The 47,915-nt window shown below is 26.7% G+C and carries 39 protein-coding genes; 25 read left to right on the top strand and 14 right to left on the bottom strand.

From position 1 onward, the window contains the following. The 3 genes from QK892_RS12550 to QK892_RS12540 form a co-directional block, all read left to right on the top strand. Window positions 1-541 (top strand): M48 family metallopeptidase (locus QK892_RS12550; RefSeq protein WP_317273880.1); only part of this gene is annotated, 541 nt, incomplete at its 5' end. A gap of 127 nt (window positions 542-668) precedes the next feature. Next, on the top strand, window positions 669-896 hold the full coding sequence (locus QK892_RS12545; protein WP_317273879.1) for a TIGR04540 family protein: 228 nt from the start codon (window positions 669-671) through the stop codon (window positions 894-896). A gap of 67 nt (window positions 897-963) precedes the next feature. Then, the gene (locus QK892_RS12540; protein WP_317273878.1) at window positions 964-1,587 is read left to right on the top strand and encodes an NUDIX hydrolase; all 624 of its coding nucleotides are present in this window, start codon (window positions 964-966) and stop codon (window positions 1,585-1,587) included. Between the two features lie 91 nt (window positions 1,588-1,678). Here QK892_RS12540 and QK892_RS12535 read toward each other — a convergent pair whose 3' ends face one another. Further along, window positions 1,679-2,965, bottom strand: a complete 1,287-nt coding sequence (locus QK892_RS12535) for an NCS2 family permease (RefSeq protein ID WP_317273877.1) — start codon at window positions 2,963-2,965, stop codon at window positions 1,679-1,681. Between the two features lie 308 nt (window positions 2,966-3,273). Between QK892_RS12535 and QK892_RS12530 the strand changes: the two genes are divergently transcribed. After that, window positions 3,274-3,540, top strand: coding sequence for a metal-sensing transcriptional repressor (locus QK892_RS12530; protein WP_317273876.1), 267 nt, complete (start codon window positions 3,274-3,276; stop codon window positions 3,538-3,540). Between the two features lie 10 nt (window positions 3,541-3,550). Continuing rightward, window positions 3,551-3,757, top strand: a complete 207-nt coding sequence (locus tag QK892_RS12525) for a heavy-metal-associated domain-containing protein (protein WP_394855031.1) — start codon at window positions 3,551-3,553, stop codon at window positions 3,755-3,757. 197 nt (window positions 3,758-3,954) lie between these two features. Here the strand turns inward: QK892_RS12525 and QK892_RS12520 are convergent, their stop codons facing one another. Next, window positions 3,955-4,398 carry a MarR family winged helix-turn-helix transcriptional regulator gene (locus tag QK892_RS12520; RefSeq protein WP_317273875.1) on the bottom strand — a complete coding sequence of 148 codons (444 nt, stop codon included), beginning with the start codon at window positions 4,396-4,398 and terminating at the stop codon, window positions 3,955-3,957. A 177-nt stretch (window positions 4,399-4,575) separates the two neighbouring features. Here QK892_RS12520 and QK892_RS12515 point away from each other — a divergent pair, with 177 nt between their 5' ends. From QK892_RS12515 to QK892_RS12425, 19 genes are all read left to right on the top strand, one after another. Continuing rightward, window positions 4,576-6,822 (top strand): ABC transporter ATP-binding protein, encoded by a 2,247-nt coding sequence (locus tag QK892_RS12515; RefSeq protein WP_317273874.1) that lies wholly within the window; start codon window positions 4,576-4,578, stop codon window positions 6,820-6,822. Beyond that, entirely contained in the window at window positions 6,819-8,678 is a 1,860-nt protein-coding gene (locus tag QK892_RS12510; protein ID WP_317273873.1) for an ABC transporter ATP-binding protein, read from the top strand. Before QK892_RS12515 ends, QK892_RS12510 begins: the two co-directional genes overlap by 4 nt. Window positions 8,679-8,852: 174 nt before the next feature. Further along, window positions 8,853-10,016 (top strand): galactokinase, encoded by a 1,164-nt coding sequence (locus QK892_RS12505; protein WP_317273872.1) that lies wholly within the window; start codon window positions 8,853-8,855, stop codon window positions 10,014-10,016. An 11-nt stretch (window positions 10,017-10,027) separates the two neighbouring features. Then, on the top strand, window positions 10,028-11,014 hold the full coding sequence (galE, locus tag QK892_RS12500; RefSeq protein ID WP_317273871.1) for a UDP-glucose 4-epimerase GalE: 987 nt from the start codon (window positions 10,028-10,030) through the stop codon (window positions 11,012-11,014). 7 nt (window positions 11,015-11,021) lie between these two features. Then, complete coding sequence (galT, locus tag QK892_RS12495; protein WP_317273870.1) at window positions 11,022-12,539, top strand: UDP-glucose--hexose-1-phosphate uridylyltransferase; 1,518 nt, start codon at window positions 11,022-11,024, stop codon at window positions 12,537-12,539. Window positions 12,540-12,615: 76 nt separating this feature from the next. Then, complete coding sequence (locus QK892_RS12490; RefSeq protein WP_317273869.1) at window positions 12,616-13,632, top strand: LacI family DNA-binding transcriptional regulator; 1,017 nt, start codon at window positions 12,616-12,618, stop codon at window positions 13,630-13,632. A gap of 65 nt (window positions 13,633-13,697) precedes the next feature. Beyond that, window positions 13,698-16,628, top strand: a complete 2,931-nt coding sequence (locus QK892_RS12485; RefSeq protein ID WP_317273868.1) for an acyl-CoA dehydratase activase — start codon at window positions 13,698-13,700, stop codon at window positions 16,626-16,628. Next, window positions 16,621-17,862 carry a 2-hydroxyacyl-CoA dehydratase gene (locus QK892_RS12480; RefSeq protein ID WP_317273867.1) on the top strand — a complete coding sequence of 414 codons (1,242 nt, stop codon included), beginning with the start codon at window positions 16,621-16,623 and terminating at the stop codon, window positions 17,860-17,862. The genes QK892_RS12485 and QK892_RS12480 overlap by 8 nt, the downstream gene beginning before the upstream one ends. Window positions 17,863-18,007: 145 nt before the next feature. Beyond that, complete coding sequence (locus tag QK892_RS12475) at window positions 18,008-18,937, top strand: diacylglycerol/lipid kinase family protein (protein WP_317273866.1); 930 nt, start codon at window positions 18,008-18,010, stop codon at window positions 18,935-18,937. Window positions 18,938-18,961: 24 nt separating this feature from the next. After that, window positions 18,962-19,666 (top strand): ABC transporter ATP-binding protein, encoded by a 705-nt coding sequence (locus tag QK892_RS12470; protein ID WP_317273865.1) that lies wholly within the window; start codon window positions 18,962-18,964, stop codon window positions 19,664-19,666. Then, window positions 19,660-22,893, top strand: coding sequence for an FtsX-like permease family protein (locus tag QK892_RS12465; RefSeq protein WP_317273864.1), 3,234 nt, complete (start codon window positions 19,660-19,662; stop codon window positions 22,891-22,893). The genes QK892_RS12470 and QK892_RS12465 overlap by 7 nt, the downstream gene beginning before the upstream one ends. A gap of 129 nt (window positions 22,894-23,022) precedes the next feature. Then, complete coding sequence (locus QK892_RS12460; RefSeq protein ID WP_317273863.1) at window positions 23,023-23,817, top strand: class I SAM-dependent methyltransferase; 795 nt, start codon at window positions 23,023-23,025, stop codon at window positions 23,815-23,817. Between the two features lie 62 nt (window positions 23,818-23,879). After that, entirely contained in the window at window positions 23,880-27,131 is a 3,252-nt protein-coding gene (locus QK892_RS12455; RefSeq protein WP_317273862.1) for a DEAD/DEAH box helicase, read from the top strand. 142 nt (window positions 27,132-27,273) lie between these two features. Next, window positions 27,274-28,431, top strand: coding sequence for a flagellin lysine-N-methylase (gene fliB / locus QK892_RS12450; protein ID WP_317273861.1), 1,158 nt, complete (start codon window positions 27,274-27,276; stop codon window positions 28,429-28,431). Between the two features lie 155 nt (window positions 28,432-28,586). After that, on the top strand, window positions 28,587-31,217 hold the full coding sequence (gene mutS / locus QK892_RS12445) for a DNA mismatch repair protein MutS (protein ID WP_317273860.1): 2,631 nt from the start codon (window positions 28,587-28,589) through the stop codon (window positions 31,215-31,217). A 19-nt stretch (window positions 31,218-31,236) separates the two neighbouring features. Next, window positions 31,237-33,153 carry a DNA mismatch repair endonuclease MutL gene (gene mutL, locus QK892_RS12440; RefSeq protein WP_317273859.1) on the top strand — a complete coding sequence of 639 codons (1,917 nt, stop codon included), beginning with the start codon at window positions 31,237-31,239 and terminating at the stop codon, window positions 33,151-33,153. Between the two features lie 9 nt (window positions 33,154-33,162). Further along, window positions 33,163-34,089, top strand: a complete 927-nt coding sequence (gene miaA, locus QK892_RS12435) for a tRNA (adenosine(37)-N6)-dimethylallyltransferase MiaA (protein ID WP_317273858.1) — start codon at window positions 33,163-33,165, stop codon at window positions 34,087-34,089. A gap of 39 nt (window positions 34,090-34,128) precedes the next feature. Further along, the gene (hfq, locus tag QK892_RS12430) at window positions 34,129-34,362 is read left to right on the top strand and encodes an RNA chaperone Hfq (protein WP_317273857.1); all 234 of its coding nucleotides are present in this window, start codon (window positions 34,129-34,131) and stop codon (window positions 34,360-34,362) included. Between the two features lie 141 nt (window positions 34,363-34,503). Then, complete coding sequence (locus QK892_RS12425) at window positions 34,504-35,787, top strand: methionine gamma-lyase family protein (RefSeq protein ID WP_317273856.1); 1,284 nt, start codon at window positions 34,504-34,506, stop codon at window positions 35,785-35,787. A gap of 82 nt (window positions 35,788-35,869) precedes the next feature. Here the strand turns inward: QK892_RS12425 and QK892_RS12420 are convergent, their stop codons facing one another. After that, window positions 35,870-36,445, bottom strand: a complete 576-nt coding sequence (locus tag QK892_RS12420; protein ID WP_317273855.1) for a metalloprotease family protein — start codon at window positions 36,443-36,445, stop codon at window positions 35,870-35,872. A gap of 56 nt (window positions 36,446-36,501) precedes the next feature. After that, on the bottom strand, window positions 36,502-37,104 hold the full coding sequence (gene lexA / locus QK892_RS12415) for a transcriptional repressor LexA (protein ID WP_317273854.1): 603 nt from the start codon (window positions 37,102-37,104) through the stop codon (window positions 36,502-36,504). A 155-nt stretch (window positions 37,105-37,259) separates the two neighbouring features. On the opposite strand from lexA, the gene QK892_RS12410 reads away from it, so the two are divergent. Further along, window positions 37,260-37,631, top strand: a complete 372-nt coding sequence (locus QK892_RS12410) for a hypothetical protein (RefSeq protein WP_317273853.1) — start codon at window positions 37,260-37,262, stop codon at window positions 37,629-37,631. Between the two features lie 92 nt (window positions 37,632-37,723). Here QK892_RS12410 and QK892_RS12405 read toward each other — a convergent pair whose 3' ends face one another. From QK892_RS12405 to QK892_RS12360, 10 genes are all read right to left on the bottom strand, one after another. After that, entirely contained in the window at window positions 37,724-38,716 is a 993-nt protein-coding gene (locus tag QK892_RS12405; protein WP_317273881.1) for a tyrosine recombinase XerC, read from the bottom strand. A gap of 569 nt (window positions 38,717-39,285) precedes the next feature. Then, complete coding sequence (locus tag QK892_RS12400; RefSeq protein ID WP_317273852.1) at window positions 39,286-40,704, bottom strand: DUF2828 family protein; 1,419 nt, start codon at window positions 40,702-40,704, stop codon at window positions 39,286-39,288. Between the two features lie 162 nt (window positions 40,705-40,866). Continuing rightward, window positions 40,867-41,049: a hypothetical protein gene (locus QK892_RS12395; RefSeq protein WP_317273851.1), complete on the bottom strand. Its 183-nt coding sequence runs from the start codon at window positions 41,047-41,049 to the stop codon at window positions 40,867-40,869. 95 nt (window positions 41,050-41,144) lie between these two features. Next, the gene (locus QK892_RS12390) at window positions 41,145-41,753 is read right to left on the bottom strand and encodes an acetate uptake transporter (protein WP_317273850.1); all 609 of its coding nucleotides are present in this window, start codon (window positions 41,751-41,753) and stop codon (window positions 41,145-41,147) included. Between the two features lie 82 nt (window positions 41,754-41,835). Next, window positions 41,836-42,954 carry a DHHW family protein gene (locus QK892_RS12385; protein ID WP_317273849.1) on the bottom strand — a complete coding sequence of 373 codons (1,119 nt, stop codon included), beginning with the start codon at window positions 42,952-42,954 and terminating at the stop codon, window positions 41,836-41,838. Between the two features lie 16 nt (window positions 42,955-42,970). After that, complete coding sequence (locus QK892_RS12380; RefSeq protein WP_317273848.1) at window positions 42,971-44,341, bottom strand: MBOAT family O-acyltransferase; 1,371 nt, start codon at window positions 44,339-44,341, stop codon at window positions 42,971-42,973. 59 nt (window positions 44,342-44,400) lie between these two features. Then, window positions 44,401-44,874, bottom strand: a complete 474-nt coding sequence (locus QK892_RS12375) for a DUF4358 domain-containing protein (protein WP_317273847.1) — start codon at window positions 44,872-44,874, stop codon at window positions 44,401-44,403. Between the two features lie 80 nt (window positions 44,875-44,954). Continuing rightward, window positions 44,955-46,865: an ABC-F family ATP-binding cassette domain-containing protein gene (locus QK892_RS12370; RefSeq protein ID WP_317273846.1), complete on the bottom strand. Its 1,911-nt coding sequence runs from the start codon at window positions 46,863-46,865 to the stop codon at window positions 44,955-44,957. A 94-nt stretch (window positions 46,866-46,959) separates the two neighbouring features. Beyond that, window positions 46,960-47,460, bottom strand: coding sequence for a QueT transporter family protein (locus QK892_RS12365; protein WP_317273845.1), 501 nt, complete (start codon window positions 47,458-47,460; stop codon window positions 46,960-46,962). Between the two features lie 231 nt (window positions 47,461-47,691). Beyond that, window positions 47,692-47,915 (bottom strand): hypothetical protein (locus QK892_RS12360; protein WP_317273844.1); only part of this gene is annotated, 224 nt, incomplete at its 5' end.

Genomic DNA, 47,915 nt, shown 5'->3' with positions numbered 1-47,915 from the left:
ACTAGTAAAAAAACAGAAATGGATAATAAGTAATTATAATAAAATAATGAATGAACATTATAATACTTCAAATAAGATAATATTTTTAGGAAAAGAGCTTTTACTTAAAATAGTGGATTCTAATTATGAAAAAATTGATATAGATGATGAAATTATAACTATAAAAACAAAAAATACTGATTCTGATAATGTAAAATTAACATTATCAAATTGGTACAAAGAGCAAGCCAATGCAATAATAATAAAAAGAACAAATGAATTAGCATATAAATACTCTTTACATCCATCTAAAATTTTAATTAGAAATCAAAAAACTAGATGGGGGAGTTGTAATACTAAAAAAGAAATTCGCCTAAATTGGCGACTTATATTAGCTCCTCCTTATGTTATAGATTATATAATAGTACATGAACTTTCTCATTTGAAGCATATGAACCACTCAAGTGATTTTTGGAAATTAGTTGAAAATTATAATAAAGATTATAAAAAAGCTGAAGATTGGCTTAAGGAAAATGGTATTAAAATTATGAGAATAAATTAAAAATTATCTTTTAGAGGGTAAATTTTATAAATTTATGTTTTAAAGGAGTTCAAAATATACTAGAAAAAAATTATAATAAACATTATAATTATTTTGTAATTAGAATAAAAAATACAAGGAGATAAATATGAGAACAGTATATAGAAATCCAAAGGAATTAGCAACTTGTTTAAAGGATCTAGTAGATAATTACTTAGAATTCCTAATAAGTTATGATGAACTAAGTGCTAAAGTGAAAAAAATAGTTTCCGCTAACGAAGAAAGAATTTATAAAGAAGGAAATTTTTCTTTAAAATTATATCCTTATTTAGGTGACGAAAGAGTAGAAATTATAAATAAGATTATATCAGAATAGAATGTTTATGCCTCCATAGAAGTTATTTCCTAAGGAGGCTTTATTATAAATAAAAGGAAGAGAGAATATGTTGAATGAGATAATTAAAAAATATAACGATTATATTCCTTATATTAATGGCTGGAATAATATGAAAAGGGCAGCTGTAGCAATATTATTAGTAGATATAGAAAATGAAACGAAAATACTCTTTCAAGTAAGGGCACTTCATATGAGAACTCAACCAGGTGATATATCATTACCAGGTGGAAGAATAGAAAATAATGAAAATCCCCTGGAAACTGTTGAAAGGGAAATTTGTGAAGAACTAGGATTAGATAAAGAAGATTTTGAGATAATAACTCCTTTAGATATATTAGTAACTCATTATGGACAGATTGTTCACCCATTTTTAGGTTATATAAAGAATTTTAATAATATTGATATTAATAAGGATGAAGTTGATCATATTTTTTTAGCACCAATTGATAAGCTAATAAAAAATGATCCATTGCAAAATATAAGTAAAATTAATGTTGAAAGAAATAAAAGTTTCCCTTATCATTTGATTAATGGTGGCGAAAAATATAAATTTAAAGAAGGCGTATATAAATCACTTTTTTATAATTATAATAAATATGTAATATGGGGTATGACAGCATTAATAATTGAAAATTTTCTAAACTTTATAAAAAATGACCAAAATAAATAGTTAATAATTTTGAATTAAAAATAAACTCCTTAATGTACTTGGCTTGTCAAGTCATTAAGGAGCTTTAAATTTTATATTTATATATTAAAGTCTATATTGTACTAAGTAATAGATAAATAATAAAAGTAAATGCTATTAAATACATTACTATAGAAATATCTTTATATTTTTTAGTAGCAATTTTCATTATTACATAAGATATAAATCCAAATGCAATTCCATCAATTATACTAAATGTTAAAGGAATTAATACTATTATTAAAAAGCTAGGAATAGCTTCAGAAATATCATTAAAATCAATATGTACTATTCCTTTAATCATTAAGCTTCCTAATATTATTAGTATAGGTGCTATAACTTCATTAGGAATTACATTAACGAAAGGTATAAGTATTAAAGTTATAAGTAATAATATACCTGATATTAATGAAGTAAGTCCAGTTTTTCCACCAGCAGCAATACCGGCAGTTCCTTCAACTGTTGATACTGAAGGACTAGTTCCAAGAAAACCACATGCTATTGTAGATAAAGCTATAGAATTTAATGCTTTATTTTGTTTTTCAGGAGCCTTTAAAAGTCCATTAATTTGACCATGTAATAAACCTATATTCTCAAAAACTATAACTAAAGTTAAAGAAAATGTTGAAATCCAAAACTTTATGTTCATTATTTCACTTAAATCAATATTAAAGAATATATCTTTATATTCTGAAAAATTAGGTAGTGAAAAGGATAAATTACTTGTATCAACAAATTTAAGTACAATTGCTATTATAGTACCAGTAATTATACTAATTAAAAAGCTTCCGGGAATATTCTTAGCAAATAATATTAATGTTAATATGAAAATAAATATAAAGAATAATATTCTTGGATTTGAAAGATCTCCAATTTTAACAAATGTTGTGGGGTCAGATATAATAAGTCCACTTTTTTGAAGTCCTAAAAATGTTATAAAAAGTCCTATACCTATAGTAATAGATTCTTTTATTGAACTTGGAATTGATTTATCTAAAATCTTAGATAAAGGTGTAATTGCTACCAATAGAAATAGTATTCCAGCAATAACAACACTTGCTAATGCTTGATTAAAAGTTAATCCCATACCTAATATTATAGTATAAGTAAATAATGCATTAATTCCCATTCCAGGCATAACTACTAAAGGAGTATTACTTATTATCGCAACCAGTAAACATCCTATAAAAGATGCAAAAACAGTTGCAATAATTAATGGTTCTTGTGATATCCCTCCATCACTTAGAATACTTGCATTAACTATAATAATATATACTGCAGCAAAAAAAGAAGTCAAACCTGCTATTAGCTCGGTTTTAAAATTTGTCTTATGTTCTTTTAGTTTGAATAATTTGTCCATCCTTTCTGTAAAACCTCTTTTCTTTATCCCTCACCCTCCCACATCTTTGATGCGCTATTATTATATCATTAAATTCAATTATGAAAATAGAAAATTTTCAAAAAAATCATAAAAGTCAACAAAAATATCAAAATATCACCATATTTTTAGTTTTACTTCTTATTAAATTATTATGTATAAATTTTTAATGAAATGTTGATTATTATTCATATAGATAGAAATAGTATTTATTAGAAGTGCTATTGACAAAATTTTTATTAACACTATAATTTAATTATGTACACCCCGATGGGGTGGGGAGGTGTAATATGAATAATGAAAGAAAAAAAGCTTTGCAGTCTTTGAAAACTGCTAGGGGACAAATTGATGGAATAATAAAAATGATTGAAGAAGATAGATATTGCATAGATGTATCTAATCAAATATTTGCATCACAATCTTTGTTAAAAAAAGCTAATTTAATAATTTTAGAAAATCATTTGTCACATTGTGTGAAAGATGCGTTTATAAATGGAAATGGCGATGAAAAAATCAATGAAATAATGAAAATACTAGACAAAGTAATAACAAGATAAAGGAGAGGTTATGATGAAAAAAACAATAAATATTGAAGGTATGAGCTGTAATCATTGTGTATCACATGTAAAGGAAGCATTAACAGATATAAATGGAGTCAATGTTTTAGAAGTAAGTTTAGAAGAAAAGAAGGCCATAGTAGAAACAGAAGTTGATAACAGTATATTAATTAATGCTATTGAAGATGAAGGCTATGATGTTAAATCAATCGAATAATATACTTAATATAAAAATAGAACAAATAATAAATAATAAATAATAAATACTAAATAAAATAATTTTATTACAAAGTAACTTTTGTATAATTCATAACATAGAGGGATTATTCCCTCTACATAAAAGATAGAAAAATATGATGCTAGCGTGACTTGGATCCTTTTATGGAACGGCTAGCATCATATTTTTTATCTTTTTTATTCCAGTTTTGAAATTATTTCATTCATATTATTTATTATGGAGTCTAATCTCATTAAATCATTTTCTTCAAGAAAAGAAAGTCTATTAGTTAAATTGGATTTCATCTCTAATTTCTTTTCATTAATAAATATATAGCCTTTCTCTGTAAGTTCAATATTATATTTACGCCTATCTTTTGGATCTGTATATCTAAGCACAAAACCTTCATTGATTAATTTATCTATAATAGGAGTCATATTGGGTTTTGATATATCTAAACATTTAGCTACATCTGAGACGGACATTGTTTTTTTCTTTGCTAAATAAAAAATTACTTTCATATGAGATAGAGGCATATTACTTCCTTTAATCATTTGGTTTGGATTTAAAAGTTTATTATGTATATTCATGAATAAATCTAATAAATTATCTGTTATAGTCATCATTTCATTATTATTCATAAAATCCTCCTATATTTTTTATTTTATTATAAACTAAAAAAAAAAGTTATACAAGTATAATTGTTATTGACATATAATAGTTATGAAAATATAATTAGTATATTATATGCACGTATATTTATAGTAGCGTATATTTATAATATAGTTAATACATATTTTGAAAGGAGATAAAATAAAATGATGAAGCTATCAAAGTATTTGAAACCATTTATAGGTTCTATCATTGTTATAATAGCATTACTATTTATTCAAGCTGTTAGTGAGCTATCACTTCCAGATTATATGTCCAATATAGTTAATGTAGGTATTCAACAAGGTGGAGTTGAAAATTCGGTTCCAAAAATAATAAGAAAAAGTGAAAAAGAAAAGCTATCACTTTTTATTGATGATAATGACATCAATAAAGTAGAGGATAACTACAAATTAATTAGTAAAGATAATTTAACAGAGGATGAGTATAAAGATTATCTAACTAAATATCCTTTATTAGAGAAAGAGGATTTATATGAGCTTAATACAAAAGATAAAACCATAATAAATGAGTTAAATAGTATTTTAGCTAAACCAGAACTAATAGTTTATGGAATAAATTCTGATAATTTAGATGATTTCGATTTTAGCAACGGAAATGGTGAAAATGCTATTAATAATTTGCCAGAAAATGTAGATATTTTCACAATTCTTAAGAACTTACCAAAGGAACAACTTAATGATTTAATAAAAGGTATAAATGAAAAGTTTGATGAAATGCCTGAAAGTATGATTAAACAATCAGCTGTATCATATGTTAAAGCAGAATATAAAGCAATAGGTATTGATATAGATAGTTTACAAACTAGGTATATATCAATAGCTGGACTTAAAATGCTTGGCATAGCATTAATTAGTATGATTGCTACTGTTATCGTTGGATTATTATCAGCTAGAATTGCAGCTGGTATTGGAAAAAATTTAAGAAGAGATGTATTTAAAAAAGTAACAAACTTTTCAAATACTGAATTCGATAAATTTTCTACTGCTTCTTTAATTACTAGAAGTACAAATGATATACAGCAAATTCAAAGTTTAATGGTGATGTTATTTAGAATAATATTTTATGCTCCAATTTTAGGAGTAGGTGGAGTGTTAAAAGTATTAAGAACAGATACTAATATGACATGGACTATTGCTATAGGAGTAATATTAATAGTATTACTAGTAAGTATATTATTTTCTTTTGCAATGCCTAAATTTAAGTTAGTACAAAAATTAATTGATAAGTTAAATTTAGTAACAAGAGAAAGTTTAACAGGTATGTTAGTTATACGAGCTTTTAGTACACAAGAGTATGAAGAGAAGAGATTTGATAAAGCAAATCTTGATTTAACTAAAACAAATTTATTTGTTAACAGACTAATGTCTTCAATGATGCCAATTATGATGTTAATTATGAATGGATTAACACTACTTATAGTTTGGGTTGGTTCACATCAAGTTGATTTAGGGAAGATGCAAGTAGGAGATATGATGGCGTTTATACAATATGCTATGCAGATAATTATGTCATTCTTAATGATTTCTATGATATCAATCATGCTTCCACGTGCATCTGTATCGGCTCAACGTATTAGTGAAGTTATATATACTGATTTATCTATTAAAGACAAAAAAGAAACTAAAGAGTTTGAAAGTTCAAAGAAAGGGTATGTAGAATATAAAAATGTTAGTTTTAAATACCCTGGTGCTGAAGACTATGTTATTAGAGATATAAGTTTTATAGCTAAACCTGGGCAAACAACAGCAATAATTGGAAGCACAGGTAGTGGAAAATCTACTTTAATTAATCTTATGCCTAGATTCTATGATGTTACAGAAGGTAAGATAGAAATTGATGGTGTAGATATTAGAGATGTTAATCAAAAAGATCTAAGAGAAAGAATTGGTTATATTCCTCAAAAAGGAGTACTATTCTCAGGGACTATCGAAAGTAATCTAAAATATGGTTCAGCTAATGCAAAAAAAGAAGATTTAAAGAAGGCAGCTGATATAGCACAAGCTGCAGAATTTATAGAAGCTAAACCCAATAAATATGAAAGTGAGATATCTCAAGGAGGTACTAATGTATCTGGAGGGCAAAAACAAAGATTATCAATTGCTAGAGCTTTAGTAAAAAAACCTGAAATATATATATTTGATGATAGCTTTTCAGCTTTAGATTTTAAAACTGATTCTGCATTAAGAAAAGCGATAAAGGATAATATTAAAGATGCAACAATGATAATTGTAGCTCAAAGAATAAATACAATAAAAGATGCAAATCAAATTATAGTTTTAGATGAGGGAAAAATTGCAGGGATAGGAACTCATAAAGAACTTTTCGAAAACTGTGAAGTATATAAGCAAATAGCTTTATCACAACTTTCAAAGGAGGAACTAATGTCATGAGTAATGATGTAAAAGGTAGAAGACCTGGTGGCTTTGGTGGTCCAATGGGAGGAATGAATCTTGCTGGTGGAAAAGCCAAAGATTTTAAAGGGACATTAAAAAAATTAATGGATTATTTAAAACCATACAGAATATCAATAATAATAGTTTTAATATTTGCTATTGGCAGTGCAGCTTTTTCTATTGTTGGACCTAAAATATTAGGAAGAGCAACTACAAAATTATTTGAAGGGTTAGTAAGTAAAATTTCAGGTGAAGCAGGTGCGGGTATAGATTTTACTTATATAGGAAATATAATTGCCATCTTAGTAGTTTTATATGTAGTTAGTGCAATCTTTGCTTTTATTCAAGGATATATAATGTCAGGTATAGCTCAAAAAGTTTCATATAACTTAAGAAAAGAAATTTCATTAAAAATAAATAAAATGCCATTGAAGTATTTTGATAAAATGACTCATGGAGAAGTTTTATCAAGAGTAACGAATGACGTAGATACTGTGAGTAATACTTTAAATCAAAGTTTATCACAAGTATTTACATCTATTACAACTTTAATCGGTGTAGTAATTATGATGCTTTCAATAAGTGTTTCAATGACAATTGCTGCGCTATTGATAGTTCCATTATCAGGATTATTTATATCATTTGTTGTTAAGAAATCTCAAAAATACTTTAAAAAACAACAAGAATTTCTTGGTCATGTTAATGGGCATGTTGAAGAAATATATAGTGGACATAATATAATGAAGGCTTTTAATGGTGAAGAGAAAGCTGTTGAAGAATTCAATGATTTAAATAAAACTCTATATAATTCAGCTTGGAAATCTCAATTTTTATCTGGCATGATGATGCCAATAATGACCTTTGTAGGTAATATAGGATATGTCGCAATCACAATTTTAGGTGGATATTTAACTGTTAGAAATTATATAGAAGTTGGTGATATTCAATCCTTTATTCAATATATTCGATCTTTCAATCAGCCAATAGCACAAGCTGCTCAAATTGCGAATGTATTGCAATCAACTGCAGCAGCTGCTGAAAGAGTTTTTGAATTCCTAGAAGAAGAAGAAATAATTGATGATGGAGTTAACCCAATCGATATTGAAGAAATAAAAGGGCAAGTTACATTTAAAGACGTTCATTTTGGATATAATGAAGATAAAATAATAATCAATGATTTTTCAAGCAAAGTAGAGCCAGGACAAAGAATAGCTATAGTTGGACCAACTGGAGCAGGAAAAACAACAATAGTTAAACTATTAATGAGATTCTATGAGTTAAATAGCGGCGAAATATTGTTAGATAACTATAATATTAATGATTTTAAGAGAAATGATATAAGAAGAATATTTGGAATGGTACTTCAAGACACATGGCTATTTAATGGAAGTGTTATAGAAAATATTAGATATGGTAATTTAAAAGCAAGTGATGAAGAAGTGATAGAAGCTGCAAAAGCGGCTCATGTTGATCATTTTGTTAAAACACTACCTGATGGATATAAAACTGAATTAAATGAAGATGCAAGCAATGTATCACAAGGACAAAAGCAATTGCTTACTATAGCACGTGCGATTCTAGCAGATCCTAAAATATTAATCTTAGATGAAGCAACAAGTTCTGTTGATACAAGGACAGAAGTTCTTATTCAAAAAGCTATGGATAATTTGATGAAAGATAGAACTAGTTTTATAATTGCTCATAGATTATCAACTATAAGAGATGCTGATTTAATTTTAGTAATGAATGAAGGAGACATAGTTGAGCAAGGTACTCACACAGAATTGTTAAATAAGAATGGTTTTTATGCATCATTGTATAATAGTCAATTTGAGAATTCAGAAATATCATAAATTTAATTGGAAATACAAAAGGTGGTTAAGTGTTAAAGCTTAACCATCTTTTTCTGCTTAGTAAAACTTAGTAAAATTATTGGTAAAATTATTAGTAAAACTTTATTGATAATGTTTTCTTTATATGCTAGACTTAAATGGTAAATATTTATAAATATATATAGGAGAGATATTATGAGAGAGGAAATTAAAAATACCTTTAAGAATATTTTTGGTGAAAATGGTAAAGAGAGATACTTTTTTTCACCTGGAAGAGTTAATTTAATTGGAGAGCATACTGACTATAATGGTGGTAATGTATTTCCTTGTGCATTGAGTTTTGGAACTTATGGTGTTATAAGGCTTAGGGAAGATGAAACAGTAAGAATGTTTTCTAGTAACTTTGAAGAAGTTGGTGTGATAGAATTTTCTTTAAACAATATTAAATTTGAAAAAGCACATGATTGGGTTAATTATGCTAAGGGTGTAATTGATGTAATGAAAAAACATGGATATAATATTAATAAAGGCTTTGATGTAGTTATTTACGGTAATATTCCAAATGGAGCTGGATTATCTTCATCTGCATCATTAGAACTTTTGATAGCAGTTATGATAGATAGCTTATTTAATTTTGAAATAAATAGAGTTGATTTGGTTAAATTTTCTCAAGAAGCTGAAAATAAATTTGTAGGTGTTAATTGTGGAATAATGGACCAATTTGCTATAGGTATGGGAAAGGAAAATAATGCTATACTATTAGACTGTAATACTTTAAAATATAATTATTGTCCTATAGAGCTAAAAAATGAAGTGTTAGTTATTGCTAATACCAATAAAAGAAGAGGATTGGCAGATTCTAAATATAATGAGCGTAGAAGTGAATGTGAAAAAGCTTTAGAAGAATTAAAAGTAAAACTTAATATTAGTTCATTAGGTGATCTTACAATTGATGAATTTGAAAAAAATAAAGAGTTAATTAAAGATGAAATTAGATTGAAAAGAGCAAAGCATGCGGTATATGAAAATCAAAGAACATTAATGGCGAAAGATGCTTTAGAATCAAATGACTTAATTACTTTTGGTAAGCTTATGAATGAATCTCATATATCTTTAAGAGATGACTATGAAGTAACAGGTATAGAACTTGATACATTAGTTGAGCTAGCTTGGAACCATAGTGGAGTTTTAGGCGCTAGGATGACAGGTGCTGGTTTTGGTGGTTGTACAGTAGCATTAGTAAAAAAAGATAGTGTTGAGGATTTTATAAAAACTATTGGACAAGGATACAAAAATAAAATAGGATATGAAGCTAGTTTTTACATTGCTGAAGTTGGAAATGGAACTAGGGAAATTTAGGAGGTATTAATATGATTTTAGTTTGTGGTGGAGCAGGTTACATTGGTAGTCATGCAGTATATCAATTAATTGGAAGAGGAGAAGAAGTAGTCGTTGTAGATAATTTAGAAACAGGACATAAAGAAGCTGTAAATTCTAAGGCTAAATTTTATAATGTTGATATAAGAAATGAAGAAGAATTAGATAAAGTATTTAAAGAAAATAATATTACAGAAGTAATTCATTTTGCTGCTAACTCTTTAGTAGGTGAAAGTATGACTAACCCATTAAAATACTATAACAATAATGTACATGGAACAGAGGTTTTATTAAAAGTTATGGTAGCAAATGATGTTAAGAAAATAGTATTTTCATCAACAGCAGCAACTTATGGAGAAGCTACTAGAATGCCTATAGTTGAAACAGATAAGACAGAACCAACTAACGCATATGGTGAAACTAAATTAGCTATGGAAAAAATGATGAAATGGGCTGATATAGCACATGGAGTTAAATATGTATCATTAAGATATTTCAACGTAGCTGGTGCTCATGTAAGTGGAAGTATAGGAGAAGATCATAGTCCTGAAACACATTTAATACCATTAATATTACAAGTTCCCCTAGGAAAGAGAGAATTTATATCAATTTTTGGAGAGGATTATGATACTGAAGATGGTACTTGTATTAGAGATTATATTCATGTTATTGATTTAGCAGATGCACACATCTTAGCAATAGATTATTTAAGAAATGGGAATGAAAGTGATATATTCAATTTAGGTAATGGAAATGGATTCTCAGTAAAAGAAATGATAGAAGCTGCTAGAAAGGTAACTGGACATGAAATACCAGCTAAAATATGTGAAAGAAGAGCTGGTGATCCTGCTAGACTTATTGCCTCTTCTGAAAAAGCAAGAAAGACATTAAAATGGGAACCTAAATTTGATAACGTTGAAGATATAATAAATTCTGCATGGAAATGGCATAAAAACAATCCTATGGGATTCAACAAGTAGGTGTAACATGAGAATTTATAGAGAAATCAAAAGATTAATTAATTATGGTATAAAGCATAATTTATTTACTGAAGATGATGTTATTTTTGTGAGAAATTCATTGTTAAGTATTTTGAATCTAGATGAATACGAGAATGTAGAATTAGAAGAAGAGGATTTAAACACTCCTACACTTATTCTAGATAGTATATTAAATTTTGCTTTTGAAAATGGAGTTTTAGAATCTAATACTCCAATTTATAGAGATTTATTAGATACTAAAATTATGGCAGTATTAATGCCAAGACCTTCAGAGGTAATAAGAACTTTTAATGAAAAGTATAAAGATTCAAAGGAAGAGGCTACATCTTATTTTTATAATATTAGTACTGCTTGTGACTATGTTAGAACAGATAGAATTGCACAAAATATGGTTTGGAAAAGTAAAACAGAGTATGGTGAGTTAGATATAACTATTAATTTATCAAAACCAGAGAAAGATCCTAAAGCTATAGCAGCTGCTAAAAATATGCCTGCTGCTAAGTATCCTAAATGTCTTTTATGTAAAGAAAATGAAGGATATAGAGGGCGTATAAATCATCCAGCAAGACAAAATCTAAGGATTATTCCTTTAACTTTGAAGGATGAAAAATGGTATTTACAATATTCACCGTATGCATATTATAATGAACATTGTATTGTTTTTTCTGAAAATCATGTTCCAATGAAGATTACAAATAGTACTTTTGATAGATTGTTAGAATTTGTTGAGAAATTTCCACATTATTTTGTAGGTTCAAATGCGGATTTACCTATTGTTGGAGGCTCAATATTAACACATGATCACTATCAAGGTGGTAATTACGAATTCGCTATGAATAAAGCAGAAAATTATACTGAGTTCCAATTAAAAAATTATGATAATATTCAATTATCTATTGTAAAGTGGCCTTTAGCTGTACTAAGATTAAAAGGTAATAATAGATTGGAAATAAGTGAATTAGCTTACAAAATATATAATCATTGGAGAAAATATAATGATTATAAAGTTGGAATTTATTCATTCACTGATGATACTCCTCATAATACTATAACTCCAATAGCTAGGAAAGAAAATGATAATTATATTCTTGATTTAGTTTTAAGAAACAATAAAACAAGTGAAGAATATCCAGATGGAATTTTTCATCCACATAGTGAACTCCATAACATTAAGAAAGAGAATATTGGATTAATAGAAGTGTTAGGACTTGCAGTTCTTCCATCTAGATTAAAAGATGAACTTCAAATAATAAAAACATCTTTAACTACTATGAAAGATGATATATATAATTATGATAATATGAAAATTCATTATGATTGGTATGAGACAATAAAAAATAATAATAAAAATATAACAATTGATAATGTTGACTCTATAGTTAAAAATGAGGTTGCTAATGTATTTACTAAGGTACTAGAGCATTGTGGTGTATTTAAATGGGATGCTGAAGGGAAAGAAGCAATTAATAGATATGTAGAAAATTTAAAAATATCAATTAATTAATACTAGAGATGAGGCATTTCATATGCCTCATCTTAATTATATTTAAATATATACTATTATAATGGAGGTGATTACTATGGCAACCATTAAAGAGATTGCAAATGCTGCAGGGGTTTCTATTGCAACTGTATCTCGAATATTAAATTTTGATAAGACTCTTAATGTTTCTGAGGAGACAAGAAAGAAAGTTTTAGGAATTGCTGAAGAAATGAATTATGTAACTATAAAAGAAAGAAAAAATAAGCTTAAGAATTATACTATTGGAATTGTATGCTCATTTAATGAAACTAAAGAATTGAATGATCCATATTTTCTATCAATTAGAATGGCAATAGAAAAAAAATGTATTGAAGATAATATAGGTTTCAAATCTTTATATTTTAGTAAAATATTAAAAGATGATACATATAATTATAAAGGATTAGATGGAATAATTGCCATTGGTATTTTTGAAAAGGATGAAATAATAAGATTAAAGCAATTATCACCTAATATTATCTTTATTGATTCTTCACCAGAAGAATGGGAATTTGATTCCATAGTCGTTGATTTAAAATATGGTGCTAAAAAAGCACTTGATTATCTATATAACTTGGGACATAGGGATATAGGTTATATTGGGGCTAAGGTTATTCCACATAATAGTTATAACAATGGAATTGAATTAATAAATTATAGAGAAGCTACTTATAAAAACTTTATGATCAATATTAATAATTATAAATCAGAATGGATTTTTAAAGGAAATTTCACACCAGATGATGGTTATGCATTAATGAAGCAAGCATTGAAATTAGAAAAAATACCTTCTGCATTTTTTATTGCTAGTGATCCTATGGCTATCGGAGCGTATAAGGCTATTCAAGAAGAAGGGTACAATATACCTAATGATATAAGTGTAGTTGGATTTGATGATATAGCTACTGCTCAATATTTATCTCCTTCTCTTACTACGGTTAAGGTATTTACAGACTATATGGGGGAAACAGCTTTAGATACTTTAATGGAAAGGATAAGAGAGGAAAGAGATTTAAGTAAAAAAATAGTGTTACCAGTTAAATTAATTATAAGAGATAGCTGTAAAGCTATATAATGTATATCCTATAAAATTTAATTTTATAGGATATACATAATTTAAATGTGTGTGGAGGTATAAAAGTGGTATATAGATTGGGGATAGATGCAGGTTCTACTACAGTAAAGTTAGTATTGATAGATGAAAATGATAAAATAATTTATACAAGTTATACTAGGCATCTAACAAAAGTAAGAGAAACAGTATTAAGGGAACTTAATATGATTAAAGATAGTGTATTGGATGATAAAATTAAGGTTTCAATTACTGGTTCATCTGGATATGGATTAGCAATTGACTCTGAAGTTTCCTTTGTTCAAGAGGTTTTTGCAACAACTATATGTGTAAAACAACTATTTAGTAATATAGACGTTGTAATAGAACTAGGTGGAGAAGATGCTAAAATCATATATCTTACTAATGGACTAGAAGAGAGAATGAATTCTAGTTGTGCTGGTGGTACTGGCGCTTTCATAGATCAAATGGCAAGTTTAATGGGTATTACCGTTGAGGATTTAGATAAAATTAGTTTTGATTATAAAAATATTTATCCAATTGCATCTAGATGTGGAGTATTTGCTAAATCAGATATTCAACCATTGTTGAATCAAGGTGCAAGTAAAGCAGATATTGCAGTAAGTATTTATGATGCTGTAGTAAATCAAACTATTGGAGGACTTGCTCAAGGTAGAGAGATAAAGGGAAATATATTATTTTTAGGTGGACCATTATATTTTTATAAAGGTCTTAGAAATATGTTTATAAAAAAATTAAAGTTAAATGAAGATGAAGCAATAGTTCCAGAGGATGCTGATGTGTTTGTTGCAAAGGGAGCTGCTTTATTTGCTGGAAATGAAGAAAATTCTTATACATATGAAGAGTTGAAATCTAAGTTAGATAATGGCAAACATATTATTAGTATAAATAAAAGTACTAAACCATTATTTTCAAGCAAAGATGAATATAGGAGATTTTTAAATAGGCATAATAAAGCTAAGGTTTTAATTAAAAATATAAATGAATATAGAGGAGATGCTTATTTAGGCATAGATGCAGGAAGTACAACAACAAAATTTGTTTTAATTGATGATAATAGTAATATAATATATCAATTTTATTCTCATAATGAAGGCAATCCAGTAAAGGTAATTAAAAGACAATTAAAATATATATATGATAATTTTAGAGATACAATTAAAATCAAAGGTAGCGCTGTTACTGGTTATGGTGAGGAATTAATAAAAAAAGCTTTTAGTATTGATTATGGTATAGTAGAAACATTGGCTCATTATATTGCAGCAAGCAAGTTTAACCTTAATGTAGACTTTATTTTAGATATTGGTGGACAAGATATTAAATGCTTCGAAATAGAAAATAATGCAATAAAAAGTATAATATTAAACGAAGCTTGTTCTTCTGGATGTGGATCTTTTATAGAAACTTTTGCTAAGGCTATGGGATACGATGTTGAAAGTTTCTCGAAATTAGGACTATTTGCAAAAGACCCTGCTGATTTAGGATCAAGATGCACAGTTTTTATGAATTCTTCAGTAAAACAAGCTCAAAGAGATGGTGCAACTATTGAAGATGTTTCAGCTGGTTTATCAATCAGTGTTGTAAAAAACGCTTTATACAAAGTTATTAGAACAAAAAATATTGGAAAAAATGTAATTGTTCAAGGTGGAACATTATGTAATGATGCTATTTTAAGAAGTTTAGAAATAGAATTAAATCAAAATGTTATAAGATCAAATATATCAGGGCTAATGGGTGCATATGGTGCAGCAATATATTCAAAAAAGGAAAAAACAGAAGAATGTAAAATAATCAGTCCCAAAGCTCTTGAGAATTTCACTCATAGTTCTAATGGAATTAAATGTGGACTTTGTACTAATAAATGCAACTTAACCATTAATACATTTAATGGAGGCAGAAAATATATATCAGGAAATAGATGTTCAAAACCAACTGGAAAATATGATGATAATAATATTCCTAATTTATATGAATATAAAAATTTGAAGCTATTAGAGTATGCTAATAATTTTGGTGATAAAGGGAGTATCGCTATTCCTATGGTTTTAAATATGTATGAAAATTTGCCGTTCTTTGTGAAGTTCTTTAATTATTTAGGAATAAAGGTTGTTTTATCAGATGCCTCTTCTAAAAAGCTATATTTAAAAGGACAACACACAATACCTTCTGATACTGCGTGTTATCCTGCAAAACTAGTACATGGACATATTCAGAGTCTTATTGAAAAAAATAATGAGAATATTTTTTATCCGTGCATGACTTTTAATTATGATGAAGGAATTTCAGATAATTACTATAATTGTCCTTTAGTTGCATATTATCCTGAGGTAATTAAAAATAATATGCCTGATGTATATAAATGCAATTTCATATATCCATATTTAGATTTAAATTCTAAAAAAAGTACTACAGAAAATCTATATGAAAGCTTAAAGAGTTATTATCCGTGGATATCAAAGAAAGATATAAGTAAGGCATATGAAATTGGGCTTAAAGAATATAAAGATTTTAAAAACGGTATTTTAATAAAAGGTAAAGAAGCAATTGAATATGGTAGAAAAAATGATTTATTAATTGTTATTTTATCTGGAAGACCTTATCATATTGATAAAGAAATTAATCATGGATTAGACAAAATGATGAATTCATTAAACTTGGTAATTTTAACAGAGGATTCTATACCTTTTGATTATGATAATGTAACTGTAAATGTATTAAATCAATGGACTTATCAAGCAAGATTATTTAATGCAGCTAAATTTGTTGTAAAAAATAAGGACATGCAGTTAGTTCAATTAGTATCTTTCGGATGCGGCACTGATGCTATTACATCTGATGAAATAAAGAGCATATTAGAGGACAATGGGAAAATATATACTCAATTAAAAATTGATGAGACAAATAATTTAGGAGCAGCAAAAATTAGAATAAGAAGTATGGTAGAGGCGGTTAAGAGTAGGTGGAAAGTATATGAGTAAGAGTTATAAAGTTTTTACAAAGGAAATGAAGAATAGTTATAAGATATTGGCTCCTAATATGTTACCAATTCACTTTAAAATAATGGATAAGATATTAAATGATTATGGATTTAATATAGAATTTTTAGAGGATGATGTATCTTCTATAATAGAAGAAGGATTAAAATATTCTAATAATGATATATGTTATCCAGCTATGATAGTAATCGGACAATTTATATCTGCATTAAAAAGTGGTAAATATGATGTTAATAAAACAGCCCTGATTATGACTCAAACTGGTGGAGGATGTAGAGCTTCTAATTATATTCATTTAATAAGAAAAGCGCTTCAAAATAGTGGGTTTTCAGAAGTTCCTGCTATAGGATTGAGTGTGTCAGGAATAGAAAAGCATCCTGGATTAAATCTTGGTCCCATTGTTATAATTAAGCTTTTTTACGCTGTAATATATGGTGATTTAATAATGTACTTATACAATAAGGTTAAGCCTTATGAAATTGATAAAGGTGAATCTGATATTGTTCTAGAGAAGATTGTGAATAATTTAAAAAATAAATTTTCAAATCTTAGTTATTTAAAATTATCAAAAATATCTAAAGAAATTGTTAAAGCCTTTGATAAAATACAAGTAACGAACGATAGTAAAATAAAAGTTGGTATAGTTGGAGAAATATATATGAAGTATTCAAGAATGGGGAACAACCATCTTGAAGAGTTCTTAGTTAAAGAAGATGCTGAAGTTGTACAATCAGGTCTTATGGATTTTGTTAACTATTGTATAATAGATTCTATTATGGACTATAAATTATATAAGATGGGCTATATAAAATCTAAATTTGCTTCTTTAGGTTATAAGATTATTTTGAAACTTCAAAGAAAAGTAAATAAAGTTATACAAGAAAACTCTAGATTTGATGGACCAACTGATTTTGATGAAGTTAGAAAGATGGCAGATGGTTATATTGGATATGGAGTTAAAATGGGAGAGGGTTGGTTATTAGTTGCAAATATGCTTGAACTTATACACTCAGGTGCAAATAATATTATTTGTGCTCAACCTTTTGGATGCTTACCTAATCATATTGTTGGAAGAGGAGCTATCAGAAAAATTGTTGACAAGAATCCAGAGGCTAATATAGTTGTAATAGATTATGATGCGTCTCAATCAAAGATAAATCAAGAAAATAGAATAAAACTAATGTTATCAAATGCAAAATTAAATAATTACTTGTAAAGATATTTACAAGAAGCTATATCTACAACTATAGTAGGTATAGCTATTATTTTTAACTGGAATAGAATTAAAATAATGATAAATCTTTCTTATTATAGTATACTATTTTTAAACAATACTTATAGGAAAGAGAATGAGGAAATTTATGACTGATACTAAACACTTTTTTATAATTAATCCTGAAGCTGGAAAGATTGATGCTTCAGAAAAATTAAGTTATGAAATTCAAAAAGCTTTTGAGAATAAAAGTGACGTATATCAAATTTATATTACCAAAGGTAAAAATGATGCTACAAATTTTACAGAAAATATATGTAAAACTGAAAGTGGAAATTTAAGATTTTATGCATGTGGTGGAGATGGTACACTTAACGAAGTTATTAATGGGTTAATTGGATATAAAAATGCTAGTGCTTCTGTAATACCTTATGGAACAGGAAATGATTTTATAAATAACTTTAGTTCAAGCCATAGTTTTTTTGATATTCAAAGACAAATAGAATCTAATGAAGAAGAAATTGATTTATTAAAAGTCAATGATAAGTATTCTGTTAACTTATGTAACATAGGATTTGATGCAAAGGTTGCAGAAAATATGAATAAATTTAAGCATTTTCCTCTTCTGAGTGGACAAGGTATTTATACTCTTGCTACATTTTATTCTTTATTACATAAAATGTATTCTAATTTGGAAATATTAATAGATAATGATGAGGTTATACAGGGAGATTTTTTACTTTGTGTTGTCGCTAATGGAATGACCTATGGAGGAGGTTATAAGGGAGCACCACTAGCTAAAATTAATGATGGCTTAATAGATGTTTGTATATTTAAAAAGGTATCTAGATTGAAGTTAATAAAATTAATTAATGTATATAAAAGAGGAGAACATTTAGATAATGAAGAAATGAAAAAATATTTTATCTATAAAAAATGTAGATATATTGAGATCAAATCAAAAAATGATTTTACTGTATGTATTGATGGAGAAATATTAATAGAAAAAAATATTAATATTTCTTTGGAGAGAAAAGCGATAAATTTTTTAGTTCCACATAAGGAGATAATTATCTAATTTAAATAGGAATGAGGTATAATTTTGGATAGCTTTATAGAATTTAAAGATGTTAAAAAGACTTATAAAATGGGGGAAGTTGATATTGATGCTTTGAGGGGGGTATCTTTTCAAATCGAAAAAGGTGAATTTGTAATAGTTGCAGGAGCTAGTGGAGCTGGTAAAAGTACAATATTAAATATATTAGGTGGAATGGATACTTCAACTAGCGGAAAAATTATTGTTGACAACAATATAATTAGTAGTTACACAGAAAAAGATTTAATTTCATATAGGCGTTTTGATATTGGCTTTGTTTTTCAATTTTATAACTTAGTTCAAAATCTAACTGCTTTAGAAAATGTTGAATTAGCTACTCAGATTTGTAAGAATCCGCTTAATCCATCAGAGGTTTTAGACGCAGTAGGATTAGAAGAAAGAAAGAATAACTTTCCTTCTCAATTATCTGGAGGAGAACAACAGAGAGTTGCTATAGCTAGGGCACTAGCTAAAAATCCTAAATTGTTGCTTTGTGATGAACCAACAGGTGCATTAGATTATAATACGGGAAAAGCAATATTAAAATTATTACAAGATACATGTAGAGAACATAATATGACAGTTATTATTATTACTCATAATCTTGCATTAACCCCTATGGGAGACAAAGTAATTAGAGTAAAGAATGGTATGATTGAAAGTATAACGTTAAATGACAATCCTACTCCAGTAGAAAGGATTGAATGGTAAAAATGAAAAATGCATTTTTTAAAGATGTCTTAAGGGATATAAATAAATCAAAGGGAAGATTTTTTTCCATTTTTGCAATTATTGCTTTAGGAGTAGCATTTTTTTCAGGTATAAAAGTAGCTCCAATAGACATGAAAAAAACAGCAGATAAATATTATGATGATAATAATTTTATGGACTTGACTTTATATTCTACATTAGGATTTACTGACGAAGATATTGATGAAATAAAAAAAATAGAGGGTGTAGAGGATGTATTTCCTACATATTCTTTAGATACAGTTACTAAGGTTGGATCATCAGAATTCGTTGTTAAAGTTATGGGGATACCACTAGATAATAGCAATTATGTTAATAGATATACTTTAATTCAAGGAAGATTACCTGAGAATCCAAATGAATGCGTTATAGAGGAAGGGAAAATTAACAATTTAGATTTAGCTATTGGCAGTAAGATTAAGCTAGAATCAGGAAGTAATGAAGACTTAAGTGAAAGCTTAGAAAATACTGAATTTGAGATAGTTGGTAAAGTACAAACTCCGTATTACTTATCTAATGAAAAAGGTACAGCTACTATAGGAAATGGTAAGGTTTCAAGCTATGTAGTAGTTCCTTTGGATAATTTTAAAATACAGGCTTATACTGAAACATATGTCACTATAAAGGATGCTAAAGAACTAAATAGTTATTCAGATAAATATTTTGATTTAGTTGAAACAGTAAAAATATCATTAGAATCACTAGGGAATGAACGAGCAGGAATAAGATATAAAGAGATTATTGAAGAAGCAAATAAGAAATTAAATGAAAGTAAGAATAAGTTAAGTGAAGAAAAGAAAAATGGTGAAGATAGGCTAAATGATGCAAAAAAACAACTAGATGAAGCAGAGGAAGCGCTAAAAACTGGTGAAGATGAATTATTTAAAAAAGAAACAGATTATAAACTTACAATAATTCAAGCTGAAAATGAGATATCTTTAGGTCAATATAAAATAGATAGTGGCAAAGCACAATTAGAGGCAGCGAAACAAACTTTAAATGAAGAAAAAGCAAGTGCAGAAAGCCTTATAAATACAGGTAAAGAGACTTTAAAGACATTAGAAAATAATAAAAAAGAGTTAGATAATAGAATTAAAGATAAAGAGAATGAATTAAAAAATAGCAACTTAACAGAAGAACAAAAAAATCAAATAAATAATGAATTAAGTGTATTATATAATACCAGAAATGAGTTAAATACTGGTATCTCATATATAAGTGATCAAATAACTTCTGCATTTGAAAAAATACAACAAGCAGAAGAACAAATTAAAGCTAATGAAAATGAACTAAATAATGCTCAAATGTTATTAAATGAAAATAAAGCGAAATTAGAAAGAAGCAAGATTGAAGCTGAAAATCAGTTTGCTAGTGCAAAAATCGAATTAGAAAATGGTAAGATAGAATTAGAAAATGGTAAAAAAGAATATGAAGAATCTAAAGAAAAATTTGAAAAGGAAATAGCAGCAGCAGAAGCGAAGATTATAAAAGCTGAAAATGATATAAAAGCTATAGAGGAACCAAGTTGGTATGTATTAGATAGGAATAGTCATTATTCTTATGTTGATTATAAGAACAACGCAGATAGTATAGATAAGCTGGCAAAGGTATTCCCAGTATTTTTCTTTTTAGTTGCAGCTTTAGTTTGTTTAACAACCATGACTAGAATGGTAGATGAACAAAGAGTAAATATCGGAACATTAAAGGGATTAGGATATTCTAAAAATAAAATAGCGTCAAAATATATAATTTATTCGTTTACTGCTAGCTTTTTAGGAAGTTTAGTTGGTCTTGCTATAGGATATACAGTTTTTCCAATAGTTATTTTTGATGCATATGGAATTATGTACACTTTACCTAAAATACAGCTTGAGTTTAATATACCTATAGCATTTATGATTACTATAGTATCAATTGCTGTTACTACTATTTCTTCAATGTTAGCTTGCTATAAAGAACTTGTTGAGACACCAGCAATGTTAATGAGGCCTAAAGCTCCTAAGGAAGGAAAGAGAATTTTAATTGAAAGAATAGGATTTGTATGGAACAAATTAAGTTTTATAGGTAAAGTAACTGTTAGAAATATATTTAGATATAAGAAAAGATTCTTTATGACTGTTTTCGGAATAGCTGGGTGTACCGCATTACTTGTTACTGGATTTGGAATTAAAGATTCAATTAAAACAATTGTAGATAAGCAATTTGGACATATCTTTAAATATAATTTGACTATTAATATTGATAAAGATGTAAGTAAATTAGAAAAAAATCAGTTAAAAGATGAATTAAATAATTATAATGAAATAGATGAACTACTTATGATATCTTCTGAAAGTGGTAAGATAAAATCTGATAATACAGAAAAAGATCTTTATATTATAGTTCCTGAAGACATAGGGAAAATAGGAGATTTCATCAATTTTGTTAATAGAACTTCAAAAGAAAAATTAAAGTTAAACGATAGTGGCATAATATTGACTGAGAAAGCTGCTAAACAGGCTAAGGTTAAAGTTGGAGACGAGATTAAAATTAAAGTAAATAACAAAGAATATTCTATGATGATTTCTGGAATTTCTGAAAACTATACTTTTAATTATGCATATATGTCACCAAAGTACTATAAAGAAGTGTTTAATAAGGACGTTATATATAACTCTATCATAGTTAATGCAGAGAATATTCAAAATAAAGATGATTTTTCTATGAGTATTATGGAAAAGGAAATAGTTAATGGTGTCTCATTTAATGATAGTGTTAGAGAGAATTTTGATAATATGATAAAGAGCTTAAACTATGTAATAATAGTAATTATAGTTTCTGCAGGAGCGCTAGCATTTACTGTTTTATATAATTTAACCAATGTAAATATTAGTGAGAGAATCAGGGAAATAGCAACTATAAAAGTATTAGGCTTCTATGATAAAGAGGTTTCAGCATATATTTATCGTGAAAATGTTATATTAACTGTTTTTGGTATAATATTTGGTGCAGGCTTAGGAGTACTACTTCATAGGTTTATAATGCTTACTGTAGAAATCGATAATATGATGTTTGGAAGAAATATAGATTTACCAAGTTTCATTATATCGGCTCTATTAACTATAGTATTTGCTGTCTTAGTTAATATAGTTATGTACTATAAACTAAAGAAGGTGAAAATGGTTGAATCATTAAAATCAGTAGATTAATAAAAAAGGACTTTTAGTTATAACTAAGAGTCCTTTTTATTATATGGAAATTTATATTCTTTATTATTTAGAACACTTGTTAATTTTAAGTATATACTATATAAAGTTAATAATCTTAGGAGAAAGATAATGTCATATAGCGATATTTATAAACAAATTGGGTTTCAAAGGGAAATAAAAAGATTAGAGAAACAAGCTAATTTAGGCTCTGACAGAGAAGTTAGAATGCTTAGAAATTTAGGTGTAGCTGATGATAGCATAATCTTAGAAGTTGGGAGTGGACCAGGATTCTATTCCAAGATTTTATTAGATAATTTTAGTAACTCAGAAGTTATATTATTAGATGTTGATGAAACATTACTTAATTATGCGAATAATATGTTAAGTGAGGATTATAAGGAAAGAGTTACTTTTATCCAAGATGATATTATGAATAGCTCTATGCCTGATGATTATTTTGATATTATAATAGCTAGATTTATATTTCAGCATTTAAGTGATTCTATAGCAGCTTTAAAAGAAATATATAGAATATTAAAGCCAGGAGGTAAATTGATAATTATTGATGTCGACAGTGAGTTATGGGGATTAACATATCCTAAGAATGATTTAATTAAAAATTTGAATTCTAATTTAGCTAAATACCAAGCATCACTAAATGGTAATAGGGATATCGGAAGAAGGTTACTAACATTATTAAAATTACTTAAATTTAAAAATTTGAATATAGAGTCAGTAATTAATCATAGTGATATCTTAGGTAAGGAAAACTTTAGATATAACTTTGATAAGGGATTAGAAAGCGATCCTAGATTAGGTAGTCTTTTGAAAGAGTATAATGAATTCTTTAATTTAAGCTATTCTTCAATTATGCTTATTAAATTTTTCTTCTATGGAGAGAAGCCAATAGAAGAAGATATTTAAGAAGTGGATAAAACCACTTCTTTTTGTTATAATAAAATAATATTGTTTTTAGGGTGAGTACTATGATTAAAGAAGTTTTATTAAAAAAGAATAAAAAATTTATATCTGAAAAATGCATATTAGCAAGTAAAAAAATTCTGGAAAGTGATTTAGTTTCAAATTTTAAAATGTCTTATGATGAAGGGTTAGTACATATTAACTCAGGAGTTTTATCAGAAGATTATTTTAGTGAATATAATAATAATATTGAACTAGATGTTAAAAGTAAAACTTTAATTTCTACATATTGTACATGTGATGATTTTGAAAAAAATGAGTTTCGAAAAGAAAATTACTTTTGTAAGCATCTGGCTGCAACATTTTATAGATTTCTAGAAGAATTAGACAATTATAAAGATATTAAAGAAAAGTTTGAGACGAGCGTTGCGAATAAAAATATTTTTAAAGTAAATGATAATATTCTAAATTTACTTCTGGAGGAAGAGAATAAAGAGGAAATTAAGCTAGAAGTTTATATAAATAGAAGAGGAATTAAAAATAAAATAACTGCTGAATTTAAAATAGGGTTAAAGGGATTATCATCTAATAAATTATATGTAGTCAAAGATATAAATCAACTATTAATATCTATAAATAATAGAATTCCTATTAAATATGGTAAAGATTTTATTTTTGATTTAAAGTATCAGAGATTAGGAATAAAAGAAAATAAAATTATAAACTTGATTGAGAAGATTAAGGATATTGAAAATCTACAATTAAATTTTGTTAGAAGACAAGATAAATTTATAGATGGAAAGACATTAATAATTCCAGATTTTTTATTAAGAGAATTTTTCGACATTATATCTAAAAGTAGAATATATCTTAATGAAGGTTTCTTTTATAGACCTGTAGAGACAGAAGTTATTTATGATAAACCTAATATACAGTTTAGTTTGAAAGAATTAGGTAATGAATACATATTATCCATAGATGAAGGATTACCAGAAATACTAGATAAAAAGAATTCAATATTTTTATATGGAAGCAGTATTTATCTTCCAAGTTTTGATTATTGTTATAATATATCAAAATATATAAAAGCTTTTAATGGTATGAATTCTATTTCTTTAAGTAAAGATGATGAACTAAGAATTTTATCACATTTACTGCCTAAGTTATATACTTTATCTGATTATGTAAAGATAAATAAGACAATAAAAGAAAAAATAGTTAAGGAAGATGTTAAGTTTTGTTTTTACTTTGATAAAGTAAATAAAGATATTACATTAGTTCTAAAAGTAAAGTATGGTGAGCATGAATTTAATGTATTCCATGAATATCAAAATAAAATTATTTATAGGGATTTAAATAGGGAGAATGAAGTATTATCTTCATTAAGAGCATTAGGCTTCGAGCCTTCAGGAGATAAGTTTTATTTATTACTTGGAGATGATTATATATTTAATTTCTTTAAAAATGAAATTGTTAAATTACAAGAAATCGGAGAAGTATTCTATTCAGAGAACTTTAAGATAATCAAGCAAGTAAATAATAAAAATATAATAGGACGAATAGAAGCAGGAAAATACGACTATTTAGAACTGAAGTTTAAGATTGCTGATATTTCTAATGATGAAATAAAAAGTGTAATTTTAGCTTTTAAAGATAATTTGAAATATTATAAGCTAAAAAATGGTGAATATTTAGATTTAGAAGAAATAGAACTAAGAAATTTCTTAAAGTTATTAGATGTTCTTTCTATTGATAATGATATAACTGATGATAAATTAGTCTTTAATAAAAATAAATCAATGTTTATAAATGATTTTATTAAAGATAATAATTTAAGATATATAAAAGGTAAAAATGAACTAACAAAGATTCAAAAGAAGATTAAAGATGTTAAGAAAATGACTTTTAAAGAACCTTTAACTTTAAATGCTAATTTAAGATCTTATCAAAAAGAGGGATATAATTGGTTAAAGACAATGGATTACTTAGGTTTTGGTGGTATATTAGGAGATGAGATGGGGCTAGGCAAAACAATACAAGCCATTACTTTTATTCTATCAACACTTCCATCTAAAACTTTAATTGTTGCACCTACATCATTAATTTATAATTGGAGTAACGAGATTGAAAAGTTTGCTCCAAGTATTAAATGGGCAGTTCTAAATGGAACAAAGGATGAACGATTAAATATACTAAATAATCTTTGTAATTATGACGTTATAATAACAACCTATAATATATTAAAGAGAGATTTAGAATCATATAGTAATATTAACTTCGACTATTGTTTTATAGATGAGGCTCAATATATAAAAAATAGTAATTCTCAAAATGCCTTATCAGTAAAGAAAATACAAGCAAATAGAAAATTTGCATTAACAGGTACACCAATAGAGAATTCTGTTTTGGAATTATGGTCAATTTTTGATTTCATAATGCCTGGATATCTATTTGATGAAAAGAGATTTAGTGTTAGATATTATAAAAAACTACACGAGTCTAAAGAAGTTTTAGAAGAATTAAATATGTTAATACAGCCTTTTATATTAAGAAGATATAAAAAAGATGTAATAAAGGAATTACCTTTAAAAATTGAAAAGAAGCTTTTAGTTTCAATGTCAGAAGAACAGGAAAAGGTATATGCTATTTATGCTGATTATGCTAAAAATCTGATAGAAAAGAAAGTTAAAGATGAGGAATTAAATAATAGTAAAATTGAGATATTATCTTATATAACAAAACTAAGACAAATATGTTTAGATCCATCTGTACTAATAAATGATTACACTGGTAATAGCGGCAAAGTAGATTCTTTAATTGAATTATTGAATCAAGGAATAGAAGAGGGACATAAGATTCTTGTATTTTCACAATTTACTTCTGTCTTAAAGAATATATCTAAAAGGCTAGAATCTGAAAATATATCTTATAGCTATTTAGATGGAAGTATCTCATCTGAAAAAAGAATTCAGCTAATAGATGAATTTAATAATGGAAATAATTCTGTGTTTTTAATAAGTTTAAAAGCTGGTGGAACTGGTTTAAATTTAACTTCAGCAGATATAGTTATTCATTTTGATCCTTGGTGGAATCCTGCTGTTGAAGACCAAGCAACAGACAGAGCCCATAGATTTGGTCAAAAGAACATTGTTGAAGTTATAAAGCTTATATCTAAAAACACTATAGAAGAAAAAATAGTAGAACTTCAAGATGAAAAAAGAAAGTTAATAGAAAAGATTATTGATAACGATATGGAAGGCTCTAATATAAATTCTTTAAGTGAAGAAGATATATTAAATCTATTTTCTATAGGCTAAAATAAATTAAGGGAACTTGAATAAGGATCCCTTTTTTTATATTTATATAGATTTTAAAAGAAATAACTCTTGAATGGATTTAAAGTGAGTATTAAAATTGTTTTATTATAATAATATATCTACATATGATGTGAGGGGAAAAATGAAAATAAGAACACCAGATTATTTTGATAAATTTAAATGTATTGCTGATAAGTGTGAGGACACTTGTTGTGCAGGTTGGGGAATAGTAATAGATGATAAAAGTTATAATAATTACTTATCTGTTAAGGGTAAATTTGGAGATGAATTAAGAAGTAAGATAATAAATGATGAAGGTGATCATGTATTTCTATTAAATGGAGATAGATGTTCATTTTTAAATGACAATAATTTATGTGCTATATATAACGAATTAGGGGAAGAGGGGCTCTGTTACACATGTAGGCAATATCCACGTTATTTAGAGGAGTTTGGAACTTTGCGTGAAATTGGCTTATCACTATCTTGTCCTGAAGCAGCAAGGATTATTTTAAAGCAAAATAAAGCAGTGAAATTCCTAATTAAAGATAATGATGAGGAAGTAAATAGCTATAATGATATAAATCCAAATGTATATATAAATATTATGCAATGTAGAAAATTAGTTTTTGATATATTACAAAATAGAGAAATTGAACTTAAATATAGATGTGCTTTAGCACTATCTTTTACAAATGAAATCCAAGAAAAGATAGACTCAAATGATATAACTTCAATTAAAGATATTAGGGAAAAATATTTGGATAAAGAATTTATAGAGGAAAGTATTAATTCCCTTTATAATCATAAGGAATCCTTAGATGATAGATATATGAATATATATAAGATATTTAATATATTTATAAATTTAAAACATATTAAGCCAAATGACATATTAGGATTAGAAAACTCATTAAGATATTTTTGGCAAAATGAAGAGGATATTAATGTTTACTATGATCTTCATAAAAATTTCAAGAATTATTATATAGGTAAAGAATATCAATTTGAACAAATTATTATATATTACGTATATAGATACTTTATGAAAGCAGTTTATGACTATGATGTATTAGGAAAGATTAAACTTGCTTTAATAAGCTTTATAATAATTAAAGAATTATCTGTTATACGTTATTTAGAAAATAAAGAGTTTTTAGATGATGATATGGTAGATATAGCACATACATATTCTAAAGATATAGAACATCTAGAAGAAAATATAGAAGTTTTACAAGAATTATTTGAAACTAAGAATGAATTTAACATTGATAATTTTATTATAAATTTAATTAACTAATTCAACTAAGAGAGTATTATAGCAGATAAATATATTAGCTAATACTCTCTTACTTGCCTTATTACTTTTTATTGTTGTAAATTTATAGTATAATAGTCATAAAACCTTATGTTTACAAGGTTTATACTTAAATTAATATTAGCGAGGTATTTAATATGTTAACTCCAATGATGAGACAATATTTTGAGATAAAAGAGAATTATAAAGATTGTATTTTATTTTTTAGATTAGGTGACTTTTATGAAATGTTCTTTGAAGATGCTAAGATTGCATCAAGAGAATTAGAACTTGTACTTACTGGTAGAGACTGTGGGTTAGAAGAAAGAGCACCTATGTGTGGAATACCTTTCCATGCTGCATCATCATATATAGCTAGGTTAGTAAATAAAGGCTATAAGGTTGCTATAGGGGAACAAGTAGAAGATCCAGCTGTTGCTAAAGGTATTGTAAAAAGAGATGTTATTAAAGTTATCACTCCTGGAACTTTTGTTGAAGCTTCAGAAGATAATGAATATAAGAATACATATTTAATGTGTATAGTTCAAGAGGATGATAGCTTCGGTGTTTCAATTTCAGATATATCTACTGGAGAATTCAAGGTTACATCATTTAATGGTATTAAAGCGACTTTATTAGATGAAATAACAAAAGTTAATCCAAAAGAAATACTTGTAGATAATAATATTAGTGAAGAGCTTTTATCAGAAATAACTTCTGTTTCACAAGCATTAATAACGAAAAGAGATTTAAAGAAAAATATATGCACTGAAGAGGAACTAGTTAATCAATTTTCAGAAGTATGTAGTGTAAATTTAAATGAACTATCTAAGCAAGTCTCTAAAGCGTTACTTAAATATATTTATGACACTCAAAAGATGACTTTAACTAATATTAACTTACTTGAATATTATGATATTGTAAATTATATGACTATAGACGGTAATTCAAGAAGAAACTTAGAACTTACAGAAAGCCTTAAAGAAAAATCTAAAAGAGGTAGCTTAATATGGGTTTTAGATAAGACTTCTACATCCATGGGTGGAAGAGCAATTAGAAAATGGATTGAGGAACCACTTATAATTAAAAATGAAATAGAAAACAGATTAAATGGTGTAGAAGAGTTATTTACAAATAATTATTTTAATGAGGATTTAAGAATTTTATTAAAAGAGATTTATGATATTGAAAGAATAGTAGGTAAAATATCTAATAAGAATGTAAATGCCAAGGATTTAATATCTTTGAAAAAATCTATTGAAAAATTACCAGCAATAAAAGAGCATCTATCTAAATCGAAGTCATCAATTTTAAATGAATGGTTTAATGATTTAGATGAACTATCTGATATAAAGGAATTATTATCTAAATCAATTATGGATGATCCATCTATATCATTAAAAGAAGGAAATATAATTAAAGATGGATACAATGATGAAGTAGATAGTTTAAGGACTGCAAAGTTCCATGGGAAGGAATGGATTGCTGCTTTAGAGAATAGAGAAAGAGAATTTACAGGTATTAAATCTCTAAAAGTTGGTTATAATAAAGTCTTTGGTTATTATATCGAAATATCTAAAGCCAATTATTCATCTATTCCAGAAGGAAGATATATAAGAAAACAAACTTTAGCAAATGCTGAGAGATTTATAACTCAAGAATTAAAGGAAATGGAAGAAAAGATATTAGGAGCTGAAGAAAAGCTAATATCAATAGAGTACAATTTGTTTGTAGAAATTAGAGAGTTAATAGAAAAGGAAATACCAAGACTTAAACAAAGCGCTAGAATCATAGGTAATTTAGATGCTTTATCTACATTGGCCTTAATAGCATTAGAAAATGATTATATAAAGCCATCTATAAACGAAGAGGGATTAATTGAAATAAATGAAGGAAGACACCCTGTAGTTGAAAAAGTAATTAGTAATGGAGAGTTTGTTTCAAATGATACATTGTTAAATACTGATAATAATAGATTATTACTTATAACAGGACCTAACATGGCAGGTAAATCTACATATATGAGACAAGTAGCTTTAATTACTCTTATGGCACAAATAGGATCATTTGTTCCTGCGAAAGCTGCGAATATATCTATATGTGATAAGATTTTTACTAGAATTGGTGCGTCTGATGATTTAGCAGGTGGGAAGTCAACTTTTATGGTTGAAATGTGGGAAGTATCAAATATCTTAAAAAATGCTACATCTAAAAGCTTAGTTTTATTAGATGAAGTTGGAAGAGGTACTTCAACTTACGATGGATTAAGTATTGCATGGGCAGTAATAGAATATATATCAAAAAATAATAATCTTAAATGTAAAACATTATTTGCTACTCATTATCATGAGCTTACTAAATTAGAGGGCAATATTGAAGGTGTTAAGAATTATTCAGTAGCAGTATCAGAAATAGATGATAATATAATCTTCTTAAGAAAGATAGTTGAAGGTGGAGCAGATCAATCTTACGGTATAGAGGTTGCTAAGCTTGCTGGATTACCTAATGAAGTTATAAATAGAGCAAAGCAAATATTAGCTTCATTAGAAGAAAATAAAGAAGATATAAAACATATTGAAGTTATTAAAGAAGTAGCTATAGAGAAGGAAGAAAAGCCTAAAAAGAATAAGAAGGTTAAGAATGAAGATAATTATCAGTTAGATTTCTCTATAATAGAAAAGGAAAGTTTAATTAAATCTATAGCAGAATTAGATGTAATGTCTTTAACTCCTATGGATGCAATGAACACATTATATAAGTTAATTTTAGAAGCTAAGAAGTTAAAATAGAATTATAAGGGGGTAGAATATGAAGAGAATAAACGTATTAGATGAACATACCTCTAATAAGATTGCAGCAGGGGAAGTAGTAGAGCGTCCTTCCTCTGTGGTTAAAGAACTTATGGAAAACTCTATAGATGCAGATGCTAAGAATATCACAATTGAAATAGAAGAAGGTGGAGTTTCTTTAATAAGAATAATAGATGATGGTCATGGTATACATAGAGAAGATATCAAAAAAGCTTTTTTACCTCATGCTACATCTAAGATAAGAGATGTAGATGATATTTACTCTATTATGACCTTAGGATTTAGGGGGGAAGCCTTGGCATCAATAGCATCTATTTCTAAGGTAAGTTTAAAAAGTAAAATAGAAGAAGATGACTTTGGCTCTGAAATAGTAATAGAAGGCGGAGAAATTATAAATTTAAATGATATAGGAACTAATAAGGGAACTATAATAGAAGTTAGAGACTTATTTTATAATGTACCTGCAAGGAAGAAGTTTTTAAAAACTATTTCAAGAGAAGGAGCCTTAATAGGAGATATAGTTAATAGAATTGCTTTATCTCATCCAGATGTATCTATTAAGTTCTATAATAATGGTAAGAAAGTTTTACATACCTATGGAACAGGTAATCTAATAGATGTAATACGAACTATATATGGTAAGAGTATTAGTGATAACTTAATTTACTTTGAGAGTAAAGAAGAGGCTATATCTTTATATGGTTATATAGGAAAGGAAGAAATATCTAGGGGATCTAGAAATAATCAAAGCATATTTGTTAATGGTAGATATATAAAAAATAAAACTATAGTTGCTGCTGTAGAAAATGCTTTTAAATCATTTGCTACAGTAAATAAATTTCCATTCTTTGTACTTTTTATAGAACTTTATCCTGAATTTGTAGATGTAAATATACATCCAACAAAGGCTGAGATTAAATTTAAGGAAGATAGAGGAATCTTTAAAAAAGTATTTGACTCAGTGCATAGAGCTTTTAAAAATGAAATTTTTGAAGAGTTTTATATTCCAGAAGAAGAAATTAAAGAAGAGGAAAGTACCCCAAACATCGAAAAAATAGAGTTTGATATTATAGATATCTCTAATGAAGAAATCAAGTCCGAAAATAAAAAAATAATTAATAAAGATTTAGAAGATCTTACTTATGAAGAGGTAAGAAAAGAAGAGGAATTATATAAGAGCTTAAAAGAATTAAGTAATTCTATTAAGTCAAGTTATACAAGTTATGAAGATAAACCTGTTGTTTATGAAGAGAAAAAGGAAATTAATTTACCAAATAAGAATTTACCAAATAAGAATTTAGAAAATAAGAATTTAGAAAATAATAAAATTGCAAAATTTCCAAATTTAAGAGTAATAGGTCAATTTAATAAGATGTATATTTTAGCAGAATATGAAGATATCTTATATATTATTGATCAGCATGCTGCTCACGAAAAAATACTATTTGAAAAATATTTGAAGAATATAGAAGATGGAGATATAGTAGTACAACAGCTATTAGTACCTATATTAATAGATTTAACTACAGATGATTATTGTTATTATGATGAGAATGCTGAAGTATTCTCTAAAGCTGGATTTATAATAGAAAACTTTGGTGGTAATACTATATCTATAAAAGAAGTTCCTTATTTTTTAGGGAAACTAGATGCTAGAAATTTATTTATGAATATATTAGACAATATAAAAAGTCTAGGTAGTGGTAAAACAACAGAAGTTAAATATAATAGAATAGCTACACTCGCATGTAAGGCTGCTGTAAAGGCAAATAATTATTTAAATGAAGCTGAAATGGAGAAATTAATTAATGATTTAAGATATATAGATGATCCTTTTCATTGTCCACATGGCAGACCTGTTATTATAAAATTTACAAATTATGATTTAGATAAAAAATTTAGGAGAATAGTCTAGGGAGAAATAATGAAAAATAAAATTTTAATCATAGCTGGGCCCACAGCTGTTGGAAAAACTAGTTTATCTATAAAGTTAGCTAAGGAATTAAATGGTGAAATAATTTCAACTGATTCTATGCAAATATATAAGTATATGGATATAGGTTCTGCTAAAATTACTAAGGATGAAATGGAGGGGATACCTCATCATATGATAGATGTAGTTGATCCGGGTACGCCTTTCTCTGTAGCAGAATATAAAGAAATTGCGACTAAGTGCATAGATGATATTATATCAAGAAATAAGCTTCCTATATTGGTTGGTGGTACTGGTTTATATATAAATGCGCTTACTTGTAATATGAATTTTACAGAAGCAGATAGTGATGATGAATATAGAAAAGAATTAGAAGTTTTAGCTGATAAAAATGGAAATGAATATATTCATAATATGCTTAAGGATATAGATCCTATAAGTTATAAAGAAATACATTTTAATAATAGAAAAAGAGTTATTAGGGCGTTAGAGGTATATAAATTAACCAATAAACCATTCAGCTCATTTAATTCAGGTGATGATTTTTATAATGGTCCATATGATGTAAACTATTATGCTATCAATATGGATAGATCTAAGCTATATGAGAGAATAAATTTAAGAGTAGATATTATGCTAGAAAAAGGCTTAATTGATGAATGCATAAAACTTAAGGAGATGGGGTATAATTCTCTTATGCAGTCAATGCAAGGTATAGGCTATAAAGAGGTTTTCTATTACTTAGAAGAAAAGATTTCTTATACAGATGCTATAGAGATGATAAAACAAGGTTCAAGGAATTATGCTAAAAGACAATTAACCTGGTTTAGAAGAGATCCTAGGGCAATTTTTCTTAATAAAGATGAACTAACTGAAGAAGAAATATTTACCAGAATAGCTAGTGACCTGAGAAGATAAATATATTATTTATTTTATAATATTTCGGAGGTGGCTTATATGAATAAACAGCCTAATAACTTACAAGATATCTTTTTAAATGGAGCAAGAAAAAATAAAATTTCAGTTATTATTTATTTAACAAATGGATTTCAATTAAAAGGATATGTAAAAGGCTTTGATAGCTTTACTGTTGTCTTAGATAGTGAAGGTAAGCAAATGCTTGTTTACAAACATGCTATTACAACCATAACTCCTGCAAAACCAATATTATTTAATAACGAAGAAGAGTAGGCAATATTTTGCCTTCTTTTTTTATATTTAGCGTATATGTTTGAATTTGATGTGAAATATGATAATATTATTTTTATGATAATATATTTTATATGAAAAGAAGGGAGAATACATATTAATTAACTAATATGTAATTATAGTATGTTAAAACAAACAGAAGATTTAATGATAAGAACTCTTAATTTTACAGATAGTACATTTGAGTTATACAATAAGGCTCTAAAGGATGTAGAAGAGGTATTCAGTACCTATGATGAAATAAGAGAGTATAATCAATTAAAAGTGTTAAAAGCATTTCAAGAAGAAAGAATAAGTGAATCACATTTTACTAACTCATCTGGTTATGGATATGATGATATAGGAAGAGATTCTTTAGATAAAGTATATGCAAGGATTTTTAATACAGAAAGTGCATTGGTACGTCCTCATTTTGTTAATGGTACACATGCTATAGGATGTGCTTTAATGGGCAATTTAAGAACAGGAGATACGATGGTATGTATTTCTGGAGCACCTTATGATACTCTTCATAATATTATAGGCATTAGCGGAAAAGAAAATATAGGATCATTAAGGGAATATGGAGTTAATTATAAACAGGTTAATCTAAAGGATGGTAAATTCGATTTAGATGGAATCAAAGAGGTTTTATCTAAAGATGATACGATAAAATTAGTACATATACAAAGAAGCACAGGATATGGATGGAGAAATTCATTTTTAGTTAGCGAGTTAGGTGAAGTAATAAAATTTGTTAAGGACTTAAGAGATGATGTAATAGTATTTGTAGACAATTGTTATGGTGAATTTATAGATTATATTGAGCCAACAGATGTAGGAGCAGATCTAATTGCAGGTTCTTTAATAAAAAATATCGGTGGAGGCATAGCTCCGACAGGCGGATATATAGCTGGTAAATCTAAATATGTTGAGCAAGCAGCATATAGATTAACTACACCTGGAATAGGAGGGGAGTGCGGATCAACTTTTGGAGTTGTTAGACAACTTTATCAAGGGCTTTTCTTGGCACCGCATATAGCAATGGAAGCAGTAAAAGGAGCAATATTCTGCTCTAGAATAATGGAGCTTGCAGGATTTGAAGTTTTACCTAAATATAATGAAAAAAGAAGTGATATAATTCAAGCTATTAAATTTGGTGATAAAGAAAAATTAATTCAATTTTGTAAGGGAATACAAAAGGGGTCTCCAATAGATTCGTTTGTAGAATGTGAGCCTTGGGCTATGCCAGGGTATAATGATGAAGTTATAATGGCTGCTGGAGCCTTTATACAAGGTTCATCTATTGAACTATCTGCGGATGCACCTATAAGGGAACCTTATATAGCCTATTTACAAGGTGGATTAACTTTTGATCATGCAAAGATAGGAATAATGATTTCTTTAAATAATATACTTAAATTATAATTTATGCTATCAAAAATTAATAACTCCATAAGGAAATATTAATATATTATTCCTTATGGAGTTTTTGTTTTATATACAAATACTAATTATAAAAAATAAATTCATTTAAAGCTAGCTTAATATTATCTATTTTAGAGCTGTTCTTTAGAATTAAAAATAAGTAAATAAGATCTTTCGTTGCTATAATGGCTGCAGAAGATGCAATAACATAAAAATACATATTAAACTCTAATAGATAACTTGCAATCGTAGGTATAATAGCTAGAATAATAAATGGAACTATTAAAGATAAAATAATTCTCGTTTTAGAAATTGCTATTTTTGAACATATATCTATAGACATTGTAAATGGATGAATCTGTAGATTGATGTTATCTTTATCAAATACCTTTGGTAGAAATAAAGCTTTTAATAAAGCATAAGGATATTCAATAATAATATAAGAAATTATTAGTAAAGCTAAGAATAACAATCCTACTTCTATGAATTCATCGCCAAGAAAAAATAAACTATAGCCTAATCCAAAAGCATATATACTAGCTACTATAACTTTTGAAAGTAATACTATAGAAGTATAGTCTCTTTTATCTATAACAGTACTCTCATCTAAACCATTTTCCGTTATTATTTGGTCTTTTTTAACAATAGAAACCTTCACTTTTTTACCTCCTAAAAAAAATAGAGCCATACATAATATTGTATGACTCATAATTTTTAATATGCTCTAAATAGACCAACTAATTTTCCCAGTATGCTACAATCTTCAACAATAATAGGAGATAAACTATCATTTTCAGGTTGAAGCCTTATATGATCTTTTTCTTTATAAAAAGTTTTTATTGTGGCTTCATTTTCGATTAAAGCAACAACTATTTCACCATTTTCCGCAGTTGGTGCTTTTTCAATTATGGCATAATCACCATCATTTATACCTGCATTTATCATACTATCTCCAGTAACTTTAAGCATAAAAAGTTCATCATTATGCTTAATATATTCTATTGGGATAGGGAAGGTATCTTCAATATTTTCAGTAGCTAAGATCGGTGCTCCTGCTGTTACTTTTCCTATAATAGGTATATTTAACATTTCTTTTTTATTATTAGACATTTCTATGATTTCTAAAGCTCTAGGCTTAGTAGGATCTCTTTTAATTAGTCCCTTTTTTTCTAGTCTCTTCAAGTGGCCATGAACTGTTGAAGTTGATCTTAAATTAACAGCTTCACAGATTTCTCTAACTGAAGGTGGATATCCTTTATTTTCTGTATATATTTTTAAAAAATCATAGATTTCTAATTGTTTATCTCTTACTTCCATTAATAAAACACCTCACTTTATTGGCAACATTATATCATAAAACAGATTTAATATCAAACTTATGTTCTTAATGATAAAAGTATTTGAAAAATATATATGTATTTGATATAATATAAGTTACGTTAAAATCAAATTAAATCGTAGGTGGTGTTTTAGTGAATATTAATAAATATACTGAGGACGATATATGCGATATATATCCAAATAGAATCTGTGATAATTGCGGTGATTGTTTAAAGGAAGAAGGAATAGATGTTAGAGCAATAAGAATAGAAGATATAGCTAAAAATGTTGAGGAAAATCAATTTTTAGAAGCTGAGTATAAAAGTATGCTAGAAGCATTGAAAGAAGAAGCTGCAAATACAGCAGGAGAAGAAGAGTATATATCAAAAGAAGATAGTGATTTAGATTATGTGGATGCTTTTGATAACATAGAATATATAGATGATTTAGATTATTTAGAAGAAGACTTTGATGAAGCAACAGAAGAAGTATTCCCTGGATTTAGAAGGTTAAAGAGAAGATAATTAATAATAAATGGGGTAGGATATAGATAATAATTAATATCCTACCTTTTATTATTTTTATTATAGATAGCTTGTCCAATTTATATAAAACATTAAAGTTTTGATAATGGATTAGCTTTAACTGCATCTCTTAAAATTTCTTCATCTACATGAGTGTAAATTTGAGTTGTAGAAATATTTTCATGACCTAAAATGCTTTGTAAACTTCTAATATCTACATTTCCGTGTTTATACATTAATGTAGCTGCTGTATGTCTCAATTTATGAGGTGTATATTTTTCGTTAGTTAAACCAGAATTATAAATATGTTTCTTAACTAAAAGCTCTACAGTACGCTTATTAATCGGTTTAAAGCGGGAGGAGAGTAGTAGGTATTCTTTATCCTCAGGAAGGCATTTAGAGTCATCTCGAACCTTTAAATAGCTATTAATAGCTTTTATGCAAGCTTCATTTAAGTATACAGTTCTTTCTTTATTACCTTTTCCTATGATAGTTAAAGTATCTCCCTTTATTTTATCAATTCTTATTCCACACAATTCTGATAAACGCATTCCACAATTTAAAAATAATGTTAGAATACAATAGTCTCTATAATAGTTTTTGCTATTTTCATCCAATGAACTTAATAAATTCACACTTTCTTCTAAAGTAAGGTAAATAGGATGCCGTTTATTAATTTTAGGAGATTCTAGATCTAGCGTAGGATTATCATCAATAATTTTAGCTTTACCTTGAAGAAATTTAAAATAAGATTTCAACGCAGCAACTTTTCTAGCTCTGGCATAATTACCATTATTTCTTTGTTTTTCTGTAAAACTTAAAAATGCATAAATATCTGTTAGCTTAATATTTCTTAAAAAACTGTTATCTATATCTTTAATATTAATTTCATGAAATTCTAAAGAAGGATCAACAACTAAACCTTTATATATTTTTAAAAATTTAAAAAACATAGATAAATCTATTTCATATCCCTTAATAGTATTTGGAGATTTAGCTTTAATAGTTTCTAGATAATTTAGAAAATCTATCATCGATTGCGGCAAATTTTTAATTTCAACTTTTTCTATACCATACTTACTCATCAATGAATCGGAAGTTGAAATTTGATTTTCGTCAGATTTTAAATTTATATTCGCTGAAGAGTTTTTCTTTTGAAGCTTTTGACCTTTTTTAATGCTTCGATTTATCCCAAGTTCCTTTAACCATATTTGAATATTTCTCACACCAGTACCGTATATTTCAGATAGTTGTGTAGTAGATAGTTTATGTATTTCTGCTAATTTATAAAGATCTTCAATTATATATTCATAACCACGTTCTACACCTAAATTGTAGTAATTAGAATATATTAGGTGTATCTTTTTCTTATCTTTATTAGTTAATTCAACATTTAAAAGTCGGTTAACATCCTCACTGTACTTAAAATCTTTATATTTATATGTTATTTTTCGCATATTAGACATTTTTTCACCTCATTAAATCCTTGTTAAGCCTTGATTTTATTATATCATAGCCATTTTCGTTTTTCAATATTACGAAATACACTAAATGTATATTTAGCGAAATTATTTTCTAGGTTTTTTATAAGTTAGTTATTACATATTAAATATTATGTAAAGTAATTTTATAAAAGCAATGCTATTCACATTGCTTAAATATTAATATCTCTAAGATTTATTTTATGATATTTATCTAAAATGATTTCAGTATTACTTATTTCTTTCGATTCTATTAGGTATTTCCATATGTTTTGGTTGTATCCTGATATTCTTATTACATCATCTTTAATTTGTATAGAGAAATTATTATTTAAATTATTTAAGTTCCATAACTTTATTTCGGGAATCTCGAAGTTTGCTTTTGACCATTTTTCTTTAAGATCTTCTGTTGTATAAAAATCTATATCTTCATCGCTGTTGTAAATATATAATATTGATTTAGGTGAAGAATCTGAACTTAGGTTTTTCTTTAATAAAGTAAATAACAGCAAATCTAACGCAGAATTTAAATTTATATTAAAATTAGTATAATTATTATATATAGATTTCATATCATTTATCAAATCGATTTCTGTCAGTTTATTAAATTTAGGATTCTTCTTAAAGGATATATAATAGTTTTTAAACGCGTTCAAATTTATTTTTTTGTATAAAACGATTGTAAAAATAAGTAAGCTCAAAACTTCATTATTCTCATTTTCATTTAATCCATTTATAATAAGTGAATCATCTAAATTCGTTGCACCCTTAATAATTATATTATAAAATAGATTTTCAATTCTATTATTTAAATTATCTTCATCCATATTAGCATTAAGATAATTTATAATCTTATTAGGAATAATATAATCAGTATTAACCTTATTATTTAAATATAGACTATAGTTTTTATTATCATTCTTGAAAAATGCTTTTTTATATTTATTAATACTTATTTTAGATATATTTTCGTAATTAATATTTTCATAGTTCTTTGTAGTTAAATTGTTCTCAATAATATTAAGTTTTCTTCTTAAAGTTGTTAATAATTTTCTATATTCCTTTGACGAGTATTTCAATAACACCCTAGTTTTATATCCAAGGGCCCTACTATCTTTTGATGATGAATTCTCAGATTTCAACCATTTACCTAAAGTAGATGGTGTATTTGAAGTTAAGTCTTTTTGAATTTGATTTTTAAAAAGATATATAACTTTTTCTTCCAAGGGTGTATCAAATAGAGAATATAAATCATCCCATCTACCATATTTGGGTATAATCCTTATATTTTTTTCTATAATATCTGTATTTTCCTTGGCTAAGTATTTTAGTAAAACCCTAAATATTCTACGCTCCCCTAGCCCATTTTTTATACTTCTAATAAAAAATAAGAATTTTATACTCTCTTCTGTATCTAAAAATAATATTAGCCTAAACTTATTAATTATTTCTTCTTCAGAAGCATTTCTTAAGTAGGCTATATTCTCAATAAAATCTTTTAAAGCTAAAATCGAATTCTGCTCTTCCTGATCCATTTCTGGTTCTGAAAGTTTATATAGTTCTTTTCTAATTTTATTTAAGACCCCAGACATAATTCCTCCTTAAATAACAAGACACATCATTATATTAACAATTACAAAAGATTAAAGCTGTTAGTGTCTTAAGGCAAGATACTATATTAAATATTTGCTGTTAGTATCTTTTCAATAATATTTTATTGTTAAATTATATAATTTAGAACTTTTATTATGTATTTATTGATTCTTAATATTAACAATTAACTCTTTAGCAATTAACTCTGATTTAGATATCCCCTTTTTAAAACACCTGATTTGCTTATAATCAACTCCATTAAAATTGAAGTCTACTACATCTATTTTATCTCCTTCATATATTACAGGATCTTTTTTGCCTTTTAAAAATACACATAATTTCATTTGTTTAATTCTCCTTTATCTATAAAAATTTATAAAAAAATAGTGCTATAGTATATTACAACTATAACACTATTTATAAAAATATAAAATAATAATTACTTAAAAATGTTAAATGGCTTTCCTATTGGTAAGAAAGTCTTTCCGAAGTGTTTATTTAATACTGATGCTCCACAGCCATAAAAAGATACTAAAGCTATTCCTAATTCAGAATAAGCAGCTAGATTATGTGAAAAATGTGGTGCTATATTAAATGAATTTAATGTTAATCCTATAAATAGGAAATCTATTAAAACAAATATTATGAATAATACTTTATGAGTTTCCATAGCTCCTATAGTCATAAATAATGTAAAAATTAAGTATGATAAGAAAGCAAATCCTAATTGTTTACTATCTGCCGCTTGAGCAAGCTTGTCTCCAAATATTCCATTTTGGATTAACCAAGTCATACCCATAGCGTACCAAAAGAATGCATAAGCTCCAAAAGCAGTTGCTCCAAAAGTATTATTATGTTTAAAATCATTTAAACAAGCAACTAATTGAGCTGTAGCTCCTAAGAATATTGCCCAAGGTAACACAAGAGATACCCCGCTTGTTAATCCTAATTTTTGTGATGATGCCACTAATGTAATTACAGCTAATCCGAATAACCCTAAAGCAGATGGATCAGCAACTAGTATTTTTACTTCTTTTGTTCCTTCCATAATGTCCTCCTATAAAAATATATAATAACCTTTAAAAGATTATCAAATTATCATAGGATTGTCAATAAATCTGATATAAAGTTTAATATTTTATTCTGGAAATATTAACATCATTAACTAAATTCTTAAAGCTATACATTATTAAGACCTTATCAAAATTATTATTTGAGTAAAATTCATTAAAACTTCCAATAAAACTTCTTAAATCTACTACATATACTTCATTATAATTATTGATTAAAAATTGTATAAAAGAATTTGCATAAGAATCTTTAATAACTAGTATTTTTGATTTATCTTTTACTGAGTTATTAGTAATAACAGTTAATCCATTATTACCGTGTAAAAATGCTGAATATCTGTCACTACTACTCCATTTTGAGTCATCATTTAACCCATCCACTTCTACCCCATCTATCTTTACATCTATATTATTATTGCCATAGTATGTAATATAATCTTCATTTACATTAAAGTTTTTTGCTTTGGAAAAATAAGTTCCAAGAAAGCTATCTACTCTATTTTCTTTTAAATTTTGTACATCTATAGCTTCTATATTATTTATATTTGCAAACTCCTTATAGGCCAAATATGCACCTAGAGAAGTCCAGTGGTGATCAGTTTTATAATATATATATCTGTCTTTATTTTCTATAAATTTATCTATTAGATTTATAGATTTTACATTATTTAAATTGTTAAATTCAGTATTAATAGTATTTATATATTGATTTTCATCAACTAAACTAATGCCGTTAGGTAAAAGCTCTTTATATATACTAAATGATTCAGGAATTATCATAACATCAAAATTAGAACTTGAAGATGTAATAAAACTTTTTAAAGTATCAATATTTTTTCTTAGATTTTCTTCATCTATATCTTCAAATTTATCAAATAAAAAGTTTTTATCACCATAGATAATTCCATTATTCTCTTTTTTACCTAAAACAAATTCTGCAGCTGACTTTATATTTATCCATGTATTTCTCAGTAAAAATTGATCATTTAAATATCTTTCATAACTTTTAAAGAATCTTCCACTTTCAAAATCACTATAATAAAATTTAGGCTTTTGTGCTAAAGATCTGTTCTCAAATGTAGAAAAATCTATATCTTTATTAAAAATATCTGCTATACTTATTAATAAAATCATTAAAATTAAACATAAACTTATAGGATATTTTTTTATATTTTTCATGCTTCAATAACTCCTGTTAAAATCTAAAATATAAAAATGGATTATATGTACTATCTACTAGATAAGCAATTGATAATAGGAAAATAGCAATAATTACTAGTGTCTTAATAGATTTATTCATTTTCACATATAATCTTAATATTAATGGTGTTGAACAAATAATACATAAAATAAAAACTATCATATAATTATTTAAGTAATATATCCAATCAAAAGTAAAGTTAAAAGAAAACATTCTTCCTAAGTAAATAATTAATAAATCCATTTTATCTATTGCAAATATAACCCATCCTATTAATAAGTAAAAGACTGTGTAAATATGAGAGAATATCTTATTTTTATCAAGAAATTTAGATAAAAATAGTTTTTCTAAAGATATTAGTACAAAGAAATATAATCCCCATATTATAAATGTATATTCTGCTCCATGCCAAAAACCTGTTAAAAACCACAATATAAGAAGGTTTAAAATCAGTCTTAATTTCCCTACTCTATTGCCACCTAAAGGTATATAAACATATTCCTTTAGCCACGATCCTAATGTTATATGCCATCTCCTCCAGAACTCACTAATACTTCTTGATATATAAGGAAAATTAAAATTCGTTGGGAAATTAAATCCTAATATTTTACCAAGGCCAATGGCCATTGAGGAATATCCACTGAAATCAAAATAAATTTGAAATGAAAAGGCTAATATTCCTATCCATGCTAATGGCATTGAAATTTCATTTATATTTTTATTATATATTTCAGTCCAAAGCATACCTATATTATTAGCTATTAATACCTTTTTTCCTAATCCTATTACAAACTCTTCTAATCCTATTTCAATATTATCGAAAGAAAACTCACGTTTTTTAATTTCTTTATTAATATCCGTGTATTTTACTATAGGTCCAGCAATAAGTTGAGGAAATGAAGAAACAAATGCTCCAAAGTCAATTATATTTCTTTCAGCTTTAATCTTTCCCATATAAACATCAATTGTATATGATAGAGTTTGGAAGGTATAAAAGCTTATTCCTAAAGGTAATGATAAACTTAATTCATTAAAAGATTTAGAAAATATTAGATTTATATTATCTATAAAAAAGTTAAAATACTTAAAGAAAAATAGCATTCCCATATTGAAAAACACTGAAATTGCTAGTAATAATCTACATTTAATCTTACTATTAAAATTATTTTCTATTGCAATTGATATAAAATAATCTACTAAGATTGATGCTATCATAAGTATAAAATACTTTGGTTCTCCAAAGCTATAAAATAATAAACTAAATATAAGTAAAGTTAAATTCTTAAATTTTTTAGGTGTAAAAAAATATACTATTAAAAAAATAGGTAAAAATCTAAATATAAAAATTAAGCTACTAAATACCATAATGTCCTTTCTAAAAAAGCTAGATAAGAAAATATCCTACCTAGCTCTTAAATCTCTAATTATTCAAAGCATTCATTAACAGCTGCTTCAGCTGCTTTAACATCTGCATTAACTAATAATATAACGTAGTTACCTTTTTCAGTTAAAATAGCATTTTCTATTTTTTCCTTTTGATCTGGCAAATATGCATTATCTCTTTCTGTATCAAGCATTTGTTGTAATGAAGCCTTTACTGATTCTATTTTACCATCTTTAGCTTTAATTACTGCAGCAATATCAGCTGAATTCATTATAGCTGCTTTAGTAATAGCGAAATCTTCAACCTCTTCCATGTTAAGGTTAGCTAAATCTTTAGCCATTTCCTCGTCTAATTCCATAGGCATTTGCATAGGTGCTTTCTCTTCTACTTTTGTAACAACATCTTTAGCTGTTAATCCTGATTTTAGTTCTGTACCACTAGATTTAGCCCCAGAACAAGCTACGAAAGTAGCACATAACAATGAAAGACTTAAAGCTTTAATTAATTTTTTCATTTTGCATCTCCTTACAGTCATTTATAGTAATATTACACATAGATTATACTATAATTAACTTAATCTTTAAAGAAGGATTTTTAGCTTTTCTTATACTCTTTTATTTGTCTGTCTATATCTTCTAAATACTCTAATCTTTCGTATCTCATAAGAAGTTCCTCTTCTAGTACTTCTTTTTCTTTTATTAATTCATTTAAAAGTCCATAATTTGTAGCATTCTTGTTTATATTATTTTCTACTTCAGTTATATTATTTTCTAAGTTCTCAATAACATCGTAGATTTCTTCAAATTCCTTTTGCTCTTTAAATGTGAATTTTGGTCTAGTATCTTTACTTTTATAACTCTTATCTTGTTGCTTTTTCTCATTTTCGTTAGTATTTATTACGTTCTCATTTGCTTTTTCATATTCTTTGTAAAGAAGATAATCACTATAATTACCTACATATTGCTTAACTATACCATTCCCCTCATAAGAGAATATTTTATTACATAGCCTATCTAGGAAATATCTATCATGTGATACTATAATGACAACTCCCATAAATTCATCAAGGAAATCTTCTAAGATTTTAAGTGTTTCTATATCTAAATCATTAGTAGGCTCATCTAATATAAGCACATTCGGAGATTCCATTAAAATTCTTAATAGGTGAAGTCTTCTTCTTTCACCACCAGATAATTTTTCAATTGGTGTATACTGTAATGTACCATCAAAAAGGAATCTTTCAGCTAATTGAGAAGCTGTTATAGTATAGCCATCTTCCGTAGGTATATTTTCTCCACCTTCTTTAATATAATCAATAGCTCTTTGATTTAAATCCATATGATTATTATCTTGTGAAAAAGTTCCTATGCTTACGGTATCCCCTATCTCTATAGTACCATAATCAGGTTTTATATTGCCAGTTATCATATTTATCAAAGTAGTTTTCCCTACTCCATTTTTCCCTACGATGCCAATTCTATCATTCTTAGAGAATATATAATCTAAATCTTTAATTAAGCATTTTTCATCAAAGGATTTAGATAAATTATTTATTTCTATAATCTTTTTACCTAATCTTCTACCTATAAAGGGAATCTCTATATCTGTATTTACTGATATATGCTCAGTGTTAACTAAGTCATCAAATCTTTGTAATCTAGCTTTTTGTTTAGTTGTTCTTGCTTTAGCACCTCTTCTAACCCATTTTAATTCTTTTAATATAAGCTTTTGTCTCTTCTCTTCTTTTACAGCCTCTACCTGTAATCTTTCAGCTTTTTTCTCTAAGAAATCACTATAGTTTCCTTCATACTGATAAAGACTTCCCCTATCTAATTCTATAATCTTATTTGTCACTCTATCTAAGAAATACCTATCATGAGTAATCATAATTAAGGCACCTTTTCGATTATTTAAATACTCTTCTAGCCATTCAATTGACTCAGAGTCTAGATGGTTCGTAGGTTCATCCAATACTAATAGTTCACATGGTGTTATTAAGGAAGAAGCTAAAAATACCCTTTTCTTTTGCCCACCTGATAACTCAAACATTTTTTGATTAAAATCTAATATTCCAAGTTTAGTAAGAATTGTTTTAGCGTCACTTTCTAAATCCCAAAGATTCATAGTATCTATTTTACTTTGTAATTGTATCAATCTATCATTTAATGATGAATCTGTTGATGCTCTATCCAACAAGTCCTCATATTCCATTAAAAGCTTCATTTCTGGAGTATCACCTTTAAATATTTGTTCTAAGACTGTTGCGTTATCATCATATTTTGTATCTTGTGCTAAATATTCTATTCTTACATTTTTCCCTTTGGTAATTCTACCATCAAAAAATTCATCTCTTCCAGTTAATATTTTAAGTAAAGTAGATTTCCCTGCTCCATTTAATCCTATTAAACCAATTTTATCGCCATCATTAATATTTAAATTTACATCATTCAATAAAACTTTTTCACTGTAAGTTTTATTTATATTTTCTAGCGTAACTAAATTCATATCTTTCTCCTTATTCTATTTATCTATTAGTTCATATGTATATTTTAATTAAAAAAGTAAGCTTAGACAACTATAAAGTATCTAAGCTTACTTTTTAATCTATAACTAATTTATTTCTATATTTATCTGCAATGATTTTAAATACAGGTATCCCTACTATACTTACTACAACAAACTCACCAATTCCTACTTGTAACATTGTTATTAATAGAGGCAATTCTAATACTACACTAAGCATCCATCCAACTATTATACTATTAAATATAGTAGGCCAAAGTGATGCTATAATTAAGCTAAGCATATTTGATTTAATATATTTAGCAGTAATAGATATTGCACTTACACTTAGAAATGTGGCTAAGGTACCAAAGAATATATCCATTAAACCATATCCACCAGACATATTTGATATTAAACATCCTAATGTTAAACCTACTATGTATATAGGATCTATAAACGCAAATAGTACTAAAATTTCTGATAATCTAAATTGTATTGGCCCATAGCTTATAGGTGCTAGGATCATAGTTAATACTGCATACAATGCTGCAATTAAACCAGCTTTTACTAATCTTGATGTCAAGTTACCTTTCAATATAATTTCCTCCATTTATTTATAAAATTAAAGGTGTCTATGAATATATAGACACCTCAAAAAACGAATTAAAGCAAAGCAATATTAGGTATAAAATAAAAAAATAGAGGATTATAAAAAACCCTCTACGAATAAATCACACTTAATATAAACTGCAATTAATAACCGTAGTTTTGTTTAGAGACAGGAGGCTTCCGAACTGTCTTATTTAATTCACTAGAATAGTATATTTTATTTATTAAGACTTGTCAATTTTTTTATATACTCTTCAATTTTATCTAGTTCTTTATATTTATCAATCCACCAATCTCTATACCATAGCCTATATAAATAAATATTATTATCCTTATAATATTTATTCAAAAATATATCTCTATTTACAAAAGAATCATTTTTATAGGTAGGATTCATACAAAGATTTAATATATAAGAATTGCCCTTAATCTCCATATAAT

It is taken from the genome of Clostridium lamae, assembly GCF_033043255.1.
Lineage (GTDB): Bacteria > Bacillota > Clostridia > Clostridiales > Clostridiaceae > Clostridium > Clostridium lamae.
Note: the sequence above shows the minus strand (reverse complement) of the source record. Positions and strands in the feature narration are given on the sequence as shown.

Bases quoted from the DNA above. Each gene is read 5' to 3' on its own strand.
- QK892_RS12545 (WP_317273879.1), top strand. From the start codon at position 669: ATGAGAACAGTATATAGAAATCCAAAGGAATTAGCAACTTGTTTAAAG.
- QK892_RS12540 (WP_317273878.1), top strand. From the start codon at position 964: ATGTTGAATGAGATAATTAAAAAATATAACGATTATATTCCTTATATT.
- QK892_RS12535 (WP_317273877.1), bottom strand. From the start codon at position 2,965: ATGGACAAATTATTCAAACTAAAAGAACATAAGACAAATTTTAAAACC.
- QK892_RS12530 (WP_317273876.1), top strand. From the start codon at position 3,274: ATGAATAATGAAAGAAAAAAAGCTTTGCAGTCTTTGAAAACTGCTAGG.
- QK892_RS12525 (WP_394855031.1), top strand. From the start codon at position 3,551: ATGATGAAAAAAACAATAAATATTGAAGGTATGAGCTGTAATCATTGT.
- QK892_RS12520 (WP_317273875.1), bottom strand. From the start codon at position 4,398: ATGAATAATAATGAAATGATGACTATAACAGATAATTTATTAGATTTA.
- QK892_RS12515 (WP_317273874.1), top strand. From the start codon at position 4,576: ATGATGAAGCTATCAAAGTATTTGAAACCATTTATAGGTTCTATCATT.
- QK892_RS12510 (WP_317273873.1), top strand. From the start codon at position 6,819: ATGAGTAATGATGTAAAAGGTAGAAGACCTGGTGGCTTTGGTGGTCCA.
- QK892_RS12505 (WP_317273872.1), top strand. From the start codon at position 8,853: ATGAGAGAGGAAATTAAAAATACCTTTAAGAATATTTTTGGTGAAAAT.
- galE (WP_317273871.1), top strand. From the start codon at position 10,028: ATGATTTTAGTTTGTGGTGGAGCAGGTTACATTGGTAGTCATGCAGTA.
- galT (WP_317273870.1), top strand. From the start codon at position 11,022: ATGAGAATTTATAGAGAAATCAAAAGATTAATTAATTATGGTATAAAG.
- QK892_RS12490 (WP_317273869.1), top strand. From the start codon at position 12,616: ATGGCAACCATTAAAGAGATTGCAAATGCTGCAGGGGTTTCTATTGCA.
- QK892_RS12480 (WP_317273867.1), top strand. From the start codon at position 16,621: ATGAGTAAGAGTTATAAAGTTTTTACAAAGGAAATGAAGAATAGTTAT.
- QK892_RS12475 (WP_317273866.1), top strand. From the start codon at position 18,008: ATGACTGATACTAAACACTTTTTTATAATTAATCCTGAAGCTGGAAAG.
- QK892_RS12465 (WP_317273864.1), top strand. From the start codon at position 19,660: ATGGTAAAAATGAAAAATGCATTTTTTAAAGATGTCTTAAGGGATATA.
- QK892_RS12460 (WP_317273863.1), top strand. From the start codon at position 23,023: ATGTCATATAGCGATATTTATAAACAAATTGGGTTTCAAAGGGAAATA.
- QK892_RS12455 (WP_317273862.1), top strand. From the start codon at position 23,880: ATGATTAAAGAAGTTTTATTAAAAAAGAATAAAAAATTTATATCTGAA.
- fliB (WP_317273861.1), top strand. From the start codon at position 27,274: ATGAAAATAAGAACACCAGATTATTTTGATAAATTTAAATGTATTGCT.
- mutS (WP_317273860.1), top strand. From the start codon at position 28,587: ATGTTAACTCCAATGATGAGACAATATTTTGAGATAAAAGAGAATTAT.
- mutL (WP_317273859.1), top strand. From the start codon at position 31,237: ATGAAGAGAATAAACGTATTAGATGAACATACCTCTAATAAGATTGCA.
- miaA (WP_317273858.1), top strand. From the start codon at position 33,163: ATGAAAAATAAAATTTTAATCATAGCTGGGCCCACAGCTGTTGGAAAA.
- hfq (WP_317273857.1), top strand. From the start codon at position 34,129: ATGAATAAACAGCCTAATAACTTACAAGATATCTTTTTAAATGGAGCA.
- QK892_RS12425 (WP_317273856.1), top strand. From the start codon at position 34,504: ATGTTAAAACAAACAGAAGATTTAATGATAAGAACTCTTAATTTTACA.
- lexA (WP_317273854.1), bottom strand. From the start codon at position 37,104: ATGGAAGTAAGAGATAAACAATTAGAAATCTATGATTTTTTAAAAATA.
- QK892_RS12405 (WP_317273881.1), bottom strand. From the start codon at position 38,716: ATGAGTAAGTATGGTATAGAAAAAGTTGAAATTAAAAATTTGCCGCAA.
- QK892_RS12400 (WP_317273852.1), bottom strand. From the start codon at position 40,704: ATGTCTGGGGTCTTAAATAAAATTAGAAAAGAACTATATAAACTTTCA.
- QK892_RS12395 (WP_317273851.1), bottom strand. From the start codon at position 41,049: ATGAAATTATGTGTATTTTTAAAAGGCAAAAAAGATCCTGTAATATAT.
- QK892_RS12390 (WP_317273850.1), bottom strand. From the start codon at position 41,753: ATGGAAGGAACAAAAGAAGTAAAAATACTAGTTGCTGATCCATCTGCT.
- QK892_RS12385 (WP_317273849.1), bottom strand. From the start codon at position 42,954: ATGAAAAATATAAAAAAATATCCTATAAGTTTATGTTTAATTTTAATG.
- QK892_RS12380 (WP_317273848.1), bottom strand. From the start codon at position 44,341: ATGGTATTTAGTAGCTTAATTTTTATATTTAGATTTTTACCTATTTTT.
- QK892_RS12375 (WP_317273847.1), bottom strand. From the start codon at position 44,874: ATGAAAAAATTAATTAAAGCTTTAAGTCTTTCATTGTTATGTGCTACT.
- QK892_RS12370 (WP_317273846.1), bottom strand. From the start codon at position 46,865: ATGAATTTAGTTACGCTAGAAAATATAAATAAAACTTACAGTGAAAAA.